This is a genomic window from Brucella sp. NBRC 12953 (assembly GCF_040369775.1).
GTDB classification, from domain to species: Bacteria; Pseudomonadota; Alphaproteobacteria; order Rhizobiales; family Rhizobiaceae; genus Brucella; species Brucella pseudogrignonensis.
In genome coordinates this window covers 1-56,756 of sequence record NZ_BAABSV010000014.1, presented here as the reverse complement: position 1 = coordinate 56,756, position 56,756 = coordinate 1, and the positions used below count along the sequence as shown (strand labels likewise).

The following is a 56,756-nucleotide window of genomic DNA, read 5'->3' as shown; positions in this document are numbered from 1 at the left end:
TGCAATGGACCATCAAGCATGGCGTGGATAGGCACCCACATTGATGTCCTGAATTTCTGTCTTGGGTAGCCGTAAGCCGTTCAGGGTCGACAGTAACAGCTCGATATGCGGCGAAGCAGCCGAGTAAAAAATAGTCTGGCGATGGCGGCGCGTTGCGACGAGCTTCAACTCCCGCAGCTTTGCGAGATGCTGAGACAGCGCTGACTGACTGATGTTGAGCCATTCCGCCATCTCGCCCACCGAACACTCCCCGTCAAGCAGCCTGCTTAGAATGCGCAGGCGGGTCGGATTGGCAAAGCCAACCAGGAATCGCGATGTGCTCACGGCGTTTTCGTTAAGTTCAGAATAGTCGTGATGTATTGTCATGAAATCATCCAGTTACTGTGTTGCCATTTGACTGACTTCGCCCAGAAGAGCCCTGTCATGATTTGGTGCAGCAAAATAAAGCAAGTAAAAGCGTATCTAACATTTTCCACGCCCACCTATCTGGACAGCTGTTAAAATAAAACAACTTAAATTAGGCGCATAAAATTTATAGCAGATACAGCACCACCGCGCTGCGCAATAAGCTGGCATTTTGTCTCATTTAATATAGCTAAACGTATCATTTCGTTGAATTTGTTGCACAGGCACGCGCTTGCGGCATAGCGAATGGCAAGCAAGCCGGCGAATTTATCATGAGCATCGGTTCCACTTCGAAGTGAGACTGGCCCATCACAGCCGAGCGCGTTACCGCGCACCGGACCACAGGCAACCGAAGGCCCTTGACTTAAAGACACAGCGTCGAACGCATCTCACGGCGTATTTGGGCTTTCGTGTCGTGGCCACGCAAGATACGTTGACTGTTGTTTTACAACTGCCAGTCTGCGTAACAAAAATCAATAGTTACTCTATTTCATATGTTAATAATGCAAATATTAGTTTTTTATATTTGATAAATACAATGTCTTTACTACATTTTTCTCAGAATCTTCATTGACAATACAGCTATCTATGCCGATAAAGACGCTGCATAGCGAGTTTGTTGAGTTTTTTGGGATCGACAGACTCCTCCTTAAGGAGAGCCGCAGGGTCTGTGGCTCTCCCTTAACCGCAAAAGATCACGGTGATCGCAACAGGGTCAGCTTGGTTTGCACGCGGTTTTCCAGCGAGACATGCGCGCATCTGGCCGGGGGGGGGCAGATTGCGGGAGGGGATGATCATGAATTTTCACCGTTTCAAGTCAATATCCTGCAATCAAAGTCCTCAGTCCGATGCGAGCCGGTGCCTGGCCGCGCGCGGTCCCGACGGCTGTGCAGCCCTGCGCTTTGATGTGAGACGGTCGTTGACAGCGTCGCGTCCTGCGCGCTGTTGCTCGCAAGATATCGCGGGCTGCACCCCATAGGCGAGCGCGATCGCCAGCCCACGCCGTGAGAAAGCCACCCTATCAATCCCGGACGCATGCACCATGTCCAGCAACAAGATCGAAACACTCCTCCAAAACATCCGCACATTGCGCAGCGAACAAGTCGAGACCGTTCAACGCGTGCGGGCGATCGCGCTCGCCTCTTGCGACAGCGTGCGGGAACACCTCCAATATGGTGGGATTTTGTTCCGGGCGCGCTCAGACTTTTGTGGGCTCTTCTCGTTTCAGGATCATTTGACGCTTGAATTCAGTCATGGCGCCACATTTCTCGACCCCTATGATGTCCTGCGCGGTGTCGGCAATCTGCGTCGCCATATCCGGCTGGACCGGTTCTCGGATATTGAGGACAAGCATGTCAGCTACTATATCCGGATCGCACGCCAGATCGCCGATCATTGACAAGATGCACCGGTTGCGGCGCTGGCCCGCTGTCCGTCGAAGCGATCAAGGCAATGGCCGCCATGCCGCGCGGGGGTTTATCAGACCTGCTTTTCCCTGTCCTGGCTCTTCAGGGCGCGGTCGCTGGGACCTGCCGGAACGCAACACGTCATAAAACCGAGCGCCCAACGGGCTGGAGACGCGTCGAGCGCTCGGTCGACACTTCCAACCTCCCGGAAGTGTGAGACATCGCTTTGACCATAGTTGCCATGATCATTCAATGCCAAGTTCTAGTGATGGATTATATAGAGTTTTCAATAAGTAACATGGTATATTGCGAGAGCCGCCGCCGTCAGACAACCGCTTGCTGAGCGTACAGATCCCCTTTCCGGCATCGCTCGCTTTGGCAACACCGCGCAGCATGAGGGCGTGTCTGTGGCCGTGCGCAGAGGCCGTTCGGCCAGCATAACGAAGGTGGTGTTCGGCGCTGACCATTTTAGAGCGGCACTCGCCTGCCCTGGAGAGCAAAGGCCGCAATCCCGCCGGTTCAGCTCCGCGCATCTGTACCCAACCCACAGTATGTGTGCAGGCAATAAGTTGCGATTGAGCAACGGCAGGCAACTGGCTTATGCCTTTTAGTTATAGGTATAACCAACAGTCAGGGCTCATTCCATGTCCCACATGACACACACTGCGCCACAATCCGCCGGGCAACGGGCGATCCTGAGCCTGCGGACACCAGGCAAGCCCAGCGGTTATGATATCGCACGCGCTTATCTGGAGCGGAACGATCAACACAATCGTTGCACAGAGGCTGTTGCCTCGTCACTGGATGCTGTGCAGGAGCGACAAAGTGCAATCCGGCGTTTTCACCATCAAGCCTTCGCGGCGCAGCTTTTCAGCTATGCAGGCCAGCGCGCCGTCTTCTTGGACTCGGCTTTGGGTCACAAGACCCGACAATGCCTGCAAGCGCTGCGCGCTATCACGCCCGTGAAAGCCTATCGCACAGACGCAATGCGCGCCCTGTTGCCCGTCGATCTTTGGTGCATGCGCATCTCTTATCAACAACAACACGCACCGATCGCTGCAGTCGACGAGGCGAAAGCGAATGTCTGGTGGCGGGCGCTTCAGATGATCGTTGCCCCGAATATTTTTCTTGTTCTGGGCAACGTCCTGCTGCTGATGCCTCTTGTCTTCCGCACGCATGGCATTTCCGACGACATGCTTGTGCAGACCGCGCAGCTGATAAAGCTCGGCTGCAACTACCTGCTGCCATTGCTGTGCGGATGGGCGCTCGTGCTGTTTGCTCTCAGACGTCCCATGTCGGCGCTCTGGCCCCTCATCGGGCTTTTAAGCCTGGCCGGCAACAGCTGCTGGCTCGTCATCGACGCGCGGATAGCCTTGATGGGAGGATCATTGCGCCTTTGTACCAACGTGGCCAATTCCAGCTGGAGCTGGTTTGGGGTCTACCTGGCGGCAACATTGCCTCTCTATCTTGTGTGCTCAAAGCGCTTGCGTCGCGCGATTGCAGCCAGAAACGCAGGGCTGGATGAGAACACCACACCAAAGCCACTTCAACAACGACATCACGATAAAGCGCGCCAACGCGCCAGGCTTGCAAACCAAAGCCACGGCTTTCTCGCCAATCGGTGGCATTGGTGAACATGCAGAGCTGTTGGCGGTGCTGCACAAACCAATGCAATGACCGTATAAATCGGTCGGTTGGGAGCAGGCGATCCCGCTCTCATCGCAAGGAGCGGATTTCAAAAGGCGCAGCGGACAATCAGGCGCGGAGCGCGGCCCTTGGCTTGTGCCTGTTCGATCCTTTGCGTCACACGTTGCCAAGCCTTACGCCTTGGTAAAAAAAAGGCGCCGGAGCATCCATGGAAAGACAGTTTCTCGACCTTCGCGACAGACTTTTGCGTCACGGTATTGCTTGGCGCCATGCCCATCGCTGCGCGCTTGAACTCTCGCAGCATTTTGAGGCGCTGCGCGATCAATGCCTGGCTGAAGGTCACGCGCCCGATCACGCGCGCCAGGTCGCTGCCCGCCGCTTGGGCGATATCGGCCAATGCACGCAAGCCATGCTCAACGCATCGCATTTGCGCTCCCGTTTTGCGACCGCACCTTTCTGCGCTCTGGTGCTTGCACCTGCCGTCATCCTTATCGGCGTCATCTTCCTCGGCGTCAGCTTGCTTTCGATGCTGTGTTCGGTTCTGTCGCCCGCCACCGCACAGACGCTCGGCACTGTGATCGCAATTCTGTTTGATGCGGTGCTGCCGGTGCTCTGCGGCTGGAGCGTCGCCATGATCGCCATCCGTCAGCGACTGCCCGCCTTCTGGCCAGTCTTCGCCTTGTGTCTGCTCGCGGTGCTTGGCAGCATGATCAATATTGCAACGATCATGCCCGGCGCCCAATTGCCTGGCATTGTGCATTTCACCGTTCGAATTGGCAGTGAGAATTTCAGTCGGATTGTCGATGATCTGCTGTTGACGCTGATGCCATACTGGACCATCGCACAATGGCAGGAACTGCGCCGCTACCATCGCTGACGCGGATTGCCGGACGGGTCAGGCAAACATTCTGCGGTGGCGACCCTCTGTCAGACGGCGCCGCGCGGTTGGCCGGTGAAAATGACACTCTGGATGGTGGTGGCCAGCGCGCTCCAGTTGGAGGCCAATTCGGTTAACCGCGACTCACCAGCCCTGGTTATCGAATAATAGATCCGGTTCCGTCCCCCAACATTCAGGCGCCGGGACTGCAAGGCCCCTTCGCGCTCAAGCGCATGAAGAACCGGATAGACCACACCTTCCCCCAGTGCGATCGCCTCCGCAGTATGCAAGCGGATCGCCTGCACCACCTCGTAACCATACATTTCCCGGCCCGAAAGCAGCTTGAGGATGAGAAGCTCCGGCACGCCATTCATAAAACTGGGATTGGTTCGATTGCCTGCCATCATCAAAGTCCTTGTGCATAAGCCGGCTGTGAAGGGGGAATTTGCCATCCCGCCAGCCACTGACCCCAGATACTGACCCCAGATAGGGTCACGCGCCAGCAAGGGTACGCCGGCCTCCCGATTAAAAACGGCGCGCCATGATCGGTTTGGAGACCAAAGACCATTGCGGCTGAAACCTCATCGAATAACCAACCCTGACAGGCTGAGCCGAGCACCAGCAACAAGCGTTGCGCCGCCTATCCGCATTGCAAACACCCACGACACGCGCCTTGTCCAACACCGACCCGAAGCCGATACTCCACTGTTCTAGGTATAGGCTGCCGCGGCCGGCACGCAAACCCCTAGAAATGAGGAGGAATAGCCGGGCGTCCGCCCGTAAGCTTGCAACGCTTCAATCGACGGCGGTGACCTGGATGACTTCTGCTGCCGCCCCGAACCGGCTCTTTCGCGCTTGCTGGAAACGGATGAACTCCGCTGCTGGCAACGGTCGCGAGAACAGCCAGCCCTGCCCGAAATCAACATTCTGAGCACAGAGAAAATCAAGCTGTTGCTGCGTCTCGATGCCTTCTGCAACACTAAAGAAACCCAGATCCTTGGCCATATCGATAATATGCAGCACCACCGAACTGGTCGCCGTCTCGCGTCCGATCGTATCCACGAAGGATTTGTCGATCTTCAGGGCATCCAGCGGCAGCTGCTGCAAATAGCTCAGGCTGGAATAGCCCGTGCCAAAATCATCAATCGCCACCGAATGGCCGCGCTGCCGCGCAGCTGTTAATGTGGTGCGTGCAGCGGTGACCTCAATAAATCCCCGCTCCGTGGCCTCGAGCCAGATCTGCTGCGGACGGATATCCGCCTTTGTGAGCTGTTGATCGAGGACCGCAAGCACCCGACCGGACTTGATGTCCTGCGCACTGATATTGATGGCGATATGCAATGTCCGGTCGGCGACCAGCACGCGACCGAGCTCCTCCACCACCGCAGCAATCACCTGGTCGGTGATGGCTGCGATCAAGCCGGTTTCCTCCGCAAGTGGAATAAATATATCCGGCCGGATCACGCTCCCATCCGGGCGCCTCCAGCGAACAAGCGCTTCCGCCCCCACACAGATCCCGCTCTTGAGTTCAAGAATGGGTTGATAGGCGACAATGAATTCGCGATTGCGGACCGCCAGTTCCAACTCCGCCTGCGGCGACAGGCGTTTGCGCGACAACCAGATCACCAGTCCAACCATGAACAGCGCAATGGCTGCGCCAATCGGCAGGAAGACGATCAACTCGCGAACGAACTTGGCCGCAATATTGGAGCTTGGCTGCGTCGCAATGGCGATCATCCCATTCCTGCGCGCCGTGCTGAAGAAGCGACCATCCGCCTCGCCCTGCGGCTCGGTCATAACCCGTTGCAACAGCGCCGGCGCGATCGCTTGCCCGCGCACGCCCAACAGACGTCCGCCTTCGGTGATCAAAGCGACATTCATACCAGGGTCCAGAACCACATCGACAAAGCGGCCGGGCTGGATCAACACATTATAGTGTCCTAGCTGCAATGCCGTCATCACACTGCCAGAACTCACATATGGCGTAACTTTAAGCGTGACATTGAGCCCATCATTGGTGACGAAATCGGGCATGCCGTGCCGCAATTCGCTTTCAACCGGACCCCAGGATGTGCATTGCAGCCGGCCTTCAGCGAAAAAGCCAATTTCCTCAACGCCCGAAGAATTCACCGTAGCATCCCGCATTTTCGCGATATGGGCGGCTGTGCATGGCTGCAATCCGGCGTCCTGCATTGCCACCAGCACAGCGCGCGCATCGGAAAATGTCGTCTCGGCGCGAAACTCTACCCGTTGTGCAAACAGACTGAGATAGCTCAATTCCTTTCTGACCGCGATCTGCCACGACATCCAGGCCATCACGATCAACGGGACCAATGCGCCGATCACAGCCAGGACAATGGCAATCACCATGATGCGATATCGGGTTGCTTGCATCCGCTCATTTCCCCATGGAGTCTTCGCGACATATATAATCCTGAAAAGGATAACAGATGTTTGCCGCACAGTATCAATCGCTATACGGTACCTCTACCTACCGCTTAAATGGTGGGAATTTGTTGCGAGTTGAACAATGAAGATTCGGCGCGCAGAATTCCTATGCCCTCGCAACCACTGCGATATTTAGCCTCGTCTTCCGGCCAGGCTTCGTGATGAAAACTATCATTTACCGACAGGCGAAAGATGTGGCTGGAGGCGATTGCCGGTCGGACACATCTTCAAGAAGGAGCCACCATGTCTTGGGGACATCCACTTAAAATCCATTTTGATAGCGGACCACGCATTATCAGATCCTCCGCCGGAGCCGCACAATGCCTGTTGACCGCCTGGCCCGAACACGCGCTTGATGACGACTACAGACTGGCCCTGAACGCCTGCCTCGATGATATGGAGGGCCGACCCAACCAAGCGCGCAGTCTGTTTGTGGCCGCAGCAAAAGGCGCGGGTCTGCTGACCACACCGCTCGGACAGAGCTGATTTCATGCAAAGCCGCATCTGCGCAGACTTTGGCTGTGCAGTCTTTCGTTGCGTTGCGGGCAAAGTGACAGCTTATGAATGCCTGCTTAATCCTGATGCGTCTGCTGCCTACGCGATCGCAAGCCTGGTTCGAAGCGCGATTTTTCTCCTCGTTTCATGCCAGGCTGCAGCGCGCAACAGCACCTCAAACAACAGATGGCGCAGCACTGTGAAACGCCGAACGCTCATGCTCTTCGCTGTTGGCAACAACGCGCAGCCGCAGAATGTCCTGGCGACTGACCAGACCTTCGAGGCAACCCGTCATCCTGTCGATGATCGCAATCCGACCACTGTCATTGACCAGCATCAGATCAATCAGATAGGCGACACTGTCATCGGGATAGGCGACCACCCGCTTTCGCCCCGCCACAAAGCCGCCGAGCGATTGCTCGAGCATTTGTTCAGGCGATGCCGTCCAACGCAGCGCATCGGCGCGCCCAACCATGCCCAGCAGAACATTGTGGCTGTCAATCACCGGATAAAAGCGGTGTCTTGCCGTAGCCAGCGCAAAGAAATCCCGCGCAGCACGCACCGACATCGACGCCGGCAAGGTTTCTGGCTGCGCCACCATCACATGGCTGGCCCGCATCGACTCCAAAATATTAACACTGTATTCGCGGGTGATGTGATGGCCGCGCCGCGCAATCTTCTCGGTCAGCATGGACCGCTTTAAAAGCAGAACTGTCACGCAATATGCCGTGACACTGGCAACAAAAACCGCAACAATCTGCTTGAAATCCCCGGTCACTTCGACCGCAAAGAACGTGGCCGTCAGAGGCGCACGCATGGTTCCTCCCATCATGGCAGCCATGCCCAGTAAAGCCCAGAAACCGGCGTCATCCCCGGGAAACCACAACCCCAATAGCCAGCCGGTACCACCCCCAAATATCAGAAGCGGCGCCAGAACACCCCCCGAGGTCCCTGATGCAAGCGCTACCAGCCAGATCGTGACCTTCACAATCAGCACCGAGATCACAACACTGCTGAGAAATCTGTTGTGCAAAAACCCGTCAATCAGATCATATCCCACCCCGAGTGCGCGCGGCTCGACGAGCCCGCCAAGGCCGATCACGACCCCGCCCAGTGCCGGCCACCACATCCAATGGATGGGCAATTGTTCGAAGAAATCTTCCAGCCTGTAGAGCAGCTGCGTCAGCAAACCCGAGAAAAGACCACAGACAAGCCCCACCGCGATGAAACAGACCAGACCCCACCAGGGCAGCGCAATATTGAAATGGGTCGCAAACAATGCGCCGGACTCAAAAAAAGACGGCCGCAGCACAGCTGCCACCACAGCCGCCGCTGCCACCGGGATGAAGCTGCGGGGCTTCCATTCAAACAGCAGCAATTCGACACCAAGCATCACCGCGGCAATCGGCGTGCCGAAAATCGCCGTCATTCCCGCACTGGCCCCCGCGACCAACAGCGTCTTGCGCTCAGCAGAGCTCATATGAAAAAGCTGCGCAAAAAGCGAGCCGATCGCGCCACCGGTCATGATGATGGGACCTTCCGCACCGAACGGACCACCGGTACCGATCGAAACCGCCGAGGAAATCGGCTTCAGCACTGCGACCTTCGCCGACATGCGGCTGCGGCCAAACAAGATGGCTTCAATCGCTTCGGGAATGCCATGACCGCGTATTTTATCAGAACCAAACCGCGCCATCAGGCCAATGATCAGCCCGCCAAGCACCGGGATCACCACCACCCAGCCGGAGGCGGCAACCTGTGCAAGGCTCACCGGCGCGGCGCTGAGGCGGCCAAACCATGCCAGATTGCTGACAAAAGCGATAAGACTGAGCAGTGCGTAAGCCGCGACCGTGCTCGCCGCACCGGTGACAACCGCCATCCCAATGAGCAGAACGACGCGTCTGTCCGCCGAAAAATCAGCGGCTTCGCGCCGCGGCAGTCCGCGCATGAAATCGCGGTTCTCGTCCATCGAATTTTGCCGGCCCATGGCGGATCCTTGTTTCAAATGATTGCCGCTTCGAGCACGGCAAGGACCACAATGGTCACAGCGCTTGGGATTACCTCGTATTACGATATATTGTGAAAACACTTTTCTGTGTAGGCGCAAGCGCGCAATTATGATCAAACAACAGGGCCGCGCGCACCCGTCCTCCATCGCGTCGGCAAGCAAGCACAACGCCGGCACAGGAGTGGGCATGACAGAAGCCAACAACAGTTTAACGGTCGAGGATTATCGGTCGCTGGCACAATTTCGCCACTACCTGCGCCGCTTCATGAGTTTCAGCACGGCGGCTGCAGAAGCCGAAGGCTTACCGACCCAGCAGCATCAAGCGCTGTTGGCCATCAAGGCACAGGCTGACCATCAGGCCATGAGCATCGGAGACCTTGCCGAGTGGCTGGTGATTGCACCCCATAGCGCCACCGAACTGGTTGGCCGTCTCGTCGAGGCGAATCTGGCGCAGCGCGAAACCGATCCCGATGATCGCCGCCGTCAGCGCATCATTCTCACTCCAAAGGCCGACGATCTCTTGCAACGGCTGACCGAAACGCATCTGGCTGAACTGCGCAGCTTGGCCCCCAATCTGATTGCGCTGCTCGAGGAACTGAACCAGGCTGACAAAGCCCGATAATTGCCGACAAAGCGTCATGGCTGCACGATAACCAGGCCGCGCAGATCAGGCACCGGCCAGCAAGATCACGAACGAAAACCCCCAATCCTTTGTTGGCCCAATTCAATTGAGGGATGAACTAATAGCAGGCTTGAACTGGTAGTAGGCAGCACGGGCAAACCCTGTAATATGAGAGGTGTGTCGAGGCGAAGATAACAGACACCTCGGCATATAAGCTCTCATTTACCCCCGTGATTTTGGAGAATTATGATGCTATCACCATCCTACAGTCAGACACTCGCCCATAAGGTCATCGGCCAGCCGGTCGCTTTGCCAAAGGCACAAACAGCCTGCACCAATGATCCCGGATGCACTGGCATGGAGTGCGCCGGCTTTGTCAATACGGGACCCAACTGCCATTAGCGCAGCGCGCGCCAAGGCTCGGATTGCGCCCGCCTTCAAGGGATTGAGCGCGAGAAGATCGGGCGATCCGGCACAGTCTTTCCGAGCCTATGCGTTGCGGGCTGCGCGTAAACCGTAGCCCGTCGCCTTGAATTCCATCCCTATGTGGCGAGGTGCAGGGCAATGGGACCTTGTCAGACATATACAGACGAGGCTGAAATCAAACAGTTCAGCTATTTCACCGACCGTTTCAAGGACGAAAGCTATCAGATCGAATCTCTGACGATTGATGATGCTGCATTAACAGCATTAACCCATGTCCGGTGCCACGATCGGTTTCACGTTCCCCATCTCCTGCTGGAAAGGATGGTGCAATCGATCGGCTTCGTTGCAATCCAGCACATCAGGCGGCAGCAACAACGCCCGTTGCGATTTATCTTTATTCGCGGCATGCACTGGTGGTTTTCGGGACCGGTCAGGCCTTCTCTGCCCGTGTTCATAAAGGCAGGTTTCGTCTGTCGCGACGAGACAGCCAACAAGCAGAGCTTCGTCGTGCGGGGTACGGTGAACAGCGGCGTGCGCTTTTCGATGGCAGTCGATGTCATCGGCATCAAGCGCGAAAGCAGCAGCCGCGCGCCAGGAGGACTGCACAATGTGACGGGCGAAGCCTGACAGCTGGGTTCCTTGAAACCGGTTCGATTTTGCGCACAGGCTGGCGATGAAAGGGCCATGAAGGTCATGTTTGAACAGGATATGTTCGGTTCCATCTATCAGCATCTGCTCAAGCGAAGCGGCTTGCGTGGCGTGGGGCGGCAATCGCCATTGATCCGTGCCGATGTCATCGACAGGCTTTGCGAACAGGCGTGGACGCCCTTGCTAAAGCGGAGCTTTGAGCGGTTGTTGATGGTGGAGATGAATTTCGCGGAAACAGAAGGCCTTTTGCAGGGTGGCAATGCCACAGAGCGCTTCAATTATTTTGTGACCGAAGTGGTGCAGGAGCACAACCTGTCGATGCTGTTTCAGAAATATCCCGCCCTGTGGCAGCGCTGGTGTTCACAGGCACGTGGTCTGCAACAAAGCCTGTCGCTGCTGCTCAGCCGCATTGAGAGAGATATTAGCGCAGTGGCAGAGTGCCTGTACCAGGATGGACGGGTCAGTGCGGTCAGCGCTATCGATCTGGTGGGCGACCCCCATCGTGGCTTGCAGCAGACAGCGCGTATCAGCTATCGGAATGCTGACAACAGCTGCCGTGTCATCTATTACAAGCCGCGGGATCTGACCATTGACGCGGGCTTTGCCGATTTCATCGCCTGGTGGAATGGTATAACGGACATCGACCACCGGGTGCCACATGTTGTGCTGAAACAGGGCTACGGCTGGGCAGAGGCGATCGATCACACCGCCTGTGACAGCCAGCAGCAGTTGCGGCAGTACTATCGTCGCTACGGCGCTCTCGTCGGCCTCACCCACATCTTCGCCTCCACCGATCTCCATAAGGATAATCTCGTCGCGAACGGCGCCTATCCGGTCATTGTCGACTGCGAAACACTTTTCTCGTGCAGCCTCAAACAGCCGATAGCGCCCGCCTGGGAGGGGCATCTCTACACGTCCCTGCTGCTGCCGGCACACAAGCTTCACCCCACCATCGAAATGAGCCCCTTACCCGCGCATCATACCGAAACCCGGCTGGAGCAGCTTGTCAACCCGCAGCAGCGCCGTAGCAATGCGCGTATGCGGCTGCAATCCCTTCCGGTGAAGGCACCACCATGTGATGTCCGCATAGGGTCGGAAAAGGTGGCCGATTTTCTCGTCTATAAGGCAGATCTGATTGACGGCTTCCAAGAAACACTTGGCTTTCTCAGGCAGAACGCCGCTGCGGTGATGGAGCGGCTGCAGGCAGCGATGCAGGGTGCGCGGGTGCGTATTCTATGTGCGACCACCCGGGATTATGCGACCATCCTCCACAATAGCTGGCATCCTGACGCGCTGTTTCACAACCGCGAGGAACGGGAATTTTCTGCTTTGTGCACAGCCGATCGTCACCCCGCCATCGCTGCCAGTGAACGAACACAGCTCAAACGGGGTGACATCCCCTATTTTGAGATAGATTTTCAAGGGTCGCTGCTTCAGGACGGCAACCATCAGGCCCTTGAGGTTGCGGTCTGCCGCAGTCCGGCGGCGAAAGTAAAGCACCAGCTCGCCCGGCTTTCCGCAGACTTTATCAACCAAGGCTTGGCCGACCTCGAACAGGCATTGCTCGCCTACAGGCTGCGGCGCGGCGATGCGATGACGCCTGTAAAACACCGGCGGAAAGCCAGAATCCGGCAGAGCAATCAAGCCTGGCTGCTCAGCCTCGCGCAAAGCATTCTTGATCAAGTGATCGCTGGCTCAATGCTTGCGGAAAATGGGCGCTATTGCTGGCGAACCCTGACGATCAGCGCGGATCAAACGGCCCAGGCCGGCTTGAGTGGCGATGATCTTTACGACGGAGCGTCGGGCATCGCGCTCGCCTATCATCTGATCGGTCACCGCACCGGAAACAAGCGCTATCTTGACTTTTCCAAGCAACTGACGCGACAGGTCGTCCAACAGCTCGATGAAGCCCCAGTTGTGGGGCATGGGGCGCTGACGGGCGCGGCAGGATCGCTGTGGGCCATCAGCTTCATGCAACGCGACAAGTTGCTGCCGCTGCTGCCGCTGCTGCAGCGTGGCCTGCAAAAACTGTGCTTTTGCCTGGCCCTGACGGATTGGCAACACTATCGCGCGCTCGATTATGTGTCGGGTGCGGCAGGAACACTCGCCATGCTGTTGCGGCTTGATCAGCTCTACGCAGACCTGCCGATCGCCGTAGAAATCCGTCGTCTCGCCCATCAGCTGTTCGAACAGATCATTCGCCACGCAAGCCGTTTGCGCAATGATAACACCCTCATCGGATTTGCGCATGGAACAGCCGGTGTGTCAGCCGTGCTGGCACAGTTCATGCAGCAGATGGCGGTTGACAAGCCCGCGGCAAGACGGCTGATCGAAAGCAATCTCCGCCATGAAACAGCCCATCGCAGTGCAGCCGGATGGCGGCGGTTGGACTGCAGCGATGCGCCGGATAGTTCCTGGTGCCACGGGACAGCAGGATTCGGCTTCTCCCGCCTGGCGCTGCGCCACTATATGACGCCGCAGATGTTTGAAGAAGACATGCGCATTGTCAGCAGCAGACTTGGAGACCCGCAGCAATCACTGGGGCTTTGTCATGGCATGATGGCCGACTTCTGGCTGGAACAGGCGCTGGGGGAGAGCGGCGATCACGCCTTACAGCGCGTGCGCGACAGCTATGAGACTCACGGCATGTCCACCAATTTCGGGCTGCAGGGTTTCGAACTGGTCGGGGCGATGACCGGCGTGACCAGTCTGTTTTCAGGGGCGGCAATTCTGCTCAACCGGCCGCATTTTTGAGCGGCCGGTCAGCCCCGGCAACGACACTTGTTTCATTGCACTGCTGCATCCCAATGGCACAGTGGAGCCGCTTTCGGTTCATCGAACCACGCCGATGATTCTCCCGCAAACCGTGTTTATGAAAGCATTACCACGCTGCCCGTCCCGTTCAACAAGCGTGGCCATCGTCTCGCGATAGCGGCATGAACAGGACGCAGCACCCTGCCGTTCCAAACGGCCAATCGCCCTTGACCCTTCCTGATCGCAGCCTGCTCGATCAGCCAATGCGCGCTGCGCAGCTTGATTGCAGACCAAAGGCAATGGATCTGGGGTCGCCCTGGCGATTGCGGTGATGCGGAAAGCCGTGCCTCCCCCATCTCTTCCCGGTCGGGTCTGCCTTTTTGCAGCCCCCTCAACTCTCAATCCGCCACCGATGCAGGCATCGCATACGCGGTGCCACGCTTGATCACAAGTCAGCGCCGACCGATTGCGCAGACATCAAACCCATAACTATCGGCTCCCTATTTTGTTCCTGCATGTATTCCCTCGCTTTAATTAGAATGTTCGATAAGTAACCAAGTAATTGTGTATAATATAGAAGATAGTAAATAGTGTCTTTTTGGATACATAAATTTCCAGAAACTCGGATTAGTAAATAGTTGTACTTGCGCCGAGCCGTTAAATGCTTTCTATCCAGGCTTATTGAAAATCGACTCTGGAGTAATGAAATGAAAATCAAGAGCTTGTTGTTGGGATCGGCCGCATCCCTGATGGTTTTGTCCGGCGCCCATGCAGCCGACGCCATCGTATCAGCGGAACCAGAAGCTGTTGAATATGTCCGCGTTTGTGATGCTTACGGCGCAGGCTATTTCTATATTCCCGGCACGCAGACCTGCATGAACATCTCCGGCTATGTCCGTTATGATGTCGGCGGCGGCGACAATGTCTATGGTCGCGGTTTCCGTGATCGTGACGGCAATGTCGACACACGCCGGGATGGCTGGGACAATCTGGCCCGTTTCACGCTGCAGTTCTCGACCGCGTCAGAAACCGAACTTGGTACCCTGTCGACCTTTGCTGAAACCCGCTATGAATGGGGCAATGGCGAAGAAGGCGCTTCGGGCCAACTGCGTTACGCCTACATCCAGTTGGGCGGCCTGCGCGTCGGTCTTGATGAATCGGCCTTCGTGACCTTCCCTGGCTATCTGGGCAACGTCATCAATGACGACGTCATTCTCGCCGGCGGCTACCGCACCGGCTTGATCAGCTACACCTTCACCGGTGGCAATGGCTTCTCGGCCATCCTGTCGCTGGAACAGGGCAACAACGTCGATACCGATGGTGATTATGGCTTTGACGGCGCCATCAAGGATTACACCCCCCATATCGTTGGCGGCCTGAAATATCAGCAGGGCTGGGGCAAGATTGCAGCGGTTGCTGCCTATGATGCCCGCAATGAAGAATGGGCGGGCAAGATCCGCGCCGACATCAACATCACCGATCGTTTCTCGGTCTGGGCGATGGGCGGATACAAGTCGATCAAGGACGAATATATCCAGCAATATGACGGCAATGGCAACAACCTCGGCGCTGTTCGTGCCATCAACAGCTTCTACGGCACATGGGGCGGTGATTGGGCCGTCTGGGGTGGCGCTGCATTCAAGGCAACCGACAAGGCAACGCTGAATGCACAGCTCGCCTATGACGGCAGCTCAACCTTTGCCGCAACTGCAAACATTGCCTATGAACTGGTTCCAGGCTTCACAATCACCCCTGAAGTCTCCTACACCAAATGGAAAGACGACCGGTCTTACCTCAATGGTCAGGATGCCTGGGAAGGCATGGTTCGCTTCCAGCGCAGCTTCTAAATCCGTGCGTGCCGCCTAAGGCATCAGCACACCAAAATAAACTACTCCCAACAGCCAGCAGGTTGTTGGGAGTATTATTTCATAGGCATTAATATATAGATGCTGTATTAGTTTATATATTCGATCATTACTTTTGAATATAATAACATGTATTTTAATAACGTAAATATTACTTTCATTTCCAAGTAAAACTTGCTATCACTCGATTACCGTTCGGCAGGGTCGAAGGACGACCCTGTCTTGCTCTGATCTCCAGCAGATGAATGGTACGGCGAGCGTCATGCTCGCCGTTTTTATAAGCGGTTGCACTCATCAACGCCCCCCACTGCGACAGAGCGACCCCACGCATGGCTCTTCCTGCGCCAATTGGGCTGTTTTACGCAGCTCACAAACTTGTGCTGTTGGCCTTGCGCCTCAGCCCTGCTAACCCATCGGTGCGCTGCCCCGATGCAAGCGACAACATTTTCAATTTCAACCGCTGCAGCGCCCGGCGCTCACCGGCGATTGGCACGTTTTCAAGGCGGTATCGAGCCCGCCCCGCTGTTTGAGTTTAAGGAATTTTAATGCACACCAAAGTTCACGCCGCATTGCCGTCGCTTCGCTGGGCGACACTCACCCTCTGCCTGGCCGTGTCGCCGATTGCCGTCAATGCGCAGACCGTCTCCAAACAATCCATCGAGCATCTGCAGCAAAGCTACCAGCAACAATGGGTCGGACAATTCGGACCCCTCGCGACAAAGCCGCAACCACCGCTCGCAAAGCTGCTGAGCACTTTACCCCAATCCGTCAGCCATGCTGACTATGACACACTCTCCAGCCGGGAGGGCCTCGCATCGATCACCAAGGCCAATGTCACGAAGCCCGCACCGATCGATACGGTCATCAACGCCGATATCCAGCTTGACGGCCGACGGATCCCGGTTCGAATCTATTGCCCCGACAATCCCTCACCCCGCAACGTGCTGTTCTTTATCCATGGCGGTGGCCATCTCAGTGGTTCAGTGACCGTCTATGACCCAATCGCCCGACGCCTCGCCCGGGCAACCGGCAACACGGTGGTCGCCATCGACTACCGACGCGCGCCCGAAGCGCCCTATCCCGCCGGCCTGGATGATGCCCGTGCGGTGCTGTTGAAGGTCTATGACATTCTCAACCAGCACCAGATCGCATTTCTGCCGCATCTCACCCTGGTCGGCGACAGTGGCGGCGGTGCCTTCAGCGCTACAATTGCCCAGGATCTGCAAGTGCGCAAGCCAGGCTTTGTTTCCAAACTTGTGCTGATCTATCCAAGCCTGGATTACAGCTTGTCCTGGCCGTCCGTCGTTGAGAACGGCAAAGGAAAATTGCTCGATAAGACCAAGATCGCCTGGTATTTCGATCAGTATTTCCAACACAATGAAGATCGTCTCGCCGTCTCACCGCTTTATCGTCCGATCGCCGCTGATTTTCCGCCGACCCTGCTGTTCAGCGGCGGGCTTGATCCGCTGCGCGATGAAGATTTCGCCTTTGTTGCCCGGCTCAGCCAACAGAATATTCGCGTGAAACATGTGCATTTTTCCAATATGGTCCATGCATTTTTGATGATTGAGGATCTGGTGCCGGATGAGGCGGGCCAAGTCTATCACGACATTGCCGACTTCGTCGCAGATAAGACGCAACCGCCTGCGCCGGCCACAGCGCATGACATCGCGCCGCGACCAGAGCGTTGAACTTGGCGGATCATGACGGATCACGGGACCACCCCAGCGAGTCATCCAGCCATCAGGGGTGCCTTGTCCGTCGCCTGGCATGGGGTCGTCAGTGGTGTCCGGGCCTTATCCATGCCCGCTCAACCGCAAATGCTGCGCGACCACTTGCAGATCGGCGATCGTATCAACGTCGCTGGTCACCATATCCGAGGCGACAACGCCATGCGCATGACCCAGCAAGGCCCGTGCGCCCTTGTCACCGGCGCTTGGCAAGCTGCCAAGCATGGCGCTGGGGACTATGGCCGGTGGACACAAGCCGGACGCGGTTCGTGTGGCCACCGGAACAGTGCGATCGGTGTTGAATGCAGCCAATAGTCCTTCAATATGGTCCAAGCTGATCAGCGGCATATCTGCCAGACAGACCATCACCCATCGCTGTGTGGTAATTTCTGACAGTCCACGATGGATCGAACCCGTCATGCCCGCATCGGCATCGCCAATCTCCGCTCTGACAAAGCCCGCATCGAGATAGGGCTGCACCCATAAAGGCTTTGAACGGCACACGACAACTTTTCGACCCCAGTTGAATGCCCGCAATGTCGAAAGGACATGATGGGCCACCGGCTTTCCCATCAGACATTGGTCGAGTTTGTCGCCGCCTTTGAAGCGCTGACTGCGACCTGCTCCCAGGACCATGATGGCGATCGCGCTGGCCTGATCTTTCTCCGTCGCCTTCATCGTGACACCGAAGCGTTTCTCAACGAGATGATTTCGGCCAGGATCGACACTGCGAGAGAGCGCGCATCGCGCGTGGGTCCGAACAGGCCGATCGGCGCGCGGATCGCCGCAATCTTTTCCTCGGCAAAACCGGCTTCACGCAATCTGTTGCAGCGTAGCTGATGGGTTTTGCGACTGCCCAGACAGCCGACATAGAAAGCCGCACTGCAAAGCGCTTCGCCAAGCAAGCGGCTTTCGCGGTCAAGATCATGATACAGCATAACGATGGCGCTGAAGCGATCCACTGGTTCCAGATCAAGCCCGCTGACCACCTCAATGCCCAATGCGCCGGCAACCCGGCCGAGCATTGCGGCTTCCAGTCCCGTGCCACAGAGCAGAAGGCGCAGCGCCGGAGGATAGACAGTGACAAAGACCTCCTTATCCCAACCAGAGCCATGCTGTGCATGATCGGGGATGGCGATAGCCGTCAACTGGGATCTGACAGGATCATAGGCAAGGCCCGCAGCACGCCGCCTTTGATGCGCTGCAAGAACGTCTCGGAGCGCCTCATTATGCCTGACCACATGGATAGCAAGCAGGATGCTGCTTGCGCAGGGCAGGACAACATCGAAATAGTCCGATCCCTTGCCAAGTCGCAACTGGCGATCCTGATTGGCGGCGATCGCAAGCATCGCTTCCCCCGCCACAATCGCCTCGACACAGCCCCCCGAAACGAAACCGCAATAAGCGCCGTCCTCACCAACCGCCATCTGGGTCCCCAGCGATCGCGCCGCACTGCCAGCAATATCCACCAGGGTGACCAGCGCGCAGCCTCGACCCGCCCTGAGCCTGTCATCGACAAACTGCAATATTGCCGTGGCGTCATCTTCGACCAGCGCACAGAAGGGTTGGATCTGCGCGTCAACGAACTGATTGTTCATGTCGGAACCCGATACCGGTTGCACCTATTGCTCCGCGCGCTCAATATCAGCGCTTTGAATGTCGGCGGGCTGGTCGCCCCACTGGTTGCGCATGTAATTCACCAGATCGGCGACCTGCTGCGCGCTGAGTGCTGTGCGGAATCCCGGCATCGCCTGCATCACCTCATTATTCGCCAATTTCTGCTCCGCCACCCCATTGAGGATGACCTGGATGAGATTGCTCGGATCCGCAAGCATGGCACTGGTATTGATATTCATCGCGGGAGCAATATGCGGCTTACCCTCGCCGTTGAGACCATGACAACCGGCGCAGACAGACACATAGACGTCGCGGCCTGCAGACTGCGTGCCAGCCTGCCGCTGCAGCTCGCCCCCTGTCCGGGTACTGGTCTGGGGCAGCCGGCCCTTGGTCAGATAGGCTTCCAATGCTGCAATGTCCGCATCCTGCATATATTGTGAGGAATGCATCAGCACCGGATACATTTCCAAGGTCATCGTGCCTTGCGGAGCCATGCCAGTCTTTAGAAATGACTGGATGTCCCGTGATGTCCAGCCGCGGTCCGCCAACGCCTCCGGCGTCAGGCTCGGCGCGGTGATGCTGCCCAGACTTGCACCCTGATAGGCTCTTGACTGCACGAGACCGCCCATGAAATTGCGCGGCGTATGGCATTCCTGACAATGACCCAACACATCGGCGATATAGGCGCCCGCCAGGGCGGTCGGATCGCCCTTGAGCCTGATCGGCGGATTGACCAGCCGCCAGTAGGCCAGCGTCCAGCGCTGATTGAAAGGAAAGGGCAGCGTGTTGCGCGGTGTCTTCCGTGCCACCGGTTGCTGGGTGTTCAAATAAGCGAAGATCGCATCGGAATCGGCCTGACTCATGTCATGATAGGAGATGAAGGGCATCGCCGGATAAAGAAAAGCGCCATCCGGGCGAATGCCATCGGTGAGCGCATGATAGAAGTCACTGGAACTGTAATTGCCGATCCCCGCCTGCTTATCCGGTGTGATATTGCTGCCATATATTGTGCCGAAGGGTGTCGCCAACCCCAAGCCACCCGCAAAGGGCGCACCGTCCGGTGATTGATGGCAGGCGGCACAATCGGCCATGACCGCAAGATATCTGCCACGCTCCACCAGCTTGCTGGCCTGATTGGCAAAGCGCTGCTCTGCAGCCTTCTGGTCATAGGGCTGCCTGACCGGCCAGAACGGCACTGATGCGGCGATCAGGCCGCATACAAGCGCAAGACCCACAGCCCCGACAAACAGCCGCCTCATTTCACGAGCCCCGGTATGTTGATCACCAGATCATGGACAGCCTGATAGTAACGGACATAGCCGGTACAGCGGCAAAGATGTGTGTTGAGCGCTTCTTCAATCACCGTCTTGAGATCGTCGCGCAGCACTGGTTCACGCTGCAAACGCTCGACAAGCACCGTTGCGGCATTGACAAAGCCGGGCGCGCAATAGGAACACTGGAATGAGAAATGATCCAGGAACGCCTCCTGGACCTGCGAAAGGCGAAGATTGCCGCCTTCATCCTTGACCGCATGCCCCTCAACCGTCCGGATCGACCGACCATCAAAATACAGGGCGCCGGTAATGCAGGTCCGCATTTCACGGCTGCTGCCATCGGCATCATCGACAATCACCGTACAGGCCCGGCAAAGGCCTTGCCCGCATCCATAACGACTACCGGTCAAACCCACATATTCGTGCAGGAAGTCGACCATGGCCAGTTCCACCGGCACGGTGATCGGACCAATGGTCTCATTGTTGATGCGCAGGCTGATTTCACGCGTCGCAATGGTCATGACAAAGCCTCTTTGATCTTCTCTTCGCTGAGCGGCAGGTCGCGCAGATAGATGCCAATGGCATGCGCAACCGCATTGCCAATCGCCGGAATAGTCGGGATCTGCACCACTTCCGCCATTCCCTTGGGATAATTCTCATCGGGAAGTGCGGGCAGGATGGTGGTGGTTTGATTCCAGACCGCGACATTGACGCCGCGTGGCAGTCTATAGCGGTTGAAGTTCCAGTCACCGCTTCCCGGACCCCCTTCATAAAGCGGCATGGTTTCATAGAGCGCATGACCGATCGACATGGCGATACCGCCCTGCAATTGTCCCGACACAAATTCAGGCACAATCACCCGGCCGCAATCCATGGTGGAATGATGCGAAAGCAGCGTCACCGCACCCGTCCCGCGATTGACACTGACCTCAATAAGCGCCGATATGGCCGAAAAGCGCGACCAGCTTGCGCGGTCGACACGCGGATCCATGTAATGCATGTTGGCGCGCTCGACCCATTGCCAGCCCTCAGAGCCAGCGCGTATGGCCAGGCCATCCAGCGGTCGGCGTGACTTCTGGCCCAGAATCGTGAAATCCGCCTCCCCCCAGCCCCAGCGGTCAAATCCGTGCACCATCGCACCCGCCACAGCGCCAATCTCATGAATCGTTGTGGCAATGGCTGCAAGGGTGAGCGATCGTCCATCGGAATGCACGAAATCACCATCCACCCATATTGCCTGGGCGGCCAGCTCCTGCGGGATATTCCACAGTTTCGCCGCCGCCGGAACAATGCCCTGCTCAAAGATCAGACGTCCAGCTTCATTGGTGGCATGGGAGAAGTAATAGGAACTGTTGGAGGCACTGGAGGGGGAGGCAAAGGCCGGCGTCCAGCGCGGATCCTCCACCATCTTGTCCTGATAGGCCTTGTCCATTACAAAGGGGCTGAGCGTCTCATACATCTGCAGCGGAGACCAGTCAAAAGCCGCGCTTTCGACCGTATCGGCGGATTTTCCCAGCCAGCGCGCACAAAGCAGCGCTTGCGTGCTGACCGCGCCAGTGCCGATCTCAACCGCAATATGCTGCAGATGCACCCGCCCATCGCGACCCAGCTCAATGCTTGCGGCAACCCCCTCATTGGTGCTGCCAAATGCCTTCTTGCCAATGGCATAGCCAACACCATATTTGAGGGCCGGATGTTCCGCCTCAAAGGCGATCTTCCTGCTGGCACGATTGAGCCATATCGGGTTTTGCCGGTCTGTTTCAATAATCTCCGTCAACCGACTCTGACTGAGCGGCACCGCACCTGCGGAATTGCGCTCGAAGCTTTGCAACGCGTTTGCAAGGCGCAATTGCATCGCATCGACGCCGAGCTCACCCGCCAATTCGTCAATGAGCATTTCAGTCCCAAATTGCGCTTCCACGGCGCCAAAACCCCGCATGGAACCGGCGGTCGGCGCGCGCGATGAACGGGCAATGCCAACAATATCGCTTTTGGGGAAATAATAGATCCCCTGTGCCGCACCAGCGGCCACCTGCACAACCGGCGTGGTGAAATTCTGCCTGCCGCCGCCATCCAGCGCAAGATCAACGCTCAGGGCCTGCATCTTGAGCGATCGGCGATCAATGCCAATGCGATAGGTCATATCAAAACTATGCCGTTTGAGCGCTGTTTGAAACTGCTCTTCACGATCAAATGCAAGACGGACGGCCAGTCCTTCTGCAAAGAGCCCGGCAACAATTCCATAAAAGGGAAACGGGCTGTGATCCTTGGTGCCGTAACCCACCGTATAGGCGGAATGGCCTTTCAGGGATGCCACCTTGAAACTGCTCTTTTCGAGCATCGCAGCCGTCCCGGTCATCACTTCATGTGGACTCTGGCTCGCCATGACAAGTTCAAGAGCGGCATTTTTTGCATCATACCAGCAATTGCAATTATCGCCCTCAAGCGCTGCACCATCAATATAAGGAGAATGGTAGCTGCGTTCGATGACATGCAGGGTCTCCGGCGGCGTCTGCAGTTGCGCGCGGATAGCTTCGGCAAATGCCATGCCGCGCTCCATCACCGCACCGGAACTGTCCGCTCGCGGCCAGATGACCTCGTTGCCTTCATAGCGGGCAAAGACATAGCCGTCATCGACGGGATTGAACTGATCCCGTGGACCTCTGCTCCCCTGATCTCCTTCCAACCGGACGAAGCGGAAATTGGCCTGCGGCCCCTGCTCGACAGGCTCAGTCGTTTCTCCAAAGCGGATGACATCATGCCGTCGGGATTTATAAAGCCGCTTGGCCGTGCTGAAGCGGGCAAAATCGCGATAGACCAGGATTGCAAGCGGATATCCAAGAAACAGCGGAACCTTGTTGCGCGGCAACAGCATGTCCTTGCCGTAAACAAAAGGATCGTAGAAATCCAATCCCGCCGCCTGCAGTTTTTCGGCATCGACCACGACATCAGGCAACAACGCCGATCCCAGCACAGAGAGATCGAGACCAAGATAAGGGGCATCCGCCCGCGGTGATAGCACCATAAAGGCGTGCGCCTGCTCGGAAGGCCAGCCTTGCATGTCGCGCGCACGGATATCACGGGCGAATACCTTGCTTCCGGTCACTTTGGCAACGCCGTCAATTCGTCTTTTCAGCCGCATGTCACCTTGTGGCACAACGGGCAATTCGACCAGCCTGTCTTCAAACAACGCCGCTCTGGCGGCTTGAACAGGCAGAAGCGTGACCGCGATGCCGGACGCTGTAAACTTGAGAAAGTCTCTGCGTGTCGGTGTCATTTCTGATGGCTTCCTTTTGAAATCAACTGTCTTAAACGGCGCGGATAGCGGGACAATCAGCGCGCGCTGCAAGGCGCTTTATGCGCCCAGAATCCTGCGCGAGCAGGTCATTTGCCACAGCACAGCCGGCCGGACCCGATCCGCAAACGACCCTCAAAGGCCTGTAGCATCGCCACCGTGCCTGACCACCGCTGCGATAAAGAAATCTGGCTGAACAATAATGATAAATCCATCATTTCTAATATATTCATTCAAATTATCTTAGTTTATGTAATTACTACATTAAGTAATTCATCACAATACACCATATTTTTACATGAATATTATTTCATAGTAGTTTTATATATTTATCTAATATATTTTTTCTTGATTTTAGAGTTTCTTTATTAGCAAAGCTCTTGCTTATCCAGGGCGCAATTCAGGCCTTGGCGCCACGCCGCCGGCAAGAGCGGCGCCAATTGCCACTTTCGCAACAGCCTGCGCCAGAGACGATACAGGGGACACCGGCGCAGCTCGGCGCGTCCTGATCGATAAGGCGCGCAGCCCTACAATCCTTCCTTGCCCGCAACAAGCTGGTGTTGCATTAGCAGTGCACCCCGCGCTAATTGCTGACGTGGCTTTCCTGGACCATTTGCCTGCGACGCGATGTCCGGGAGCATCGACCGGAGCCGATAAACCCTCCCGGTCATGCCCTGATGGCAGTGCAACCCGCAAGTAGCCTGCCATGAGAAGCCAATGCAGTTCTGTTAAGCCATTTGAACTGCATCGGTCCCGGTGGTTTGGGATTACACCGGGACCACCCAATCCCACTCCCATTCGCCCTTACATTCGCCCCTCCGGGCGCTGGCCGCGCAGCTGTCCAAGCACCCCCGTTTTCCGGGGTTGCGGCATCTGCGTACCCGTCCTTTGCGCAAAATCTTTTAGGGCCGGGCGCGATCCTCGCGCTTTATCACGCGCAACCGCAACTAATTGCCGGTTACATCCGCACCACAAGTATTAGGCACCGCTCAATTGGTATTGTTGTCGACCATTAACCTCGCGATGATAGCGGCTTCACGGACAGAGGATAGATCGATGCCACCCAGATTATTTATCGAAAACTACGGTGCGACCACCAATTATCTCGGCCACCTGCTGCATGTGATGCAGAACAGATGCAATCAACTGATCGCGCGATGGCAAAAGGCCAGACAACGCCGCTCCAGAATGAGAACCTTGCAGTCGCTACCACCAGCGATCCTGCGGGATATCGGTTGGCCGGCAATTCTCGACGACAGCGAAGCCGTTGTCGACAGCCGGTTTGTGCATCATCTGCCGACCAAACTATCACCGCCCAGACACGGCCGCCGGCATCCCCGCGGCACTCCGCCAACCGTCTGGCACGACCCAATCGCCTGAAACTGCACGTAGACCGAAGTTTCAAAGAAGCGCTATCTGACGGATGCAACAACCCACCATTCAGTCCTCCAGGCCTGAGGTTTGATCGCTTCAGGCAAACGGCCTTGAATGAATGGCCTTCAACAAGGGGCGCATCACCAAACCAGCAAGCGCTTTAGGCAAACCGGACAACCAGTACCCTTTGCAGAAGGCCGCACCAACAAAGCCCCCGAAAGAAGCCCGCGAACAAGAAAGGCAGAAAATCATGTCCAATCATCATAAGGAAATGATCGCGGCACTTGTGCTCGATGCGGCAACAATATCCTTCACGAGCGGATTGGCCCTTATGGTGGTGCTGGCAGCGGTCGCGTAACGACAGGACGCTTCTGCTTCCTCGGCGGCCGCCCTGCCGCCCCTCGCTCAGAGGCTGTTGTCGCCGCTGCCGCGCGGCGAGCAATGACCGGCAGACCAAGCCCGTCAGCAATCCGCTCAAGGCAGAACCGAGCGGTTTCATTCAAAGACATTCGGGCAAAGACATTCGGGCAAAGACATTCGGGCAAAGACATTCGGGTACCACACCATTGAGGCAAACCATCCACCCAAGCCAGTCGGGGGATCATGATGCGATTCATTTTGATGATTGTTTTGCTGTTGCCGACGGCCTGTTTCAGGCCGGATCCGGTTCAAAGCCACGCCGTCTCGTTGCTGATCGACACGGTCGACGGTGAGGTGAAGCGACAAAAAGCCTTTGTCTATCTCGATCCGTCCGCTTTCAATCTGCGACCCTTCGGCGTCATTCAGCACCCATCCTTGAGCGCGGCCTTGAGCGCGGCGAGTGCTCCGCTCAACGACCCGATGCATGCCTGTTTTCAGGGGACCATCGAGGCTCTCCTCGCAGGTGTTGCCACAAAAACAGGCTATCAATGGGGTTTCACAGGAGCCCGTCCACCAGCCCCCATATTGGTCTCCGTCAATCGTGACACCGGCACTGCCTATACAATCCTCGAAGAAGGCCTGTTGCAAGCACAGGGCCTTGTCACGCTTGAAATCAATCCAGCACAAAAACGCATGACCCTGCATTACAATCGTCGCAGCCCCCGCACCATCGCGCATCTGGATGAAACGAGGCTCTGAATGCACAGCCTTTTTTCTGTCGTGCTGATCACCTGCTGCTTGACCGCCTGCGCGCGTCGCGATCAAGACATCCCGCCCTTGCTGCCGTTGATCGGCGGCAAAGAGGATCTGACGTCCCAGCAGGCGGCGCCCGCCGATTACGCGGGCTTTTTGAAGCAGACACAGCACAGACAGACCAATTCTGTGGTCGCGACGGCACGCGCTGCTGTTTTGCGCGAGGCAGCCATTTCCTATGCCGCCCAGGCCGGCTATCAGCGCCGGGTCTTTGAAATCATGAACTGTCTCGAAAAAAAGACCCAGCAACTCTCAGAGCAGTTCAACTTCAACGCGATCGTCTACACAGCACCCAAACAGGCAGGCTACATAGTGCCACCCGTGGTTTCGCGCACGGTCCAGGCGCTCACAATCAGTCAAAAGGGTCATGAGAGTGTGGCGGCGGATGACTATTATCGCATCCAGAAACCGGGCCGCATCGTTGCCATTGTTCCCACCTGGCGTGATTATCTTGTGATGCCGCTCGATAAACCGTCCGAACCCGATGCGCAGTTTCTACCCAAAGGAAAAGCCGAACGCCGGATCTGGGAGCGCTTTTTGGCGGTGGGCTGGAAAGCCGGAAACCAGCAAGCCGACGAGGCCCTGGCGGTCAATCTCAATCTGCTTGCCCGCGACTATCTCGGGATGATTGAATATCGCAGGCTGGTCCGGGCCGGCATCATCCGATCGCTGTTGGTCTCAAGCAGCCAAATCACCGCCACCGGCACCAACAACGAATTGTTCATCGGCCAGCGCCGCATCCGCATTCAATCCGATGCAAGCTTTGCGCCCCGGTTCCACGCCAAGCCGAGCCTGAGGACCCGGACAGGGCAACGGTCAAAACCATGATCGATATGGAGAAAATCTGCCGACAGCCGGTCGATCCCCAGAGCCTCGTCGTCCCGCTGCTTGTAACGGAGAACCAGCGCTTCGACAATGACCGCGACCTGATCAACCATCTCATGGTCGCGGCGGCCTTCCGAGGCGCATCCGACTTCTCGGTCATGTCAGACAACCGCGTCCACCTTCAAATCAATGGCCGTCAGTATTTTGGCACATATCGCGCCCTCTATCATTCGGAAGTGGATATCATGCTGGCGACCCTTTGGCGGTCGGCAGATGCCACAGGCATTATCCGACAGGGAAGAGTGCTTGATTTTGCGTATGAAATCGCGGTCGACCGTTTCACACGGCAACGCTTTCGTATCAACGCCACCGGAATTACCGTTAATGGGGGCGACGGCGTCGAACTCTCGGTGCGCTGCCTGCCAAACCGCACACCGTCACTCGATGAGATCGCTTTCGAGAGTGAAATCCGCGCCTATCTCACACCCAGAAGCGGCATTATCGTGGTCGCCGGCGGGACCGGCCATGGCAAGTCAACCACCATGGCTGCCATGACGCGCGCGCATCTCGAAAACAACACCATGCCGCGCAAGATCATTGATTATCAGGCGCCGATCGAATTCACCTTCCGTGACGTGCTTGAAGACAATGCAGATAAGGCTTCTTTCATCGCGCAATCAGAGGTCGGTGAAGGCCGCAATCTGCCCAGTTTCGGCAAGGCCATCTGGGCCTCCTTGCGCCGCGCGCCGCAAATCATCAATGTCGGGGAAGCGCGCGACTATGAATCGATGTCAGGTTGCCTCGCCGCGGCACTGCAGGGCCATATCGTCAACACCACCACCCATGCCGGGTCGGTTGCCGAAACGCTCCGGCGCATGGTGCTCGAGTTTCCGCCAGCCGAGCAGAAAATTCGCGCCTCCGATCTGGTGACCGCGCTGCGGCTGGTGGTGGTACAGCACCTGGTGCCAGGCCCTGATTTTCGCGGGCGCTGCGTGGTGCGGGAATTCCTGGTTTTTACCGATATGGTCCGCGATCGCTTTGTCTCGACCCCATTTGAGCACTGGACCCGGCTCGTCAGCGATATCTTCAAAGAGGCACATTGCGACCACAGATTGGTGGCACGTGCGCTGAACCAATCGATAAAACGCAAGATCAATGCAGGTCAACTCTCGCCAAAAATCGCCCGTGATCATCTTGGCTCGCTTTATCACGAAAGCCATTGCGGGGAAATCGAACACAACAGAAAAATACCGCGATGAAGCGAAACCCAGAAGCGCAATATCGGCTGCACGACAGCATGACTGCGTTGAACCGCGCCTGGTGCGGCAGCGCTGAAAGGGTCGACGCCGCTTGCCTGCAGGCGATCCGTTGCGCCCATGCTACAAACCAGCGGGCATACTGCCTGTGCAAGAAGCCAAATCCGCCAATGTATATTTCGGAATTTGACGGCAGATATGTCATCAAGCGAATGCCAGGCACCGGGTTCCTGCATGACCTTGGCTGTCTCCACCATCAATCTCTCCGCCATCTCGATTTTTATTCCGATCCGGCGGCGGGCTTTCAGCACGGCGCAGATAGGGCGAGCAATGTGAAACTCGCCTTTGCTTTGTCGGGAAAGCCCAATCCTTCCCCATTGCGCGCCAAGTCCGATAAGCCCGACAAAGCCGCCCGACCCGATCCAACGGCAAAGGGACTCTCCTTGATCGCGCTGCTGCACTTCATGTGGCAATCCGCCGAGCTCCATCGCTGGCACCCGGCCTTTGCCGGGAAGCGGCACTGGTGGACAGTCCGCAATCGACTGCGAGAGGTGGCGGCGCGCACGCGCGTCAAAACCCAGCCGCTGCTCGACAGGCTTTACATTCCCGAAACCTTTAGCCTCGAGCATAAACCGGCCATCCTCAGCCGTCAGAGGGCGTTTCTGCAAAAATTTCTGGCCGGACGCCGTGGACGGCGTGAACGCGTGATCTTGATCGCAGAAATCTCGACCATCAATGCGACCCGCTACGGCTGTCGCATAGGGTGCAAGCACGCACCCCAACTGTCGATCTTCATTGATGACAAATCGCTCAAACGACTCCGAAAACAATACGCATCCCTGTTTGCCCTCCATCAAACCCATCCACACACCCACCTTATGATGATTGCCACCGCCAGCATCACCCTGCAGCAAGCCCTATGTCTCCAACACAGTGCGCTGATGCTCGTCTCCCAACATTGGCTTCCCTGCCAGAGTGACGCGGAAGCAAGATTGCTGGACGCACTGGTGCAACATGGACGGAGCTTCCTGAAAAGCCTCAACCCGGATTGCCATACCGGACGCGTCGCCTCGATCTTGCTGACCGACACACGGCCATCGACAGCGCTTTTCATCACTGATAGCTCTGTGGATCAGATGCTCCACCACCCGCTGACCAAGACCTGGGAGAAGTCCGGACATGCGTGTCTAATCTGGAACCCCACCGAACAGCTGTGGCCAGACCTGCCCTTTTGTGAACTTGGACAACGGGTGTAACTAGGAGGGTGTAACTCGGAGGGTGTGAACTCGGATAACGGGGCGGCAGACGCGCGCTCGGCGGTCAGGTCTGCGCGCTGGATCTAGCCTTCGTCTGCAAACGACGAACAGCCCGATGAAATCCGTTGAAGCAACATCAAGCCTGGACGCAGACGCGACGACGCCTCGAATGGCTGCCGCGCAGGGTGAGAGGGCAATTGATGGGGATCACGCCTCATTCTCCGCCGACAGGGGATTGAGCTGCAGGGACTGCGACTGAGCCAAGCCTAACATTGCATGGCATGAGCCACAGACAATCGCCGCGAATGGTTTCGGGCAATTCTCAATTACAAGCGGCTGCAAGTGGAATTGCGTTTTACCACAAAACCCGCATTTGGGTGAGTTCGGTATGGTCATTTCTGCTCCTGGTCCCCATCCATTACGGTGCGTATAACAAGAATTGCGGCTCCCGTCGCCAATGCCATGCCGACGATCACTCCGATGCCGAATGTCTCACTCGTGCCGACGAGTGTCCCATGCAGGGCCAGCATGAACATGCCGACCAGAAGAAAGCAGGTTCCTGACACCAAGCTCACTGGATTTCTCATCATGATTTCCTCCTTGCGCCTCCAGTCTAGGTGAAGATATGAGCTGATGGAAATCCCAACTAAGTCCTCACAAGATTTGGAGGTTATCCGTTCATTTCGACAGGAACCGCAGATAGGCCATCCGCCAAGATCGCTTGCCGCCCCCCCACTCCTATCGCCTGGGCTCTGTGAAACGCTGTATGCGGATTTGCTTTGAGGAGAGTGAGAACCGGAGGCGCTCCGAACCAAGGAGCCGGAAGGTGTTGATATATTCGGAGCGCCACGCCTGCATCGGCAGAAACAGGCGCCCATCATTTGATCATGGCGCTCAAATGCAGACAATCACAACAATACGGGAGCGGATTTGTGCCGGCAGCTTTTCAGGCATGCACGGAGGAAATGCGGTGAGGTCCCGGTGCAGGATATTATACACCAGGACCTCTACAGCCTGCCACGTCCCACATACAGGCTGTATATTCCTTTTAGTCGACCACAACAATCGTGGGCACGGCCGCAGATCACCCTGTCCGAAGACACCCAAACGCGGCAAGATTCATAAGGCCTGGGCCTGTCGGTTTTATGTGCCGGATTAGCCGCGGCAATGCAACCCGTCAGAAATTGGGATGCTTTTTATGGTTCCTGGACAAGCCAGATTCCGCCGTTGACCCGCCCTCTTCAATATTTGCTCGGATGCTGCGACGCAATTAGTCGAAACAGGCTCTCACGCTTGCCCCTTCCGGGAGGTCAAATTGGCGGGCTTGATCATCCGCGGTTCTCCAGCCTTTTTCTGTATGAATCCTGACCCGCTGTTCAAGGCGTTCACCTTTGCATCGCGAACAGCCATATAAGGTTGTGGTCAGCTTGATATGGCCCGGCTCTTGCGCATCACGCGAAGGGCTCAGCGCCAGAAGCGACGTCAACGCCTCGACGTTCTCAGCCAGATCGGGCAGCGTCTGATACTGCATGGCAAAGGTGTCAGAATCTGAAAAATATTGATGCTTGCTGGCCAGCTGCTTGAGATAGCAGTTGCAGGTTCTGCAAACAGGATGCGCCTTTAAGGCCAGATAGACCACAAGGCCGCCCATCAGGAAGCCCAAATATTCAATGCCGGCGAACCACCATCCCGCGCCTTGCATAGGACCCAAATCGCGCAGATGGCGGCCACCATATATATGCAGAGCTTGCAGATAAGCTTTCATATAGCCCGAGAAGCTCATCACCGTGGAAAGCGCGGTTCCATCGTCAAAGCTCATCCATCGGAACTCGGCGTAGTAAACCAGAATCTGCGCCAATGCCGAGGCAAGAATGATCTGTGCCAGCACCGCCACATTCGGCCGCACGCTGAATCCGATGCAAGAAAAATAATAGCCCGAGGCGGCGGCAAATCCCGCAATCATCCCGCCAACCGGCACAATCGCATAAACGTTCAATGCAAAAAGATTGAAGCCGGTCAGATGGTTGACAAGCACGATGATGAACACCGTGAAGGCGAGGCCACTTGCGCCACACGCCGACACGGCCAGATGTTTTCCAATAGTCAAAGTTTGCTCCATAGAATTCGGTGGCAAACTAAATCAGGTCGGGCTCGAATAGATATCCCTAGGCTGAGGGAGCAACTGCAATCCTCGCCTGGCGCAGAATCTCGCAAATCCGACCGCCCACAAGTCCCAGCTTTGCCCGGTCAGGACCCCGAAAGCCGCCCCATTCTGATCGCAGCCGCTCCCAAGCGGCGCTTGCTGCAGACCCGCGACAACAAGGCGGAACCCTCCGCGCGCCCCACGGCAGCGCCTCGGATGCAAAGACACCGATCGCAGGCTCGCTCGTTGTGCAATCGTTCATTCATCCGCGAGTGACAGGAAGGACAGCGGATAAAATTAAGTTGAGAGGCGCTGAAACTTTTCAGGTGCTGTCGAGTTAACATCGCAGAAGAAAACGTCGCAAAACACGATGTTCTGTCAGATACGTATCTTAAGAGGAGATAAGTCAACATGAACTCTATCATCTATTTAGTCGGTCTTGTTGTGATCGTGTTGTTCATCCTTTCTTTTCTGGGATTACGTTGATGGTAGACCAAACTGTGATCGAAAACACATCCGACCGAAGCTATGTTGACTGGGCAGCCATCTTCGCGGGTGCAGCGGTTGCATCCGGCGTGATGGTGGTCATGACCACTTTTGCCAGTGGACTGGGCCTCAGTTCCTTCTCCGTCGATGACGGCGGTGAGTTGAGCACCGTTTGGCTGGTGATCACCGCGCTGTTCCTCATCCTCTCAATGGTGGCATCCTATATGCTCGGCGGCTATATCGCCGGAAGAATGCGTCGGCCGACCGGAACCGCAACCCGCGACGAATCGACCGTGCGCGACGGTCTGAATGGCCTTGTGGTCTGGGGGTTGGGGACCATTGTTTCCGCCTTGTTTGCCATAAGCATCATATCCGGTGGTGCCAAAGCCGTCGGTGGCGCAGCGCAGACCGCGGTAGAAGCGGCTGGCGCAGTGGCCGGAGGAACCGCACAGGGTGCAGGACAGCTTGCCGGCGGTATTGTCTCGGGCGCTGGCAATGCTGTGGGCGGCGTCGCCCAGGGCGCGGGCCAAGCGGCAGCACCTTCCATCGAGCAAATGTTGCCAGAAGGTTTGAAAGCCAATCCGCTCGATTACCTTACCGATGGCCTGTTGCGCAATGACGCCCAGACCACCGGCGCCGGCCAGGAGGTTCAAGATATGGCAGCGTTCCAGCGTCAGGTGACAGGCATCCTCGGCAACTTGCTGACAACGGGCGAAATACCCGAAGCCGATAAGGCGTGGTTGTCAAACCAGATCGCAAGCCGCACCGGCATCAGCCAGACCGATGCGCAAACCCGTGTTGATGAAACGGTGCGCCGTGTTCAGGCTCTGCGCACGGAAGCACAGGCAAAGGTCGATGAAGCGCAGAAGACGCTCGCCGATGTAAAGGCGCAGGCCGAAAAGGCTGTCGAAGATGCCAAGGCCAAAGCGGCAGCTGCTGCCGAACAGGCCCGCATCACCGGCATTCTGACAGCGTTCTTCCTGGCCGCCTCCGCCCTGGTTGCTGCAGCGGCCGCCTATATTGGGGCCGTGCATGGCGGACGTCATCGCGAGGAAGGTCGCATCTGGGGTGGCTTGGCCTATCGCAGGTAAGCCCCGGCTTCGACGAGGCAGCCCCGCAATTCCTTTGGGAATGCGGGGCTATTTTTGGTTTACCGGCTTGTTGCGATACGGCCGTGCTGCCACAAAAATCGTCATGAGACAGGATCGGCAGCTGCGCCCAAAAGCTGCATGAAGGCCATCAGCGCCGGATGCTCTTCAGCCTCCTCCAGTCGATCAATCTGAAGATGCAGTCTGTCCATTGCGGACGACAGACGCGGATTTGCCCGCATCGCCATCCGCCGTTGCGCGGATCGCCGGAGCAGATCCTCACAGAGATGACGGCCTTGCGGGGTCAGCCCGGTGTAAATATTGATGGAGACATCATTGGTTTCGAGCCGGAAATAGCGCACATGCTCATGATAATCATGCAGACGGGCATGAAAAAACCCTTCGCATGATTTCTTCGATATGTATTTGTTGCGCCCGGCTGGCCATGTGGACCAGTTGTCTTTGGCTTTCACGTGATTACAGATGAAACAGGCCACGGCAAGATTGCGATAGCTGAACGTATATTGGCCATAGGCATGGCGCGGCAGAATATGCTCGATCGGCTGAGCATAGGCAATGCCGTCAAGCGGGTTGCGGCAGTAACAGCAGCGACCGCCTTGTGTGGCGATCAACTGCTTGCGCAGCCTGGATATCAGTTTTGAACCGGAATGTTGCTTTCCCGACAGCGTGAAGGAAGCGGCCCGAATCGCGGCCCAGGACCCACTATTGCCTGCTGCAGCCTTGCGCCAATGCCGGAAAAATGTCTTCGCTTCCTTCGAAACCAGCACCGCTTCGCCAAAATCCTGTTCGAAAGCAATCAGCTTTTTCATGGCATTTTTACCGCAGGCTCAACGGAACGACGCAATTCCGTGATCGCCAGCTGGGCTTTCTCGATCAGATCCAGAGGCAGCGCAGTTGCCGTGGCCTCAAGCATCGGTTGCGAGATCGCAACCTTTTGCTTCATTTGCTCGAGCTCATCGAGAAGATTTTGCAACTCCGGCTGGGTCGACCTATTCACAGCGCCAATCGCATCCGACACCAGTTCCGCGCAGCGTTCATGCACTTCGCGATTGTTTTCCGTATAGATGTTGAAACCCTGGAAAAGCACGCGCTCGACACTGCTGGCCGCCCTTTCGTCGATCAAGTCAAGGACGCCCCCTCCTGCTTTGAAGCAATAACTCTGATCACCATGTGCCGTGGAAATCAGCACCGGAGAATGGGTCGCAATGACGATTTGACAGCAAAATCGCTGCGAGACTTTCTCAAACACCGTCGGTAGCGCTCTCTGCCAGCCGACATGGAGGCTTGTTTCCGGTTCATCGACCAAAAACAACACGTCCTTGGCTGCGTGTGCCACCAGTTTAGCGACCAAGAGCAGGATTTGCTGCTCACCGGTGCTGAGATGATCAAAAGGAATGATCGTATGTGAATCCGGCTTGCGAAAGCCCAGCTTCCATCCGCGCAGATCGTCATCGATGACGTCGCGCCCGAATTCGCGGATCGATTCCAGAAAGTCTGAATCCGCGGTCTCTGGCAACAGAAAATAGTGACCCGAGAACAGCAGGAGCTCGAGAATCGCCTCAAAGACCCGGACCTTGTCAGGGTCGTCATGAATCGACTTGACCAGCTCCGCCAGCTGCCGTCCCAGCAACCGCGGCTGCGTGCCTCCAACACCGGTTCTTGCCCCAAGATAAATATAGTCATGATCCAATCGCATCCTGGTCGCAAACCGGTCAGTGGGCGCGGAGGCAACCGCCCGCACCGCGCGTTGCCGGTCCCCATAGGCGCTGGCAAGCTGGCGCAAAAGCATGCTTTTTCCCGTCCCGTTATTGCCAATAATATAGAGGCAGCACGCGCGCTCAGGCACTCCAAGAAACCCATGCAGCGGTGTTGCATCCAGAAGGTCGCCGGCACGATCAACGCTCCGTTCGGGGATCCAATCGCTGGCCCGAAGCGAGGCATTGCTTAGCCTGAGAATGGCTTCCACCGACTCATAGCGAAAAAGTCCTGGCGCTTCGCTCAGACCGGAACGGAACATCTTGTGCGCACGGTCCTGCAGCGCTTCGCTGAGCCGTTCATCAGCTCGCTCGAGACGATCAATGCCGCCAAGGGCAAGATCGACGCCGAAGGGAAAGCTTAAAAACTGAGCCAACTGCTCCAAAGGCTCGTCGCGCAAACCATCAAGCGCCCGCCCATTCAACAGCAAAACCTCTGGCCGGATGCGTTGCCAGTCGTGAGATGCAGCAACCACCATCGAAAGAGCGGAGCCGCCAGAAACGCGCTTGGGCAGGTCAATCACCCCGTGGATCTGTCCGTGTTCAAGAAGCGCAACGCGCAACGCGGCGCGCCATCCTCCGACCCGAAGCTCGCTTGTGGGGACGATGATCACGGCACGCCGCTTGGGTCCAGACCGCAAAAATCGATGGACGATTTCCAGACCACCACTTTCCGCCAAAAAGCGACGGCCATCGTCGCGCTGCATGGCGGCACTGCGCAGTCTGGAGCTCAGTCGCCTGGCAGGATAGCCATAGACTGCCTGTGCCGAATGGGCAATCTCATCCTCGCTGCGGTCAGAAAAGTCCGCAAACCGCACGCCATGGGCGCGCAGCCGCAGGCAGACCTCAAAGCGCAGCGGCGTGTTGGCCAAAGAAAGATAATAAGCGCCCATCGCACCGCGTGCCTGCAGGGCAATGCCGATTTCACCATTGGTCGACCCGCTCAAATCGATCACGCTGCCACCCAAGGCATCCCAGCGCGTCACGAAAGCTGCAACGAAGCGCTCAATGCGACGAGAGACTGCATGCTCTTTGCCAAGCGTGTCGTTTAATCTCTCGACGATAAAATCGAGCCTTCTGAGCAACACCAGATGATCGTGCTCGAAACCGACCAGCTCTTGAAAATGGCGGAGGAGATCCGACGAAACGTCGTCCCACTCCGAGCGGTTCAGATCCCGAATGCCAAAGTCCTGATGAAGCTTAATACGCCAATCCCGCAATTGATAGGAATCCGCTATGCCCTGCGGCTCCAAAAATGGAAATCCATGGCGTTCGCGCATCTGCAAAAACAAGCATAGAGCGGCAAGCCGCAGTCCGCCCTCTGGCGTTCTCCCGGTTGTGTTGACCCAGATTGTTTGTACATGCTTGCAAAAACGCGCCGCATCTATATCGCGCTCGTCAATCGTGATCATCGTGTGATCGCCCCCTCAACCGCCTTCAATCCCTAAGCGGTCATGCTGCCCTCCAAAAGCTCTATAAAAAAAATCCACGCAAGACAAATGCCTTTGCGCAGCGGCAGTCATTCTCGCCGCCGCGTTTTCGATCGGCCGTGCTGAGGGCGAGAACACCATTATCTCCAAGGCAAAATGCCGTCTGTCCCGACCAAAGCCTTTCGGATTGTCGTTCTTTCATTGTGACAGGGAGCGGGCTGCTTGCGTATCCATCATCCAGCCGACGCTCGCTGCGCCAGAGGCAGCCCGGTTTCCTTCCCGGCAAGACGCACCAGAGACCCTCCTTGACAGATCCGTCATTTGTACACAGCCCTGCCCCGTCGCGCCGAGAACAGGCGGATTGGCCCCTTGCCGGACTGCGTGGCCGTCTTGACATTCGCCTCTTGCCAAATCCGCTGAAACCGATGATCTATCTATCCCTATTGAAACGTCGTCGTGACTGTCACGGTTTTGTTTTAGCGCTGTTTTTGAGGGATCCATCCTATGGAGTTTATTGCGCAGCATCTGGCATTTCTGTCGAGCCCTGGGGGTTGGGCGGCACTGATTACTCTGGTGACGATGGAGATTGTGCTTGGCATCGACAATCTGATCTTCATTTCCATTCTCACCAACAAATTGCCGCTGCCGTTGCAGTCGAAGGCCCGACGGATCGGCATTGGCGCGGCTTTGATCTTGCGACTTGCGCTGCTGTTTACAATTTCAATCATCGTTCAGCTCAAAGAACCACTCTTCGAGGCCTTCGGTCACGGATTTTCATGGCGCGACATCATCCTGATCGCCGGCGGACTTTTTCTCGTCTTCAAGGCCACAAAGGAAATTCATCATAGTGTCGACCCGCATGATGGTCGGGAAAACATCGCCGGAAAGGCCGTGCAACTGACAATGGGAGCGGCGATCGTTCAAATTCTCATTCTTGACCTGGTGTTTTCGGTGGATTCCATCATCACCGCGGTCGGTATGACCGACGAAATTGCCATCATGGTCATCGCTGTGCTGTCCGCAGTCGCCGTGATGTTGCTGGCCGCCGATCCCTTGTCACGTTTCATTGCCGCCAATCCGACCATTGTCATGCTGGCCCTCGGGTTCCTGCTGATGATCGGCATGACGTTGATCGCTGACGGTTTTGGCGTGCATGTCCCCAAAGGCTATATCTATGCCGCCATGGGCTTTTCGGCCTTGGTTGAAGCGCTCAATATGCTTGCGCGGCGCAAGAAGCCACCGCAATAGTCCTCCTCATAAATCGTGAGGCTCGTGTGCCGCCCTTGGCCTGGGCGGCCACGGGCCGTGCTGACAGGAAGGATAATTGCCTGCAAAACTGTGGAACCAAACCCCCACCGAGCTGTTAGTGTGGACACTGCAAGCTGAAAGATGGTCCGCAATGCGCCTTCACAATCACCTGCTCCGCGCGGCGCATCGTGCGGTTGCCCGAAAAAAGGCGCTGGCCCTACACCCTGCACAGGCCATCGGTGAAGCGTTGAATGAACTCAATTCGCTCCCGCGCGCTGCGCCGGATCAGACCTTCGAGGACCTGTTGCAACGATTGCAGGAGGCCGAACAAAATTCCAAAAAAAATCCTTGATCCTTCGGGTGCCTGCGCATGCTTGCGCTGCAATCTCGGCGATCGATTGGGCGCAATCGAACACGAACCGCCTATTTCATAGCAACAACCCCAGCCAGCCAGAAAAGCGTGTTGCCTGCTCCGCGATGATCCGCTCATAAGCCAAAGACAACAGGGTGCGGGCATCATTTTTTCTCGTTTCGGGATCCGATCCAATCCTTCAACGTTAAGCTCTGCGTAACAATGAACACAGGTGAGCGATGATGGAAGAGTTTTTTGCAGCAATGGCAACAATCAGTTTTCTGGCTCTAGTGTTTCTCGCCCTCAAATACCGGTGTCGAGCCGGTCTGGATCGCCCGCGAACCCGTCTTCACAAAGCAGAGAACGCGCTCGCCGCCCGCGGCTATCAGATCTGATTGCCACGCCTGCGGGCTGAGAACCAGCGTCCGCTGCCGTCCGCGTGGCCTCACCAGGGTGGCCGCGACGCCCAAGCCCGGCGTAACACAGGAGGCAGCGCAGATCCCAAGGGCTGAATTGCGCATTCTGCAATCCGCATGGGGCCACGTTGCCGGTGAAGGCTTGAATGCCGCCGACACCGCGGTCATCGAACAGGCCATCACCGATCTGCTTGGACGCTGAGCCGTGAGATCCACATGAAGCTACAGCGCCTGCGGATCCGGGACCTGTGAGGATCTCGGATCCGCACTCAGCCTCATCGATCATTTTTTGCCGGCAACGGCGCGATTGAAATCCTCAATCACCCTGGCCCGGTTGGAGTTGATCTCATTCCAGTTGGGAAGCGACAGATTCTTCACGCTGCCATCCGCACCCCATGGCATTTTCTGCTTCGCATTGTCAGACAATTCAACGCCTTTGGTTGCCGGACCGACGAAAATCCGCTCGGACATGCATTGCGCCGCCGCCTTGCTCACGGCAAAATCGATAAACTTTTCCGCTGCTTCCCTGCGCGGCGTGTTGGCAACCAGATGCAATCTGATATCACCGCCAATCGCACCTTCCTCCGGGACCACGAATTCGATCGGCAGGCCCTGGTCGCGCATGGCAAATGCCGAACTCGCATAATGCGCCCCAGCGATAACCTCACCGCTCTGGAACAGGTTGGTACCCGCACCGGCCGTATCGAAATAGGCCGCAACCCGCAATTTCTGGACCGCATCGAGAACCGGAGCCATCGCGCTAAGCGGCGTAGCCTTGTGTTTGGCAAGCTCTGCGAGAAACGGCACGCCCATCGCATTGGCGGGGCTTGGAAATGTCACTGCACCTTCATAATCCGCACGCCACAGATCCTGCCACGATTTGGGTGGCGTTTCCACCTGGTCCTTGTTGTAGACCAGGCCGAGCGAATAAAAGCCGGTGCTCACCGCGAATATATTGCCTGCGTCATCCTTGTAGCTGCCTTCCGCAACAAGCCCGTCAACGCCAGGGACCTGTTTGGGGTCGATCGGAGCGATCACGCCTTGGGCTGCCGCCTGCTCAGACACGCCGCCATCCAGCCAGACCGCATCGAGAACCGGCGCGTCTTTTTGCTGAAGCAATTTGCTCAGTGTGACCCCGGAAACCCCGGGCTCCGGGGTCACCTTGATGTTGGTCGCCTTGGTAAACGGATCGATGATGCAGGCTTGCAACGCTGCCCCCCACTCACCACCATAGGTGGCGACAGTGATTGCAGACTGCGCGAAGGCCGGTCCACCCATCAGGCCGAAAGCCAGGGCGGTGAAGGCAATCTTGGTGCTGTGATTGCGTTGCATGGTCAAGTTCCCCTTATGTTGTTGTTTGCTTAACTGTGGATATTAGGTATCGTGAAAGAGAAACCGCAAATTGCAATTCATGCATCTGAGATAACCAACAGTTATGAATATCAGACAACTCGAGGCCTTCAAGGCCATTATGGAGCTTGGCAGTTTCACACGCGCCGCAGAAAAGCTGCACCTCACCCAGCCGGCCGTCAGCAAGTTGATCACGCTGCTTGAGCACAGCTGCGGCTTTCAACTGTTTCTGCGCCAGAAGAACGGCGTGCTTCCTACCGCCGAAGGGGAAATGCTCTATTCAGAAGTCGAACGGGTGTTCCTGGGACTTGAATCCATCTCGGCACGGGCGCGCGCCATCAAGAATTTCGATTTTGGCGAAATTGATCTGGTGGTGTTTCCCTCGCTCGGCACACGCGTGCTGCCCCTGATCCTCGCCGAATTTCTCGAGAAAAAGAAAATCAGGCTGAATCTGACCAGTCGCAATTCCTGGCTGCTGGTGGATCGGGTCGCCACCCAAGGGATCGATGTCGGCTTCGGCATGACCCGCACCGAGCGTCCCGGCGTGCATTTCTCGCATCTCTGCTCGATGCAGGCGGTCTGTGTCTTGCCGCCCTGGCACCCCTTGGCCGAAAAAGACATCATCACCGTGCGCGATCTGGAGAATGAAAAATTCATTTCGCTCGTAGAGGAAGACCGGGCCCAGATCGAAATTGATCGCACCTTTGGCGAGCATAATGTATCCCGCAACATTGTCCTGAAATCCCAGCTGTCGGAAAGCATCTGCTCCTTCGTCTCCGCAGGCAGGGGGGTGGCGATCGTCGATCCGTTGAGCCCGGTCGGCTTCACCCGCGACGAGATTGTGGTGAAACCGTTCTCGCCGGATATCCGCCAGGATATCTGGGTCGTCACGCCCAGTTTTCGCGAGCCCTCTCTCGGCACCCAGGCCCTCATCCGGCATGTGCGCAGCGCCCTGCCGGCGAAAATTGCCGAACTCACGCAAGCCATTGCGCCTGGTCGGCTCCAGACATGACAAAAAGTTATGTCTGACTGCCGATAAGCAATTTGCTTTCCTGCAGCCTTGCAGCGCATCCTTTATCGAGATTGGAAATACTTCCGCTACTGGCTTGCAGAAGTATTGCCAATAATATCTCGATAAAATGGAAGTATCTCATGGCAATCAGTGGCACGATTACAGTTCTCACCCCCACCGGAACTTTGGGTTACGGCTTCGGTGCCGAAGCACTCGCACGCGGAATGGCCCTGGGCCCTCAGGTCATTGCCGTCGATGCCGGTTCCACCGATCCCGGCCCCTCCTATCTGGGTTCGAACGAGCCACTGGTATCGGATTTTGGCATTCGGCGCGAACTCAAGCAGCTGATCACCGCCGCCTATCAGGCCGGTATCCCGGTCATCGTGGGCAGCGCCGGGGGCGCGGGCACGGGCGCGCAGGTCGACCGCACGGTCGCCCTTGTCCGCGACATCGTTGCCGAATTGGGCATCAAACGCAAACTCGCCTTTATCTATTCCGATATCCCGGTCGAACGGGCAAAGGCTGCCGTGCGTGCTGGCGAGGTGATCGATTTTGAAGTCGGCGCGCCGCTGACAGAAGCGATGCTCGATGAGACCTGCAATCTGGTGGCACAAATGGGCCACGAGCCGATCTGTCAGGCACTGGAAGCCGGAGCAGACATCATCATCGCCGGTCGCGCCTGCGATGACTCCGTCATTGCATCCTATCCGATCTGGCGCGGCGCCAACCCGGCTCTTGCCATTCATATGGGAAAAATCCTCGAATGCGGGGCGTTTTCCGCCGAGCCTTTTGCCATGGATGTGATGCTTGGTACCATCCATGATGACCATTTCGTGCTCGAACCCGGCAGCGTCGATCGGCGAGCATCGGTGAAATCCGTTGCTGCCCACTCTCTCTACGAACGCGAAGACCCCTTCTCGCAGGGTGGACCCGGCCATATCATCAATCTCTCCGACTGCGCCTTCGAACAGATCAACCCGCGCCAGGTCAAAGTGACCGGGGCAAAAATAACCGATACCGAAGCCTATTACATCAAGCTCGAAGGCGCGCGTCTGGCCGGCTATCGCTCGATCTGCATCGCCGGCTTGCGCTGTCCCACTCTGGCCAGTGCCATCGAGCGCCTGCTGGAAGAAATCCGCGTGAAGACAATCGATTATTTCGCGCCAAAAACCCTGACAATCACCTTTCACCTCTATGGCCGCAACGGCGTGATGAAGGCGCTCGAGCCAGCCGCTCCCTCAGGACATGAATTGGGGCTTGTTATCGATGTGGTTGCCGACAGCCAGGATATCGCCCATGCTGCCTGCCACTTCATCAGCGGAAGCCTCTTGCACTACCATTACCCTGACGTGATCAATCCATCCGGCAATCTGGCGTTTCCTTACTCTCCTTCAGACCTCGACACCGGACCGCATTACGAGTTCAGCGCCTATCACCTGATGAAAGTGGAAAGCCCAACCGAACTGTTTCCCGTTCATTTCGAGGAGCTTTGAGATGTCACACCAGCCTCTTCATCAAGTTGCCGATATCGTCCGCAGCAAGAATGCCGGCCCCTATCGCATCACCTTTGATATCATCTTCACGGACAAGGGGCGTTACCAGGCCGTGCGCGACAGTGGCGCGATCACCCCGCAGTCCGTCGCCAATGCCTATGGCCTTGATGTTGCGCAAATCTCCTCTTTCTTCAAGATCGATCAGGCCATGGCGATCAAAGTGACCATCAAACGCCCCATTGCACAGGGTGCGGCAGGGGATGGTGACATGTATGGTTGCCAACATCACGTCCCTCTGATGAACATTCTCGTACCACCAACCAATCTCAAGGGCGACAATGGCTAATTACATAGAGGTCACAAATCTTACCAAGCGTTATGCCGACTATGTCGCCTTGAACGATGTGTCCCTCGCCATTGCCGAGGGTGAGTTCCTGGCGCTTTTGGGGCCGAGCGGTTGTGGCAAGACCACGCTGCTCAGATCGATCGCCGGTTTTGTCGACAATGTTGCAGGTGAAATCCTCATCGACGGCAAATCCATGCGCGACCTACCCCCCAACAAGCGCCCGGTCAACACCGTGTTCCAGAACTATGCGCTGTTTCCGCATATGACAGTGGCCGACAATGTCGCCTATGGGCCGCGGCGCAACGGCGCCAGCCGCAAGGCGGCGGCCGAACGCGCCGATGAAAGTCTCACAACAGTGGGCATGCACGACTTCCGGCTGCGCTATCCCACCCAGCTTTCCGGCGGACAGCAGCAGCGCGTGGCACTCGCCAGAGCCATCGCCAACCGTCCCAAGGTATTGCTGCTCGATGAGCCGCTTGGCGCACTTGATCTTAAACTGCGCAAACAGATGCAGATCGAGCTGAAAGCGCTGCAACACCAGCTCGGAATGACCTTCATCTTCGTCACCCATGATCAGGAGGAAGCCCTGGTCATGGCCGATCGCATCGCGGTGATGGAAGCAGGCCGGATCGTGCAGGTTGGTTCGGGTCGCGATATCTATCACAAGCCAGCCACCCGCTATGTCGCCGATTTTATCGGCGATGCCAATCTGATCGAATGCCGGGTTGCCTCAGCTGGCCGGCTTGAAACGATCACTGGAAACATTGTCTTCGCCGCCGATGTTGCAGGGCCGGTTGGCCGTGCCGTGACCTATCTGGTCCGCCCGGAAGCGATCACGCTCAGCACCGACACGCTGACTGCCAGGCCGGAAAAAATCGGCGTCACCGCGACCATCCTCGACATCGTTTTCATTGGCAATGCCACCCGCGTCTATGCGCAGGCACAGGGTCAGGTGTTCATTTGCCAGTTTCCATCCTCGGTTCAACCCGCGAGCCTGCGCACCGGTCAAACCGTTGCGCTGCGCTGGAACAGCGATAGCGGACAGGTGTTGGCTTCATGAGAATAACAAACCTCTGGGCCCTCATCCTCATCGCCATCCCGCTCAGCTTCATGGCCGCATTCTTTCTGGTGCCATTCCTGTTCAGCGTGATCGCCAGCCTGCAGAACCCGCAAGGCGACTGGACGCTGGACAACTACCACAAGATCGTCGCGGACGGCTATTATCTGGGAATTTTCTACACCACATTCAAACTGTCGCTGATCGCCACTCTGCTGTCTTTCTTCATCGCCTATCCGATTGCCTATTACATCGTGAACATTGTGAAATCGCGTAATCTGCGGCGCTTTTGCTATGTTCTCGTCATCATGCCGCTGTTTACCAGCAATATCGTTCGCTCCTTCGGCTGGCTGATCCTGCTCGGACGCCAGGGGCTGGTCAATCAGGCGCTGATCGGTCTCGGCCTCGCCGACAGGCCGATCGGCATCCTGTTTACCGAAACCGCGGTGATTATCGGTCTCGCCTATATTCTGGTACCGTTCATGGTGCTGACAATCGCAGCCATCCTGCAGACCATTGACCGATCCCTGGTCGAAGCCTCGCTCGATCTGGGCAGCAGCCGCCTGGCCACTTTCTTCCATATCACGCTGCCGCTCAGCCTGCCGGGCGTCATCGCCGGATCGCTGATTGTCTTCACGCTCGCCGTCAGCGCCTATGTGGTGCCGGCAATCATGAGCGGTGGACGCGTGGTTGTCGCTGCCATGCCGATCTTCGACAATTACGCATCGCTGTTCAACTTCAATTTCGGGGCGGCGCTGGCGGTATCCCTGCTCGTCGTCACATTGATCCTCATCGCGCTCTACCTGCTGTTCATCGAACGGGGCAGCGCCAAAGCAGCGGGGCGGACATGAATATCATCGATCGCATTGCACGCTCCGGCGTCATCCTGATGGCCTGGGCAGGGCTTGTGTTCCTGACCCTGCCGCTTTTGATCATCATCGCCACCTCGTTTACCGAAACCCAGTTTCTTGCCTTTCCGCCGGTCGGATTCACCTTCAAATGGTATGGCGAATTTCTCAGGGACACCTCCTATCTTGAATCGATCTGGACGAGCATTGCCATCGCAGCCCTTGCCACCGTGCTGGCCATCAGCATCGGCATTCTGGCGGCTCTGGTGGTTTCGCGCAGCGAAATCCGCGGCAAACGCATCATCAGCACCGTGTTCATCGCACCTCTTATTCTTCCGACAATCGTCATCGGTGCCGCACTGCTGCAATATGCCAATGCGCTCGGCTTCGCCCGGAGTTTCTTGGCTCTCGTTATCGGCCATACGGTGATCGTTGTCCCCTATGTCCTGCGGACGGTGCTCGCCTCGCTGCAACGCTTCGACCGCTCGCTTGAAGAAGCCAGCCATGATCTTGGCGCAACGTCGGTCTCGACCTTCTTCCTGATTACCTTGCCGATCATCAAGCCAGGCGTGGTTGCCGGCGCCCTGTTCGCCTTCATCATCTCCTGGATCAATGTCGAACTATCGATCTTCAATGCCACAGCCGAGGTGATGCCGATCCCGGTCAAGCTGTTCAATTACGTGCAATATGCCGTGGATCCGATGTTGGCCGCGGTCTCGGCAACAACGATTTATGTGGCGATCATTGCCGTCGTCATCCTCGACGTGTTCGTCGGTCTCGACCGCGTCGCAGCCTCGCAAAAATAACAGGGTAAAAGGGAAACTCTCAATGTCATTTGGTTCAGGAAACGCTGAAGATACTTCAGCGCTGGGGGACATCCGCGTGCTCGAATTGGGATCGATGCTGGCCGGCCCCTTCGTCGGCTCCCTGCTCGGCGATTTTGGTGCGCAGGTCATCAAGGTCGAAAAGCCCGGCAAGCCGGATGCCCTGCGCGAGTGGCCGCCCCACAAGCAGGAGATACCATTGTGGTGGAAAACCATGGCGCGCAACAAGCATGCGGTGACACTGGACATCTCCCGGCCCGAGGCCCGGGGCATCGCCGAGAAACTGATCGGTGGCAGCGATATCGTCATCGAAAATTTCCGACCCGGCACCCTCGAACGCTGGGGGCTTTCTCCGCTCAAACTGCGCGAACAGTTCCCGCAGGTCATCTGGGTACGGGTCAGTGGCTGGGGGCAGACGGGTCCCAAGGCGCAGGAGGGTGGCTATGCCACCATTGCCGAAGCCTTCTCCGGGCTTTCTTCCTTCACCGGCTACCCTGAAAAAGGACCGATGGTCTCGGCTTTCCCGATGGGCGACTACCTGGCCGGAGTGTTCGGCGCATTCGGCGCCCTGGCAGCCCTGCACAGTCGTTCAAGGACCGGTTGCGGCCAGATCATCGACGTTGCGCTCTATGAACCAATCCTGCGCATCATCGAGTCACTGGTTGTGCGTTACGACCAGACGGGACGCGGCAAGCCGCTGTTGGGAAACCAGATGGAGGAAGATGTTCCGCGCAATGTCTATGCCACCGCCGATGGCGGGGCGATCGCCATCAGCTGCGGATCGCAAAGCATCTATGAAGGGCTTGCCAATGCCATGCAACGCAGCGACCTGATCCACGATCCGCGATTCCGCACCATGGCGCTGCGCGTGCAACACCGCGATCTCGTCGATCAAGAAGTTGCCGCCTGGATGCAAACCCAATCCACCCAGGCTGCCCTCGCCAAACTCCAGGAATTCAGGGTTGTGGCGGGCAAGATCAATTCGATCGAGGATGTGTTTGCCGAACCGCAGATCGCCGCCCGAAAAGCCATCGAGACAATCGTCGACAAAGAGCTAGGCCCCATCCGGATGCCCGCACCCACGCCCAGGCTCTCCGATACACCGGGGCGCATTCGCTGGACCGGACAGAACCCCGGCGACGCCAACCAACAAATTTTCGGCAGTCTGCTGGGTATGAGCAGCAGCGAAATCGACGCATTGCGCGCGCAAAACATCATGTGAGGGTAAGATGAAACGTGACAGTCAGATTGGCATCATTGGCTATGGTGCGACCGCTTATGAAAAAAAGACAAGCCGTTCACTGTTTTCCTTTCTCTCCGAGGCGGGTCGTGCCGCCGTGCAATGTGCGGGGCTGCAATTTGAAGATATTGACGGACTGGCTATCAGCTCGTTCGAGCTTCCACCCGACAATACGGTGACCACGGCCGAGCAATTTGGCATGTCCCTGTCCTGGGCCTATCTGGGTACGGCGGGCAGTGCCGGCCCGGTGGCCAGTATCATCAATGCCGTCCACGCCATCGAAAACGGGCAGGCGACCACCGTCTTGTGTCTTGCGGGCGATAATTATGACGTCGGTGGCCATTTCAAACTGATGGATAATTTCAGTCGCGGGCTGCGCAATTACGGCACTCCGCTGGGCTTTGGCGGCGCCAATGGCCTGTTTGCCATCATCCAGCGCAAACATATGGAAACCTATGGCACCCGCATTCAGGATCTGGGCCGCATATCGGTTGACCAACGCAAGAGCGCACAACACAATGAAGCCGCTTTGCTGCGCGGTCCCATGACCATTGACGATTATGTCAATGCCCGCATGATCGCCGATCCGCTCCGGCTCTATGACTGTGTCCTGCCCTGCGCCGGCGCCGAAGCGGTGGTTGTCACCACACTCGATCGCGCATCCCCGGGCAAAGGCGTGCGTGTGGTCACCGGTTATGAACGCCATAATCATCCAAAGATGGAAATCGCCCCCTTGAGAGGTGGCTGGGAAACCTTTGCCGGCAAACTATACGCGGATGCGGGCTATGGCCCCGGCGAGATGGATTTCGTGCAGCTTTATGACGACTACCCGATCATGGTTGCCATCCAGTTCGAAGACCTCGGCTTTTGCGCCAAGGGTGAGGTCAGCCAATTCCTTGCCGACAACAGTTTCCATTTCAATGGATCAGTACCGCTCAACACCGGGGGCGGCCAGCTGTCCTGCGGACAGGCCGGCATTGCCGGAGGGTTGTTGAGCGTCACGGAGGCCGTGCGTCAGCTCCGCGGTGAAGCAGGAGGGCGTCAGGTGGAAAAGGCCACACGCGGACTGGTGGCCGGTTATGGAATGGTCGGATATGGCCATGGTCTTTCCGCAAGCAGCATCATATTGGAGACAAGCCGATGACCCCTGTCTATGCGTACCCGGTTCCAACAGAAGATGACGACAATGCCGCCTTCCTGACAGCTTGGCGTGAAAGGGGTGAAGTCCTGCTGCAAAGGGCGGCGGTGGGCGGCAAGCCATTCTTTTATCCACGACCCATCTGCCCCTATACCGGTTCCGCGTCACTGGTGTCGATCACCGCAAGTGGCAAGGGCCGCATCCTGTCTTATTCGCTGGTATTACGACCCAACCATCCCGCCTTCAATGCCGAAGTACCGATCATCCTCGCGGAAGTCGAACTCGAGGAGGGCGCAACCCTGCTCGCACGCATCCTCTGCGCCAATCCCGATTTGATCCGAACCGGTCTTGTCGTGGAAACCCTGCCGCGCGCCGAGGCGGCCCGCTATCCTTTGCCCACCTTCCGGCTGAAGGACCCGGCCAATGCCTGACCCCGTTCGCCGCTACAGCGATGCCGAGGTGGCCTCACGGCTTGACTGGGCAGCACTCATTGATGCCCTGGCGGCCGCGTTCCAACGCGGGGGCGAAAGCCCGCCACGTCCCCATTACGATATCGGCGTCGCGGGTGAGGCCAACGCCACATTGCTGCTGATGCCCGCCTGGACGCAAGGTCACCATATCGGCCTTAAAACAGTCACCGTGTTTCCCGGCAATGCGGCGCGTGGCGCACCCAGCATCGCAGCACAATATCTGCTGTTCAGTGCAAGAAATGGCGCGCTGATTGCCCTGCTGGAGGCAGGGGAATTGACCGCACGGCGCACCGCGGCAGCTTCTGCCCTGGCAGCGCTCTATCTGTCACGCAAAGATGCAAGGCGCTTGCTCATTGTGGGAACGGGACGGCTGAGCAGCAATCTCGCCTTGGCCCATGCCACCGTGCGCAATTTCGAGGAAATTGCTATCTGGGGCCGCAATCCGCAGAAAGCGCGCGGCGTTGCCGATCATCTCCGCGCACAGGGCCTGCCGGCGCGCCCCGCCTGCGATCTGGAGAAAGAGGCACGCGCCGCCGATCTCATTTCCTGCTGCACCTTGTCCTGCGAGCCGCTGATCAAGGGGAGCTGGCTGAAGCCCGGCGCCCATCTTGATCTGGTCGGCGCCTTCACACCGCTTATGGCGGAAACCGATGATGAAGCGCTGCAAAGGGGAACGCTGTTTGTCGACACGCGCGCGGGGGCCTGTCACGAAGCCGGCGAAATCGTCCAGGCCATCCGGCGCGGGGCTATAAAACCCGACGACATCCAGGCCAGCCTTTGTGACCTTGTCAGCAAGGCCCATCCGGGACGAACCCACGCCGCACAGATCACAATATTCAAATCGGTCGGATGCTCGCTTGAAGATTTGGCCGCCGCCGAACTTTGTGTGGCCCGCGACAGCAGACCCTGCGCCGATGAACCCGCCTGAACAGCCAGCCTCCTCCAATGCCTCCGCGGCATGGGGGATCCCGCTGTTTTATGCCGTCGCCGTTCTGGCGCGCACGGCGGTGATTGTGGTCATTCCAACCCTGGCCTTCCGTCATTTCGACAATGCCAGCCTGGTCAGTGGCATCTATTTTATCGCCAGCCTGGGCGGGCTGGCGTTCAGCATGTTGCTGCCCGCGATCCTCAAAGCGATCGGCCCCTGGCGGCTGACGCTCGCTGGAAGCGCAATGGGCGTGTCGTCGGCCATGCTGTTCCTGCGATCCGACAGTGTCTCCATGCTCGCCGGCCTGTCAGCCTATCTGCTGATGGTGCAGCTGTTTGAAACCGTCTGCAATGTCTACGCGCTGCATATGATCCCAAGACGCGATCTGGCGCGCTTCGAACCGCGGCGCATGCTGATGGCAGGCGTTGCCTATGGCAGCGGTCCGGTCATCGGAATGACGCTGCTGCGCTACGGTTTTACATGGTCTCCCTTTCTCATCAGCGCCGCCTGTGCCATTCTCGCACCCGTGGTGCTGATTGTTCTGGTCGACGGCGTCCGCGAAGCTTTGCCCGCAGGCCCGGCACAACAACGGTCCGAACACGCAATCCGGCAGTTTCTGCGCCAGCCGCGGCTGCGCCTCGCCTGGATCCTGGCAATCGGAAGGGCTTCCTGGTGGCAGGTGTTCTTTGTCTATACGCCCATCCTTGTCATCACAGCAGGCTATGACGCCAGCTATACCGGCGCGATCACCGGTATCGCCTCAGGATTGCTGCTGCTCAGTCCCCTCTGGGGCATGTGGATGCGCAGTATCGGTCTGCGCCGCCATCTGACCATCGCCTATGCCACCTGCGGTATCGCCACCGCTGCCACCGGTCTGATCGCCGAATGGTCCTTGCCATGGGCAATGATCGCCCTGATGGCAGCCGCTCTGACGGCCAGTGGAATCGATAGCGCGGGCAATGCGCCTTTCCTGCGTTCGGTCAGACGACGCGACCGGCTGCAGATGGTGCCAATCTACAATACCTATCGCGAAATGTCGCAAATCGTGCCGGCCGCCGTCTTTACCCTCATTTTGATGTTTCAGGATGTTTCCCACGTTTTCCAATGGCTGGGCGTGAGCCTGATCGTACTGTCGCTTTACTGCAGGAATTTACCGCGCAGGGCATAAGTCGGCTCCAACTCTGCCGCGGCTGCCCCCGGCCTGACCGGCAAGCGCTGGACCCGCAGCGCATGCATCATCGTTGCGTGATCGCCTGCCGCGTTGCTGACCGTTGCCGATCTTAACCGCGGAGCGGCAGCGTCAACAGACACCATCAAGCAAGCTCGCGTCCGAGCAGGAAGGTCAGAATGGCGACGCCGCCGATCGCCACAAGATAGAGCAGCTTGTAGGGTATCGGCATCGGTAACTTCACTGCCAGATAGGCAAAGGGGCCACAGAGCATCACTGTAAACAGCGCGATCGATACGGTCAGCATGCAGGCAGTAACACAAAAATACGGCACGACTGCCGCGCGTCGAACCGTTGCTCACCCGATGCAAAAATTTCCATGGGATCAGATCTAGGCTATTTCAGTGCCGCACACAACCATCAGCGCGTTTGATTTGGGTAGACCGACTGCGAGACGACCCGCCAGAGTTGCCTGTTGAGTTTTCCACAAAGCCGGGGCCCGTGACCCATGCCGCGATGATTGCTGTATCATGAGTGCCGAGCGTCTCTGTCGGCAACGCGCTTTCATCATCGCAGGATCTCTGCTATGTTCCTTATTTGTTCGAGGCGACACGATCCGGTTTTTCATGAATGCAATCGACCCCACACCGCTGCGCAAGATCATCCATGTGGACATGGATGCCTTTTATGCATCGGTCGAACAACGCGACAATCCGCAGCTGCGCGGCAAACCTCTCGCCGTCGGGGGCGCAGCAGCCCGCGGTGTCGTGGCTGCCGCCAGCTATGAAGCGCGCAGCTTCGGCGTTCATTCCGCCATGCCCTCTGTGACCGCGGCGCGCAAATGTCCGGAGCTGATCTTCGTGAAGCCGCGTTTCGAGGTCTATCGCGCGGTCTCGCAGCAGATCAGGGAAATTTTCGCTCAGTACACGCCATTGATAGAACCCTTGTCGCTGGACGAAGCCTATCTCGACGTGACCGAGAATTTGAAGAATATGCCGATCGCAACCCATATCGCTGCCGAAATCCGTGCCAAGATCAAGCAAGTGACCGGCCTCAATGCTTCAGCAGGCATATCCTACAACAAGTTTCTGGCGAAGATGGCATCGGACCTCAACAAGCCGAACGGTCAGGCGGTGATCTCCCCAAAACAGGGACCGGCATTCGTCGCAAGCCTTGCCGTCAAGAAATTCCACGGTGTCGGGCCGGCGACCGCCGAAAAGATGTTGGGGCTGGGGATCAGGACCGGTGCCGACCTCAGGGCGCAATCGCTGCAATTCCTGACCCAGCATTTTGGCAAATCCGGACCCTATTTTCATGGAATCGCACGCGGATATGACGCGCGGCAGGTCCGTCCCGATCGGCCGCGGAAATCGCTTGGCGTCGAAGATACCTTTTTCCAGGATGTCGAGGATCTCGTTCCTGCCCTCGACCTGCTCAAGCCCTTGACCGAAAAGGTCTGGAAGGCGTGCCAGGCGAAAGGCATCAGCGGCAAGACCATCACCGTGAAAATAAAATATTCCGATTTCACACAAGCAACGCGCAGCAGGACCGCCGCGCGTCCCTTCACCAGCTGTCAGGAAATCATGGCGGCCGCAACCGCTCTACTTGCCAGCGTCTATCCGTTCCAGCGGGCGATCAGATTGCTCGGTGTCACCCTCTCCTCGCTTGTCACCGACGGCCTTGAAGACCAGCAGTCGCAGCTCGGTTTTGATTTATGACGGCGAACAAGCAAACAGGCGCGGCGCGCGCATCAGAACGCATCCGTGTCATTGATCTGGAGACCGCCGGAAACGGCAGCAATGATGTCTGCGAGATCGGTTGGCAGGATGTGGCGCTGAACGCGGATGGTCGCTGGGCGTTGACGGAACAACGCGGCGCTCGTTTCGTCAATCCGGGCCGTGCCATATCGGCTGAGACAATGGCCGTGCATCATATTCTGGACGCGCAGGTCGCCAATGCCCCGCACTGGAAAGAACTCGCACCGCTGATCCTGCGCAATGCGGGTGTCGCCGCTCTCGCAGCCCATCGCGCCGCTTTCGAACAGCGCTATTGCACGCCGCGGCTGACCGGCGGCCTTCCCTGGATATGCACCTGGAAATGCGCGCTGCGGCTGTGGCCTGAACTGCCGCGTTTTTCCAATCAGATGCTGCGCTATCAGCGGATGCCAGAAGGTCTGGTGCACGCGCTCGGATTGCCCGCTCATCGCGCCCTGCCCGATGCCTATGTGACCGCCCATCATCTGCGCGACATGCTGAACGCCGCATCGCTGCAACAGCTGCTCGCATGGAGCGCTGAACCCGGGCTTCTGCCGCGCGTCCCCTCGGGTCCGGATCGTGGCAAGGGCTGGGACCGGATAAGCACGGAGAGCCTCAACGCATTTCTACAGGACCGCGACGCCGATATCCGCTTCAGCGCCAGAACGGAACTGATCAGACGTGGGCAATTGCAGCGACCAGAAATCATCGCACCCCGACAAGGCTCGTTGTTATAAGCACACGCCTCGATGTGGTATCCGCGGAGTTCAAGCTTTTTCGAACCTCTGTCAGCCTCCGGTGATCCGCTATGACCCGGCTTGAGGCATGGCGCGCACGAAATCAATGAAGGCGCGCAGCGGCGACGGCACCAGACGCCGCCCCGGATAATAGAGAAAGGGACCCGAAAAGCGCAACCACCAGTCTTCCATGATCGGCGAAAGCGCGCCGCTGTGAAAATCCGGTCTCAACCAGTCTTCAAACAGATACAGAATGCCAAGCCCCGCCTTCGCCGCCGCGATCCCCAGATCGGTTGCCCCACCGGACTGCACAAGAAGGGGGCCTGAGGGCTCGATAAACACCACATCTCCATTGCGTTCAAATTCCCAAGCCGGGATCGCACGCCCCGCAAAACGACCGCGAATGCAATCATGGACCAGCAGATCCTGCGGCATTTTCGGCGTGCCGCGCGCGGCCAGATAGGTGGGTGAAGCCGCAAGCGCAAAGCGTTGCTCGCGCGGGCCGATTGGCACGGCAATCATGTCCTGCTCCAGACGCTCATCATAGCGTATCCCCGCGTCGCACCCGCTTTCGATGATGTCGACAAAGCTCTCATCGGTCACGATCTCCAGACGGATATCCGGATAGGCCACAAGAAACGCTGGCACGATATGCGGCAACACAAGCCGGGCTGCACTGGCTGGAACATTGAGCTTCAAAGATCCTGCAGCACGATCGCGATAACGTGTCACCTGGTCAAGCGCTGAACCGATCTCGGCGAAAGCCGGGCCCAGCCGTTCAATCAGCGTTCGTCCAGCCTCGGTTGGCAACACACTGCGGGTGGTGCGGTTGAGAAGACGCAGGCCGAGGTCACCTTCCAACCGTTTCACCGCATCACTGAGCGACGAGGAACTGCGTCCGCTCATCCGCGACGCCTCGCGGAAACCCCGTGCGCGCGCCACCAGTAGAAAAGCCTCAATATCCGCCATTTCCCGCATTGCATTTCTCCTGATCTGGCTGCGCATTGTCCGCCCGCGCGGACAACCCGTACAGATATTAGCGGATTGTTGCTTGAAAGTCCGAGGTTTACGGTCACGAAAGCAACAGGAGACAAAACCATGTCAGACACCCCGATCCCCACCACCTATGCGCTGGGTGGACAGCCGGTCTCGCGCATGGGCTACGGCGCCATGCAGCTTGCCGGCAAGGGCGCCTTCGGACCGCCGCGCGATCGCACCGAAGCCATTGCCGTGTTGCGTGAAGCAGTGGAGAGCGGCGTCAATCATATCGATACCAGTGATTTCTACGGCCCGCATGTTACCAACCAGATCATCCGGGAAGCCTTGCACCCCTATCCCGATCACCTGGTGATCGTCACCAAGGTCGGCGCCACACGCGGCACGGACGCGTCCTGGAATCCGGCTTTCTCAAGGGCCGACTTAACCCAGGCAGTCCATGACAATCTGCGCAATCTTGGTGTTGATGTTCTCGATGTCGTCAATCTGCGCGCCATGTTCTGTGTCCATGGACCCGCAGAAGGCGCATTGGAGGAACCGCTGAGCGTTCTCGCCGATCTCAAGCGTCAGGGCCTGATCCGAAATATCGGCCTGTCGAACGTCACGGCAAAGCAAATCGAGGACAGCAGCGCGGTAACCGAAGTCGCCTGCGTGCAGAACCAGTATAATCTGGTGCATCGGCTGGATGACAGCTTGATTGACAAGCTTGCAGCGCAGCACATCCCCTATGTTCCATTCTTTCCGCTCGGCGGATTTTCACCCATCCAGTCCTCGGCCCTCACCGCAGTCGCGGAAAGGCTTGCTGCCACGCCAATGCAAGTGGCCTTGTCCTGGCTGCTCAGGCGTGCACCCAATATCCTGCTGATCCCCGGCACCGCCTCACGACTGCATCTGCGCGAAAACATGGCAGCCCAGACGATCGAGCTGCCGCAAGATGCACTATCCGAACTCAACGCATTATCGGTGCAACCAGCCCCTGCCGCGCGAAGCTGAGCGTGAGCAACGGTTCAGCGCCGCTCCAGCCATTGCATGCAAGCCAAAAGCCTTTGTTCGATGCTCTCCATCGTTTCACTCTGCCTGCGGCAAGCCGTTTGAATAGGCTTCCATTTCCGTGGCAAAAACCCAGCCCTGCGGGCAGCCCGCCAGGGTCTTCTGATTGCCAGGCTGGCAATTCTTCATCGCAGCCTGAAACGTCTCCGCGAGCGGGCGTGGCTTGCTGCACAGCTCCTCGTCCTTGCATTGCGGTCCGTGATCCATCGGAAGCGCGATGACATAATATTCCTTATCACTCGACTGCACCTGGGCTGCCGCTTTGATGCATACCAATTGCTCAGGCGCCAGGCGCGCTTGCGTCTTCCCCGCACTGCCGGTTGTCGCAACATCCTTTCTCAGCGAAGCCGCCTTGTCGGCAATCCGGCCATAATAAGCGGCGATCGTGCAATCACCATAGATGCGCACATCATAGTAATCGCCACTGTCGACATTGCCGGCAATGCACTTATCCTTGTCGTTTGCATCGCAATCAATACCCGCCTCATGCTGCAGTTCGGCCCTTTGCTTATCGGTCAGATCGCCTGAATTGGCGGCAGCCGCCGCAGCTTGCGTCGCCGCTGAACCAGCCAGGCTCACAACCACTGCCATTGCTAGCGAGCATGTTTTCAAGCCGATCATTCTCCCACTCCATACCGATCTCTGAGCAACAATCGGCAGAACTGACCGTCCCGATCCGATCCATTGCGTTTGTTGAGAGGGCTTAAGCGAATCGAAGCCCTCGATGCGTGAACGATACTATGCCTTTAATTGATCAAGGGGACGACCGGTTTGTTGAAAAAGACCAGGCCCTCTGCGCCATGCCGGCTTAAATGGCTGCCACATTTTGCCCAACCAAGGCCAATTGATGCCGGTTACGCCCAGTTCGCACAGCGGTCGATTTTACAAAGCCACGAAGGCGCCGGCGTTTCATTTCATTTTCAACATCCGATCTTTCCCACTTAAACTGGCACAGGGGAACGGAAAGCATTGCGCAAGAAACAAGGTGCAGGCATATCCTCGCAGCAAGAGAGGATTAATCTCTCTCGCCTATGCAGAGCAACACCAGAGAATTTGAATGTGGGAGGATGTCGATGTTGTCAGATTTCATCATAGGATCAGCGGTCGGGTTGATCGTCATGATCGTGCATCTGCTCTCGACACTTTTGATCTATTACTTCGTCCATCTGATCGGCACGCGAATGAACGAACGGCGGGTATTGTTTCTGGTGATCTCCCTGATCGTGCTCTATCTGGTGCTGTTTCTCTGCGTCTGTCTGAGCGTGAGCATCTGGGCTTTGACCTATTATCAGATGGGTTTTGCCGGCAGATTCAGCGATGCGTTTTACACAGCCATGTTGAACTATACGACGCTCGGGCCTGGCGGATCTGCCGAAATCCTTAAAACGCGGCTGTTTGGACCGATGACTGCTGCCAGTGGAATCTTAATGTTTGGCTGGGCTGTCTCGCTGATGGTCTATATCATCCAGCTGCATCTGCCGGCGATCCTCAAGAACAAGTGGGGCGGCACGGCCGAGAGCTGATCGGATCCTCGCTCCCAAGCTTGGCATTATCGGCTGTTTGCTGGTGCTGCCGGCTCCCCCGGCGCTGTTCCTGTCTGCTGGCGGCCATTGGGGCTTGCCGCATCCTTGACAGGCTTAGAGGAAGAAGGGGCGCCCGGACTGGATTGCATGAAGCGTGTAAAGGAGACCGAGGCTCCACCAAGAAATGTCCAGGCCAGAAAAACCAGGATCAGCACCGCGCACAACACCAGTGTCAACCGAAGAATGTAGCCAAACAGCCGTGGCGCCTGGCCTGGTGTGTCACTGTGCCGATCCGACTTCCCATTCATCACCACACCTTCGAGAACAGCAAATATCCCATGACCACCGCCGCTATCTGGACTTGCCCTTATTTAGTGGAGAGGTTCTGTCACTAATTTGCGGTTTATCATCTCGAACTGGATCGGTGATTTATACCCGAGTGCAGAATGTCTGCGCACAGGATTATAGAAGCCGTCAATGTAT

General features: G+C 57.3%; 53 protein-coding genes. 33 read left to right on the top strand and 20 right to left on the bottom strand.

Going from position 1 to position 56,756, the window contains the following annotated elements:
• Positions 1-12: 12 nt before the first annotated feature.
• Positions 13-366, bottom strand: coding sequence for an ArsR/SmtB family transcription factor (locus ABWV94_RS22530; protein WP_353415428.1), 354 nt, complete (start codon positions 364-366; stop codon positions 13-15).
• A gap of 1,081 nt (positions 367-1,447) precedes the next feature.
• On the opposite strand from ABWV94_RS22530, the gene ABWV94_RS22525 reads away from it, so the two are divergent.
• The 3 genes from ABWV94_RS22525 to ABWV94_RS22515 all read left to right on the top strand — a co-directional run bounded on the left by ABWV94_RS22525 (position 1,448) and on the right by ABWV94_RS22515 (position 4,335).
• Entirely contained in the window at positions 1,448-1,804 is a 357-nt protein-coding gene (locus ABWV94_RS22525; RefSeq protein WP_353415427.1) for a DUF1801 domain-containing protein, read from the top strand.
• Between the two features lie 651 nt (positions 1,805-2,455).
• Positions 2,456-3,445, top strand: a complete 990-nt coding sequence (locus ABWV94_RS22520) for a hypothetical protein (RefSeq protein ID WP_353415426.1) — start codon at positions 2,456-2,458, stop codon at positions 3,443-3,445.
• Between the two features lie 221 nt (positions 3,446-3,666).
• Positions 3,667-4,335 carry a hypothetical protein gene (locus ABWV94_RS22515; protein WP_113496564.1) on the top strand — a complete coding sequence of 223 codons (669 nt, stop codon included), beginning with the start codon at positions 3,667-3,669 and terminating at the stop codon, positions 4,333-4,335.
• 50 nt (positions 4,336-4,385) lie between these two features.
• Here ABWV94_RS22515 and ABWV94_RS22510 read toward each other — a convergent pair whose 3' ends face one another.
• Both ABWV94_RS22510 and ABWV94_RS22505 read right to left on the bottom strand, forming a co-directional pair.
• Entirely contained in the window at positions 4,386-4,742 is a 357-nt protein-coding gene (locus tag ABWV94_RS22510; RefSeq protein ID WP_353415425.1) for a PadR family transcriptional regulator, read from the bottom strand.
• 388 nt (positions 4,743-5,130) lie between these two features.
• On the bottom strand, positions 5,131-6,729 hold the full coding sequence (locus ABWV94_RS22505) for an EAL domain-containing protein (protein ID WP_353415424.1): 1,599 nt from the start codon (positions 6,727-6,729) through the stop codon (positions 5,131-5,133).
• Positions 6,730-7,026: 297 nt separating this feature from the next.
• On the opposite strand from ABWV94_RS22505, the gene ABWV94_RS22500 reads away from it, so the two are divergent.
• On the top strand, positions 7,027-7,269 hold the full coding sequence (locus tag ABWV94_RS22500) for a DUF982 domain-containing protein (protein ID WP_353415423.1): 243 nt from the start codon (positions 7,027-7,029) through the stop codon (positions 7,267-7,269).
• Positions 7,270-7,453: 184 nt separating this feature from the next.
• Here the strand turns inward: ABWV94_RS22500 and ABWV94_RS22495 are convergent, their stop codons facing one another.
• Entirely contained in the window at positions 7,454-9,265 is a 1,812-nt protein-coding gene (locus ABWV94_RS22495) for a chloride channel protein (protein WP_353415422.1), read from the bottom strand.
• A gap of 208 nt (positions 9,266-9,473) precedes the next feature.
• Here ABWV94_RS22495 and ABWV94_RS22490 point away from each other — a divergent pair, with 208 nt between their 5' ends.
• From ABWV94_RS22490 to ABWV94_RS22475, 4 genes are all read left to right on the top strand, one after another.
• The gene (locus tag ABWV94_RS22490) at positions 9,474-9,908 is read left to right on the top strand and encodes a MarR family winged helix-turn-helix transcriptional regulator (RefSeq protein ID WP_353415421.1); all 435 of its coding nucleotides are present in this window, start codon (positions 9,474-9,476) and stop codon (positions 9,906-9,908) included.
• Between the two features lie 564 nt (positions 9,909-10,472).
• Positions 10,473-10,961, top strand: coding sequence for a hypothetical protein (locus ABWV94_RS22485; protein ID WP_353415420.1), 489 nt, complete (start codon positions 10,473-10,475; stop codon positions 10,959-10,961).
• Positions 10,962-11,018: 57 nt separating this feature from the next.
• Positions 11,019-13,736, top strand: a complete 2,718-nt coding sequence (lanM, locus tag ABWV94_RS22480; protein ID WP_353415419.1) for a type 2 lanthipeptide synthetase LanM — start codon at positions 11,019-11,021, stop codon at positions 13,734-13,736.
• Positions 13,737-14,443: 707 nt separating this feature from the next.
• Positions 14,444-15,583 carry a porin gene (locus ABWV94_RS22475; protein ID WP_113496571.1) on the top strand — a complete coding sequence of 380 codons (1,140 nt, stop codon included), beginning with the start codon at positions 14,444-14,446 and terminating at the stop codon, positions 15,581-15,583.
• A gap of 175 nt (positions 15,584-15,758) precedes the next feature.
• On the opposite strand, the gene ABWV94_RS22470 is transcribed toward ABWV94_RS22475, so the two are convergent.
• Positions 15,759-15,932 carry a hypothetical protein gene (locus ABWV94_RS22470; protein ID WP_353415418.1) on the bottom strand — a complete coding sequence of 58 codons (174 nt, stop codon included), beginning with the start codon at positions 15,930-15,932 and terminating at the stop codon, positions 15,759-15,761.
• A 214-nt stretch (positions 15,933-16,146) separates the two neighbouring features.
• Here ABWV94_RS22470 and ABWV94_RS22465 point away from each other — a divergent pair, with 214 nt between their 5' ends.
• Positions 16,147-17,292, top strand: coding sequence for an alpha/beta hydrolase (locus tag ABWV94_RS22465; RefSeq protein WP_353415417.1), 1,146 nt, complete (start codon positions 16,147-16,149; stop codon positions 17,290-17,292).
• A gap of 105 nt (positions 17,293-17,397) precedes the next feature.
• On the opposite strand, the gene ABWV94_RS22460 is transcribed toward ABWV94_RS22465, so the two are convergent.
• The 5 genes from ABWV94_RS22460 to ABWV94_RS22440 are packed head-to-tail and all read right to left on the bottom strand — an operon-like array spanning position 17,398 to position 23,499.
• Positions 17,398-18,009 (bottom strand): nucleotidyltransferase family protein, encoded by a 612-nt coding sequence (locus tag ABWV94_RS22460; RefSeq protein WP_353415416.1) that lies wholly within the window; start codon positions 18,007-18,009, stop codon positions 17,398-17,400.
• Entirely contained in the window at positions 18,006-18,953 is a 948-nt protein-coding gene (locus ABWV94_RS22455; RefSeq protein WP_353415415.1) for an XdhC family protein, read from the bottom strand. The genes ABWV94_RS22460 and ABWV94_RS22455 overlap by 4 nt, the downstream gene beginning before the upstream one ends.
• Positions 18,954-20,207: a c-type cytochrome gene (locus ABWV94_RS22450; protein WP_353415414.1), complete on the bottom strand. Its 1,254-nt coding sequence runs from the start codon at positions 20,205-20,207 to the stop codon at positions 18,954-18,956. It lies immediately after the preceding gene.
• Entirely contained in the window at positions 20,204-20,743 is a 540-nt protein-coding gene (locus ABWV94_RS22445; protein ID WP_353415413.1) for a (2Fe-2S)-binding protein, read from the bottom strand. Before ABWV94_RS22445 ends, ABWV94_RS22450 begins: the two co-directional genes overlap by 4 nt.
• Positions 20,740-23,499 (bottom strand): xanthine dehydrogenase family protein molybdopterin-binding subunit, encoded by a 2,760-nt coding sequence (locus ABWV94_RS22440; RefSeq protein WP_353415412.1) that lies wholly within the window; start codon positions 23,497-23,499, stop codon positions 20,740-20,742. Before ABWV94_RS22440 ends, ABWV94_RS22445 begins: the two co-directional genes overlap by 4 nt.
• A gap of 1,074 nt (positions 23,500-24,573) precedes the next feature.
• Here ABWV94_RS22440 and ABWV94_RS22435 point away from each other — a divergent pair.
• From ABWV94_RS22435 to ABWV94_RS22410, 6 genes are all read left to right on the top strand, one after another.
• Complete coding sequence (locus ABWV94_RS22435; protein WP_353415411.1) at positions 24,574-24,897, top strand: DUF1127 domain-containing protein; 324 nt, start codon at positions 24,574-24,576, stop codon at positions 24,895-24,897.
• Positions 24,898-25,009: 112 nt separating this feature from the next.
• A complete protein-coding gene (locus ABWV94_RS22430) occupies positions 25,010-25,249 on the top strand; it encodes a hypothetical protein (RefSeq protein ID WP_353415410.1) in 240 nt (79 codons plus the stop codon).
• A 245-nt stretch (positions 25,250-25,494) separates the two neighbouring features.
• The gene (locus ABWV94_RS22425) at positions 25,495-26,010 is read left to right on the top strand and encodes a DotD/TraH family lipoprotein (RefSeq protein ID WP_353415409.1); all 516 of its coding nucleotides are present in this window, start codon (positions 25,495-25,497) and stop codon (positions 26,008-26,010) included.
• On the top strand, positions 26,011-26,892 hold the full coding sequence (locus ABWV94_RS22420) for a type IV secretory system conjugative DNA transfer family protein (protein ID WP_113496577.1): 882 nt from the start codon (positions 26,011-26,013) through the stop codon (positions 26,890-26,892).
• The gene (locus ABWV94_RS22415) at positions 26,889-28,148 is read left to right on the top strand and encodes a type IV pilus twitching motility protein PilT (protein ID WP_113496578.1); all 1,260 of its coding nucleotides are present in this window, start codon (positions 26,889-26,891) and stop codon (positions 28,146-28,148) included. The genes ABWV94_RS22420 and ABWV94_RS22415 overlap by 4 nt, the downstream gene beginning before the upstream one ends.
• A complete protein-coding gene (locus ABWV94_RS22410) occupies positions 28,145-29,401 on the top strand; it encodes a DUF1173 family protein (RefSeq protein WP_353415408.1) in 1,257 nt (418 codons plus the stop codon). Before ABWV94_RS22415 ends, ABWV94_RS22410 begins: the two co-directional genes overlap by 4 nt.
• A gap of 392 nt (positions 29,402-29,793) precedes the next feature.
• Here ABWV94_RS22410 and ABWV94_RS22405 read toward each other — a convergent pair whose 3' ends face one another.
• Positions 29,794-29,991, bottom strand: a complete 198-nt coding sequence (locus ABWV94_RS22405; RefSeq protein WP_353415407.1) for a hypothetical protein — start codon at positions 29,989-29,991, stop codon at positions 29,794-29,796.
• Between the two features lie 680 nt (positions 29,992-30,671).
• Positions 30,672-31,520, bottom strand: coding sequence for a hypothetical protein (locus ABWV94_RS22400; protein WP_353415406.1), 849 nt, complete (start codon positions 31,518-31,520; stop codon positions 30,672-30,674).
• A gap of 509 nt (positions 31,521-32,029) precedes the next feature.
• Here ABWV94_RS22400 and ABWV94_RS22395 point away from each other — a divergent pair.
• Entirely contained in the window at positions 32,030-33,121 is a 1,092-nt protein-coding gene (locus ABWV94_RS22395) for a hypothetical protein (RefSeq protein ID WP_353415405.1), read from the top strand.
• A gap of 101 nt (positions 33,122-33,222) precedes the next feature.
• Here ABWV94_RS22395 and ABWV94_RS22390 read toward each other — a convergent pair whose 3' ends face one another.
• Together ABWV94_RS22390 and ABWV94_RS22385 are read right to left on the bottom strand one after the other, a co-directional pair.
• Positions 33,223-33,948: an HNH endonuclease gene (locus ABWV94_RS22390; RefSeq protein WP_353415404.1), complete on the bottom strand. Its 726-nt coding sequence runs from the start codon at positions 33,946-33,948 to the stop codon at positions 33,223-33,225.
• The gene (locus tag ABWV94_RS22385) at positions 33,945-36,305 is read right to left on the bottom strand and encodes an AAA family ATPase (RefSeq protein ID WP_353415403.1); all 2,361 of its coding nucleotides are present in this window, start codon (positions 36,303-36,305) and stop codon (positions 33,945-33,947) included. Before ABWV94_RS22385 ends, ABWV94_RS22390 begins: the two co-directional genes overlap by 4 nt.
• A 522-nt stretch (positions 36,306-36,827) precedes the next feature.
• On the opposite strand from ABWV94_RS22385, the gene ABWV94_RS22380 reads away from it, so the two are divergent.
• Both ABWV94_RS22380 and ABWV94_RS22375 read left to right on the top strand, forming a co-directional pair.
• Positions 36,828-37,571 (top strand): TerC family protein, encoded by a 744-nt coding sequence (locus ABWV94_RS22380; RefSeq protein ID WP_113496585.1) that lies wholly within the window; start codon positions 36,828-36,830, stop codon positions 37,569-37,571.
• A gap of 76 nt (positions 37,572-37,647) precedes the next feature.
• On the top strand, positions 37,648-37,923 hold the full coding sequence (locus tag ABWV94_RS22375) for a hypothetical protein (RefSeq protein ID WP_162761664.1): 276 nt from the start codon (positions 37,648-37,650) through the stop codon (positions 37,921-37,923).
• A 287-nt stretch (positions 37,924-38,210) separates the two neighbouring features.
• Here ABWV94_RS22375 and ABWV94_RS22370 read toward each other — a convergent pair whose 3' ends face one another.
• A complete protein-coding gene (locus ABWV94_RS22370; protein WP_353415402.1) occupies positions 38,211-38,444 on the bottom strand; it encodes a hypothetical protein in 234 nt (77 codons plus the stop codon).
• 177 nt (positions 38,445-38,621) lie between these two features.
• On the bottom strand, positions 38,622-39,671 hold the full coding sequence (locus ABWV94_RS22365; RefSeq protein WP_353415401.1) for an ABC transporter substrate-binding protein: 1,050 nt from the start codon (positions 39,669-39,671) through the stop codon (positions 38,622-38,624).
• A 103-nt stretch (positions 39,672-39,774) separates the two neighbouring features.
• Here ABWV94_RS22365 and ABWV94_RS22360 point away from each other — a divergent pair, with 103 nt between their 5' ends.
• The 11 genes from ABWV94_RS22360 (at position 39,775) to ABWV94_RS22310 (ending at position 50,213) form a co-directional block, all read left to right on the top strand.
• Entirely contained in the window at positions 39,775-40,701 is a 927-nt protein-coding gene (locus ABWV94_RS22360) for a LysR substrate-binding domain-containing protein (RefSeq protein WP_353415400.1), read from the top strand.
• A gap of 140 nt (positions 40,702-40,841) precedes the next feature.
• Positions 40,842-42,194 (top strand): acyclic terpene utilization AtuA family protein, encoded by a 1,353-nt coding sequence (locus ABWV94_RS22355; RefSeq protein ID WP_353415399.1) that lies wholly within the window; start codon positions 40,842-40,844, stop codon positions 42,192-42,194.
• A gap of 1 nt (position 42,195) precedes the next feature.
• Positions 42,196-42,540, top strand: coding sequence for a DUF4387 domain-containing protein (locus ABWV94_RS22350; protein ID WP_113496590.1), 345 nt, complete (start codon positions 42,196-42,198; stop codon positions 42,538-42,540).
• Positions 42,533-43,600, top strand: a complete 1,068-nt coding sequence (locus ABWV94_RS22345; RefSeq protein WP_353415398.1) for an ABC transporter ATP-binding protein — start codon at positions 42,533-42,535, stop codon at positions 43,598-43,600. The genes ABWV94_RS22350 and ABWV94_RS22345 overlap by 8 nt, the downstream gene beginning before the upstream one ends.
• Complete coding sequence (locus ABWV94_RS22340) at positions 43,597-44,448, top strand: ABC transporter permease (RefSeq protein WP_353415396.1); 852 nt, start codon at positions 43,597-43,599, stop codon at positions 44,446-44,448. The genes ABWV94_RS22345 and ABWV94_RS22340 overlap by 4 nt, the downstream gene beginning before the upstream one ends.
• Positions 44,445-45,251 (top strand): ABC transporter permease, encoded by an 807-nt coding sequence (locus tag ABWV94_RS22335; RefSeq protein ID WP_113496593.1) that lies wholly within the window; start codon positions 44,445-44,447, stop codon positions 45,249-45,251. The genes ABWV94_RS22340 and ABWV94_RS22335 overlap by 4 nt, the downstream gene beginning before the upstream one ends.
• A gap of 22 nt (positions 45,252-45,273) precedes the next feature.
• Positions 45,274-46,491 carry a CaiB/BaiF CoA transferase family protein gene (locus ABWV94_RS22330; RefSeq protein WP_353415395.1) on the top strand — a complete coding sequence of 406 codons (1,218 nt, stop codon included), beginning with the start codon at positions 45,274-45,276 and terminating at the stop codon, positions 46,489-46,491.
• 7 nt (positions 46,492-46,498) lie between these two features.
• Positions 46,499-47,653, top strand: coding sequence for a thiolase family protein (locus ABWV94_RS22325; protein ID WP_353415394.1), 1,155 nt, complete (start codon positions 46,499-46,501; stop codon positions 47,651-47,653).
• The gene (locus ABWV94_RS22320) at positions 47,650-48,078 is read left to right on the top strand and encodes a Zn-ribbon domain-containing OB-fold protein (RefSeq protein ID WP_113496596.1); all 429 of its coding nucleotides are present in this window, start codon (positions 47,650-47,652) and stop codon (positions 48,076-48,078) included. Before ABWV94_RS22325 ends, ABWV94_RS22320 begins: the two co-directional genes overlap by 4 nt.
• A complete protein-coding gene (lhpI, locus tag ABWV94_RS22315) occupies positions 48,071-49,045 on the top strand; it encodes a bifunctional Delta(1)-pyrroline-2-carboxylate/Delta(1)-piperideine-2-carboxylate reductase (RefSeq protein ID WP_353415393.1) in 975 nt (324 codons plus the stop codon). The genes ABWV94_RS22320 and lhpI overlap by 8 nt, the downstream gene beginning before the upstream one ends.
• Complete coding sequence (locus ABWV94_RS22310; protein WP_353415392.1) at positions 49,032-50,213, top strand: MFS transporter; 1,182 nt, start codon at positions 49,032-49,034, stop codon at positions 50,211-50,213. Before lhpI ends, ABWV94_RS22310 begins: the two co-directional genes overlap by 14 nt.
• A gap of 145 nt (positions 50,214-50,358) precedes the next feature.
• Here ABWV94_RS22310 and ABWV94_RS22305 read toward each other — a convergent pair whose 3' ends face one another.
• Positions 50,359-50,520: a hypothetical protein gene (locus ABWV94_RS22305; RefSeq protein ID WP_353415391.1), complete on the bottom strand. Its 162-nt coding sequence runs from the start codon at positions 50,518-50,520 to the stop codon at positions 50,359-50,361.
• Positions 50,521-50,839: 319 nt separating this feature from the next.
• Here ABWV94_RS22305 and dinB point away from each other — a divergent pair, with 319 nt between their 5' ends.
• Both dinB and ABWV94_RS22295 read left to right on the top strand, forming a co-directional pair.
• A complete protein-coding gene (gene dinB / locus ABWV94_RS22300) occupies positions 50,840-51,931 on the top strand; it encodes a DNA polymerase IV (protein ID WP_353415390.1) in 1,092 nt (363 codons plus the stop codon).
• Entirely contained in the window at positions 51,928-52,704 is a 777-nt protein-coding gene (locus tag ABWV94_RS22295) for a DNA polymerase III subunit epsilon (RefSeq protein ID WP_353415389.1), read from the top strand. Before dinB ends, ABWV94_RS22295 begins: the two co-directional genes overlap by 4 nt.
• Before the next feature lie 69 nt (positions 52,705-52,773).
• Here ABWV94_RS22295 and ABWV94_RS22290 read toward each other — a convergent pair whose 3' ends face one another.
• Positions 52,774-53,673, bottom strand: coding sequence for a LysR family transcriptional regulator (locus ABWV94_RS22290; RefSeq protein ID WP_502905210.1), 900 nt, complete (start codon positions 53,671-53,673; stop codon positions 52,774-52,776).
• 129 nt (positions 53,674-53,802) lie between these two features.
• Between ABWV94_RS22290 and ABWV94_RS22285 the strand changes: the two genes are divergently transcribed.
• The gene (locus tag ABWV94_RS22285; protein ID WP_353415387.1) at positions 53,803-54,693 is read left to right on the top strand and encodes an aldo/keto reductase family oxidoreductase; all 891 of its coding nucleotides are present in this window, start codon (positions 53,803-53,805) and stop codon (positions 54,691-54,693) included.
• A 75-nt stretch (positions 54,694-54,768) separates the two neighbouring features.
• Here ABWV94_RS22285 and ABWV94_RS22280 read toward each other — a convergent pair whose 3' ends face one another.
• A complete protein-coding gene (locus ABWV94_RS22280; protein WP_353415386.1) occupies positions 54,769-55,371 on the bottom strand; it encodes a hypothetical protein in 603 nt (200 codons plus the stop codon).
• Between the two features lie 452 nt (positions 55,372-55,823).
• Between ABWV94_RS22280 and ABWV94_RS22275 the strand changes: the two genes are divergently transcribed.
• The gene (locus ABWV94_RS22275; RefSeq protein WP_113496603.1) at positions 55,824-56,273 is read left to right on the top strand and encodes a hypothetical protein; all 450 of its coding nucleotides are present in this window, start codon (positions 55,824-55,826) and stop codon (positions 56,271-56,273) included.
• Positions 56,274-56,299: 26 nt separating this feature from the next.
• Here ABWV94_RS22275 and ABWV94_RS22270 read toward each other — a convergent pair whose 3' ends face one another.
• Positions 56,300-56,581 carry a hypothetical protein gene (locus ABWV94_RS22270; protein ID WP_353415385.1) on the bottom strand — a complete coding sequence of 94 codons (282 nt, stop codon included), beginning with the start codon at positions 56,579-56,581 and terminating at the stop codon, positions 56,300-56,302.
• Positions 56,582-56,756 lie beyond the last annotated feature (175 nt).

Bases quoted from the DNA above. Each gene is read 5' to 3' on its own strand.
- ABWV94_RS22425 (WP_353415409.1), top strand. From the start codon at position 25,495: ATGATGCGATTCATTTTGATGATTGTTTTGCTGTTGCCGACGGCCTGT.
- ABWV94_RS22450 (WP_353415414.1), bottom strand. From the start codon at position 20,207: ATGAGGCGGCTGTTTGTCGGGGCTGTGGGTCTTGCGCTTGTATGCGGC.
- ABWV94_RS22280 (WP_353415386.1), bottom strand. From the start codon at position 55,371: ATGATCGGCTTGAAAACATGCTCGCTAGCAATGGCAGTGGTTGTGAGC.
- lhpI (WP_353415393.1), top strand. From the start codon at position 48,071: ATGCCTGACCCCGTTCGCCGCTACAGCGATGCCGAGGTGGCCTCACGG.
- ABWV94_RS22415 (WP_113496578.1), top strand. From the start codon at position 26,889: ATGATCGATATGGAGAAAATCTGCCGACAGCCGGTCGATCCCCAGAGC.
- ABWV94_RS22380 (WP_113496585.1), top strand. From the start codon at position 36,828: ATGGAGTTTATTGCGCAGCATCTGGCATTTCTGTCGAGCCCTGGGGGT.
- ABWV94_RS22500 (WP_353415423.1), top strand. From the start codon at position 7,027: ATGTCTTGGGGACATCCACTTAAAATCCATTTTGATAGCGGACCACGC.
- ABWV94_RS22430 (WP_353415410.1), top strand. From the start codon at position 25,010: ATGGCCTTCAACAAGGGGCGCATCACCAAACCAGCAAGCGCTTTAGGC.
- ABWV94_RS22395 (WP_353415405.1), top strand. From the start codon at position 32,030: ATGGTAGACCAAACTGTGATCGAAAACACATCCGACCGAAGCTATGTT.
- ABWV94_RS22530 (WP_353415428.1), bottom strand. From the start codon at position 366: ATGACAATACATCACGACTATTCTGAACTTAACGAAAACGCCGTGAGC.
- ABWV94_RS22515 (WP_113496564.1), top strand. From the start codon at position 3,667: ATGGAAAGACAGTTTCTCGACCTTCGCGACAGACTTTTGCGTCACGGT.
- ABWV94_RS22385 (WP_353415403.1), bottom strand. From the start codon at position 36,305: ATGATCACGATTGACGAGCGCGATATAGATGCGGCGCGTTTTTGCAAG.
- ABWV94_RS22460 (WP_353415416.1), bottom strand. From the start codon at position 18,009: ATGAAGGCGACGGAGAAAGATCAGGCCAGCGCGATCGCCATCATGGTC.
- ABWV94_RS22410 (WP_353415408.1), top strand. From the start codon at position 28,145: ATGAAGCGAAACCCAGAAGCGCAATATCGGCTGCACGACAGCATGACT.
- ABWV94_RS22465 (WP_353415417.1), top strand. From the start codon at position 16,147: ATGCACACCAAAGTTCACGCCGCATTGCCGTCGCTTCGCTGGGCGACA.
- ABWV94_RS22390 (WP_353415404.1), bottom strand. From the start codon at position 33,948: ATGAAAAAGCTGATTGCTTTCGAACAGGATTTTGGCGAAGCGGTGCTG.
- ABWV94_RS22350 (WP_113496590.1), top strand. From the start codon at position 42,196: ATGTCACACCAGCCTCTTCATCAAGTTGCCGATATCGTCCGCAGCAAG.
- ABWV94_RS22420 (WP_113496577.1), top strand. From the start codon at position 26,011: ATGCACAGCCTTTTTTCTGTCGTGCTGATCACCTGCTGCTTGACCGCC.
- ABWV94_RS22505 (WP_353415424.1), bottom strand. From the start codon at position 6,729: ATGCAAGCAACCCGATATCGCATCATGGTGATTGCCATTGTCCTGGCT.
- dinB (WP_353415390.1), top strand. From the start codon at position 50,840: ATGAATGCAATCGACCCCACACCGCTGCGCAAGATCATCCATGTGGAC.
- ABWV94_RS22400 (WP_353415406.1), bottom strand. From the start codon at position 31,520: ATGGAGCAAACTTTGACTATTGGAAAACATCTGGCCGTGTCGGCGTGT.
- ABWV94_RS22275 (WP_113496603.1), top strand. From the start codon at position 55,824: ATGTTGTCAGATTTCATCATAGGATCAGCGGTCGGGTTGATCGTCATG.
- ABWV94_RS22470 (WP_353415418.1), bottom strand. From the start codon at position 15,932: ATGCGTGGGGTCGCTCTGTCGCAGTGGGGGGCGTTGATGAGTGCAACC.
- ABWV94_RS22440 (WP_353415412.1), bottom strand. From the start codon at position 23,499: ATGACACCGACACGCAGAGACTTTCTCAAGTTTACAGCGTCCGGCATC.
- ABWV94_RS22345 (WP_353415398.1), top strand. From the start codon at position 42,533: ATGGCTAATTACATAGAGGTCACAAATCTTACCAAGCGTTATGCCGAC.
- ABWV94_RS22285 (WP_353415387.1), top strand. From the start codon at position 53,803: ATGTCAGACACCCCGATCCCCACCACCTATGCGCTGGGTGGACAGCCG.
- ABWV94_RS22475 (WP_113496571.1), top strand. From the start codon at position 14,444: ATGAAAATCAAGAGCTTGTTGTTGGGATCGGCCGCATCCCTGATGGTT.
- lanM (WP_353415419.1), top strand. From the start codon at position 11,019: ATGAAGGTCATGTTTGAACAGGATATGTTCGGTTCCATCTATCAGCAT.
- ABWV94_RS22370 (WP_353415402.1), bottom strand. From the start codon at position 38,444: ATGCGCAATTCAGCCCTTGGGATCTGCGCTGCCTCCTGTGTTACGCCG.
- ABWV94_RS22445 (WP_353415413.1), bottom strand. From the start codon at position 20,743: ATGACCATTGCGACGCGTGAAATCAGCCTGCGCATCAACAATGAGACC.
- ABWV94_RS22510 (WP_353415425.1), bottom strand. From the start codon at position 4,742: ATGATGGCAGGCAATCGAACCAATCCCAGTTTTATGAATGGCGTGCCG.
- ABWV94_RS22290 (WP_502905210.1), bottom strand. From the start codon at position 53,673: ATGGCGGATATTGAGGCTTTTCTACTGGTGGCGCGCGCACGGGGTTTC.
- ABWV94_RS22520 (WP_353415426.1), top strand. From the start codon at position 2,456: ATGTCCCACATGACACACACTGCGCCACAATCCGCCGGGCAACGGGCG.
- ABWV94_RS22485 (WP_353415420.1), top strand. From the start codon at position 10,473: ATGGGACCTTGTCAGACATATACAGACGAGGCTGAAATCAAACAGTTC.
- ABWV94_RS22270 (WP_353415385.1), bottom strand. From the start codon at position 56,581: ATGAATGGGAAGTCGGATCGGCACAGTGACACACCAGGCCAGGCGCCA.
- ABWV94_RS22330 (WP_353415395.1), top strand. From the start codon at position 45,274: ATGTCATTTGGTTCAGGAAACGCTGAAGATACTTCAGCGCTGGGGGAC.
- ABWV94_RS22360 (WP_353415400.1), top strand. From the start codon at position 39,775: ATGAATATCAGACAACTCGAGGCCTTCAAGGCCATTATGGAGCTTGGC.
- ABWV94_RS22405 (WP_353415407.1), bottom strand. From the start codon at position 29,991: ATGATGAGAAATCCAGTGAGCTTGGTGTCAGGAACCTGCTTTCTTCTG.
- ABWV94_RS22295 (WP_353415389.1), top strand. From the start codon at position 51,928: ATGACGGCGAACAAGCAAACAGGCGCGGCGCGCGCATCAGAACGCATC.
- ABWV94_RS22340 (WP_353415396.1), top strand. From the start codon at position 43,597: ATGAGAATAACAAACCTCTGGGCCCTCATCCTCATCGCCATCCCGCTC.
- ABWV94_RS22320 (WP_113496596.1), top strand. From the start codon at position 47,650: ATGACCCCTGTCTATGCGTACCCGGTTCCAACAGAAGATGACGACAAT.
- ABWV94_RS22305 (WP_353415391.1), bottom strand. From the start codon at position 50,520: ATGCTGACCGTATCGATCGCGCTGTTTACAGTGATGCTCTGTGGCCCC.
- ABWV94_RS22525 (WP_353415427.1), top strand. From the start codon at position 1,448: ATGTCCAGCAACAAGATCGAAACACTCCTCCAAAACATCCGCACATTG.
- ABWV94_RS22355 (WP_353415399.1), top strand. From the start codon at position 40,842: ATGGCAATCAGTGGCACGATTACAGTTCTCACCCCCACCGGAACTTTG.
- ABWV94_RS22365 (WP_353415401.1), bottom strand. From the start codon at position 39,671: ATGCAACGCAATCACAGCACCAAGATTGCCTTCACCGCCCTGGCTTTC.
- ABWV94_RS22490 (WP_353415421.1), top strand. From the start codon at position 9,474: ATGACAGAAGCCAACAACAGTTTAACGGTCGAGGATTATCGGTCGCTG.
- ABWV94_RS22310 (WP_353415392.1), top strand. From the start codon at position 49,032: ATGAACCCGCCTGAACAGCCAGCCTCCTCCAATGCCTCCGCGGCATGG.
- ABWV94_RS22495 (WP_353415422.1), bottom strand. From the start codon at position 9,265: ATGGGCCGGCAAAATTCGATGGACGAGAACCGCGATTTCATGCGCGGA.
- ABWV94_RS22335 (WP_113496593.1), top strand. From the start codon at position 44,445: ATGAATATCATCGATCGCATTGCACGCTCCGGCGTCATCCTGATGGCC.
- ABWV94_RS22435 (WP_353415411.1), top strand. From the start codon at position 24,574: ATGCCACCCAGATTATTTATCGAAAACTACGGTGCGACCACCAATTAT.
- ABWV94_RS22325 (WP_353415394.1), top strand. From the start codon at position 46,499: ATGAAACGTGACAGTCAGATTGGCATCATTGGCTATGGTGCGACCGCT.